The sequence below is a fragment of the Frigoriflavimonas asaccharolytica genome (genome assembly GCF_013294015.1).
GTDB lineage: Bacteria > Bacteroidota > Bacteroidia > Flavobacteriales > Weeksellaceae > Frigoriflavimonas > Frigoriflavimonas asaccharolytica.
In genome coordinates this window covers 1-57,525 of sequence record NZ_JABSNO010000023.1, presented here as the reverse complement: position 1 = coordinate 57,525, position 57,525 = coordinate 1, and the positions used below count along the sequence as shown (strand labels likewise).

Here is a 57,525-nt window from a genome sequence, read left to right as displayed (position 1 = left end):
CATAAGGTTACCAAGTGGGGAGCAAAAGCTACCGAAGGTTCCGTTCAACGGGCTTTCATTTCTTGTCTTTCAGACAAAACGAAAGCTTAGTTATTGTACGAAGTAATTATGTCAATTTTGGAAGTTCAACACCCAAAGCATCGGCTTTTTCTCTTATTTCTTTAAATTCTTTTGTAGATAGAGTTTTAATATGCTTTCTTATATGGTAGCACTTTCCATTTGATAGGTCAATTTTCAAATTGGAATCTAGCCAATGGGCGTGAGGGTTTGAAGGAAAGGGATCTGCGTCGTTTTTATGAATAATAAATATCTTGCCATTATTTTTTATTTTAACCTTTGTTTCTAATTCTTCAATTTCTTCAGGAATTATAAAATTAAAAGTAACTTCATTTCTTATTTGATTAAAATCGTAGTTTTCAACTACTGAATCAATTTCTTCTTCAGAGATAAAATTATCATAAAACTCCAGTGATAATCTCGATTCAAATTTATCTAAGAACGATGCCATAAGAACAGTTATTAGATCAGATTCTTGAATATTAAGGTTTGGATATTTATTCCTAACACTTATGTTTTTAAAAATAATATAATCCATAAATTCTTCAAAGTCCATTTTATTTTTTTTCATCGTTCTGTGGGATTATTGCGTACAACTTATTAATATACTCAGTTTTTCTTATCGAAACTGAGCAAAAATAGCATTATTCTGTTGTATATAATCAACGTATTGTTGAGGTTTATTTTAGTGAAGAAGATCGTTTGATATTCTATAATTCTGCCATTAGTCTTTAAGGAAATATACATCAACAAAGCGAAACTTTGCAGCCCGACTTAAGTGAAGCTCTTTTTTCTTTCGAAGAAAAAAAGCGGGAACGGAAGGCGGAAAAGCTGCCCCAAAAATAAAAAGTTAGCTTTCGACGAAGTCAATTTGCTGCCCAGATTGCTTCTCTCCATAGCTATCGGGATCGCAACGACAGCGTGAAAGCAATGACAGTGCAGAGGATTGCTTCCCCCGATAACTATCCGGATCGCAATGACAAGACGTATTGATTCTGTCATTTTGTCACTATTCAAACGTTGGTACAAAATTGGAGATTGGGGAAGCAACAAACAATAATATTAAACCTAAAAAATAAATAAAATGAGTAAAATAATTGGAATAGATCTAGGGACTACCAATTCTTGCGTTGCCGTAATGGAAGGTAAAGATGCAGTAGTAATCCCAAACAGTGAAGGTAAAAGAACAACACCATCCATCGTAGCATTTACGGAAGATGGCGAAAGAAAAGTGGGGGATCCTGCAAAAAGACAAGCGGTTACGAACCCTACAAAAACGGTATATTCTATCAAAAGATTTATCGGTACTTCTTTTAAAGATGATGCTTCTGAAATAAGCAGAGTTGCCTACAAAGTAGTGAAAGGTGCAAACGATACCGTGAAAGTGAAAATAGACGATAGAGAATATACGCCACAAGAAATCTCTGCTATGATTCTTCAAAAAATGAAGAAAACAGCTGAAGATTATTTGGGTACAGAAGTAACGAGAGCAGTAATTACAGTTCCAGCTTACTTTAACGATAGCCAAAGACAAGCTACCAAAGAAGCAGGAGAAATTGCTGGTTTGAAAGTAGAAAGAATCATCAATGAGCCTACTGCAGCAGCACTAGCTTATGGAATGGATAAATCTCATAAAGACCAAAAAATTGCTGTTTATGATCTTGGTGGTGGTACTTTTGATGTATCTATCTTAGATTTGGGTGATGGCGTTTTTGAAGTACTTTCTACCAACGGAGATACGCATCTTGGTGGTGACGATTTTGATGATGTAATTATCAACTGGATGGCAGACGAATTTAAATCTGACGAAGGTGTAGATTTAAAAGGTGACCCAATCGCGCTACAAAGATTGAAAGAAGCAGCAGAAAAAGCAAAAATTGAATTGTCTTCTGCGCCACAAACAGAAATCAACTTGCCATACATCACGGCAACTGCATCTGGACCAAAACACATGGTGAAAACATTGACGAAAGCTAAATTTGAGCAATTGGCTTCTGATTTGGTTAGACGTTCTATGGAGCCTTGTAAAAAAGCATTATCTGATGCTGGTTTGAGCATCTCTGATATTGATGAGGTGATTTTAGTAGGTGGTTCTACAAGAATTCCAGTAATACAAGAAGAAGTTGAAAAATTCTTTGGCAAAAAACCATCAAAAGGAGTAAATCCGGATGAGGTTGTAGCTTTAGGAGCAGCAATACAAGGTGGAGTTTTGACAGGAGACGTTACAGACGTACTTTTATTAGACGTAACGCCACTTTCTTTGGGTATTGAAACAATGGGTTCTGTGTTCACAAAATTAATTGATGCCAACACAACCATCCCAACAAAAAAATCTGAAACTTTCTCTACAGCAAGCGACAATCAGCCTGCAGTAAGCATTAGAGTAGGACAAGGTGAAAGACCAATGTTTAATGATAACAAAGAAATCGGGAAATTTGACCTTTCTGATATTCCACCAGCACCAAGAGGAACACCACAAATTGAGGTAACTTTTGATATTGATGCAAACGGAATCATGAATGTTTCTGCAAAAGATAAAGGAACAGGAAAAGAGCAGTCTATTAAAATTCAAGCAAGTTCTGGACTTTCTGAGGAAGAAATAGAAAGAATGAAGCGTGAAGCTGAAGAAAATTCTGTATCTGATAACAAGAGAAAAGAAGAAGTAGAAGTATTGAACAAAGCTGACGGTTTGCTTTTCCAAACGGAAAAACAATTGAAAGAATTTGGAGACAAACTATCTGCAGACAAAAAAGCAGCAGTAGAAAGCGCACATGCAGAATTGAAAACTGCTTTTGAAGCTGGCGAAGTAGAATCTATCAAAACTAAAACTGAAGCTTTAGACGCAGCATGGATGGCAGCAACCGAAGAAATGTATGCTCAAGCAGGAGCTGCAGAACAAGGTGGTGCACAACAAGAATCTGCAAATGCAGGTGGCGAAGATGTGCAGGATGCAGATTTCGAAGAAGTCAAATAATTAGCAATTATCATCGATTAATATCGATTGAAATAAATTAGTAAATCGCTGTAAACTCAATGTTTACGGCGATTTTTTTGTTTTTAACTTTTTTTGATAATAGTTGATTTTAATCGTTTTTTAATGTATTTTTGTATCTCACTTGTACCGAGCGATATTTAAATAGTATGTGCGCCTTATGCGCCGTAATTTAATTTTGAACTCGTAAAAAGAGAGAATGTGCAAGATGTAATTACAGTATGGGATTTAGTAAATTAAAAATACCGAGGGTTTGTGAGTATTGTTCAAAACCATTTGAAGCAAAGACAGTTATGACCCGTTTTTGTTCTATTTCCTGCAACAATAAAGCAGCAAAAGAAAATAAAACAATCGAAAAAGAAAGGGTTGAAAAATTAACACTTTTGAAAAATTATGCAATTAAAATCGCAGAAGTTCAATCTCGGGAATTTATTTCAGTGTCTGAGGCAACTGTTATGTTTGGGATATCTAAAGATACAGTGCACAGATATATAAAAAGAGGAATTATAACTGGAGTTAATCTGGGTTCAAGATTGACTCGAGTAAAGCGATCTGATTTAGAAGATTTATTTTCATCTGTAGAAATTCCAGATGAATCTAAAGTTGAACAAAACAAACCTACTTTTGAGATAGGTACTTGCTACACGATTTCAGAAATCGGCGAAAAATTTCATGCAGATCTATCAACAGTTAATAGAATTATTAAAAGAAATAAAATACCAACAAAAAAGGTTGGAAGTTTCGTGTATGTTCCTAAAGATTTAATTGATAAAATTTTTGAAGGAAAATGAAAGAATTATTAAAAACAAAAGTTACCGTAAGATTGCGAAAATCCGAATACCGAAAAGAATGGTTTATTTATTTGGAAAGTTATCCAGTGATGATTCCTGGTAAAGCTAAAGTTCAAAGAATTCGAGAATATTTGAACCGAAGCGTTACAACTGTAGATTTTGATAAGAGAAGACCTGCAAGAACAACGGAAAATTCTGTTTCATTTAAACCTAAAAGAGATGATAACGGAATTATAGTCTGCAAAAGTGAAAACGATCGCGAAACTATGTTTTATGCAGATTCTTTGCGAAAATTGAGACAGAATGAATATGATAATATTGAGCTTTATAGTGAACTCGACAAAATTCAATTAGAACAGAAAGAGAAATCTCAAGAAAATTTTGTAAGGTATTTTGAAGAGCTTATTAGCAAACGACATAAAAATAACTCTGAATCTATAAAGGTCAATTGGTACCGTTCTATAGAATTTTTAAAAGATTTCGCTGGTGAAACGATTATGTTCTCGCAGATAGACACAAAATTCTGCGAAAATTTTAAATCCTATTTGTTGACTGCGAAAAGCGGAAGTAATAAGACAGAGATTATTTCTCAAAATACGGCTTCAACTTATTTTTCTGTTTTCAAAGCTGCATTAAAGCAAGCATTTATTGATGATTATTTTACAACTGATATTTCTGCAAAAATAAAAGCAATTCCGCACGAAGAATCGAGACGAGAATATTTAACACTTGAAGAACTCAATATTTTGGTAGAAACTCCGTGTGAACTTGATGTTCTAAAACGTGCAGCACTTTTTTCTGCTTTAACAGGTTTGCGCCATTCTGATATTCAAAAATTAAAGTGGAAAGAAATTAATGTAGAAAATGATCAAGCACGAATAAATTTCACTCAAAAAAAGACCAAAGGAGTAGAGTATATGCCAATGTCTAAACAAGCATTACAACTTTGTGGCGACGAAGGTTTGCCAAATGATTTGGTTTTTAAAGATTTGACAAATCCCGCTTGGATATCTCGTCCACTTAAAAAATGGATAGAAAGTGCAGGAATTACCAAGAAAATTACCTTCCATAATTTTAGACACACGTTTGCAACTTTGCAACTTTCTAGTGGAACAGATATTTATACGGTCAGCAAAATGTTAGGTCATACCAACGTGAAAACTACGCAGGTTTATGCGAAAGTAGTGGATGAAAAGAAAAATGTAGCTTCAAAAGCTATTCAATTAAAAAATCTATAAAATGAATTCTAAATATTTTGAACATATCGTTAAATATTTTGCAGTTCTTTTTGCTTGTCTTGCTGTAGGAGCAGTTGTAAGAATTGCTTCTCTAGACAAAGGCGTGGACAGTTACACGGCAAATATTATTTTTTGGTGCGTGAGTATTTTGGGCATCATCTCTTATGCATTGATCGTTTTAATTTTGGATGGAATTATTAAAAATAAAAAAATAATTCCTCTAAAAAATAAAGTAAAAAATTCTGCTGAAGTTTTTAAACCGGTTGAAAATCTTGAGAACATAAAGAAAGAGCAACAAAAAATAATTGACCAAAATGAACAAGACAAAAAAGATATTGCGATTAAATATATCCATAATCATTTTGCATTATATACCTCAGAAGAAGATTTAAAATTGCTTTGTAATTATGTTGTGCTCTATTCGGAGAAAAATAAAGTGGATAATATAAAACCAATTAAAATCGAGAAATTATCCAACCTAGATTTGTATCATTTTGGGTGGAATATTTGGAAACATTTTAATGTGCGAAATCAATTTGAAACTGCTGTGTTTCTAAAAAACATTTTTTCAGAATCTTTGAAAGAAGTAGAACCCGAAAGTATCAAGAGACATTTAAAAGACGATGAAATGAAAGGAATAATTACTATAAAGGAATCTCTATCTGATTAGAAAAAATCACAAAAACGCTGTGTTTTTCAAGTGTTTTCCCCGTGTACAGTACGACACAGGGAAAACACTTTTTTTCTTTGCACCATAACAATTAAAAACAATTAGTATGGAAGCGAATGAAATTTCATTTGAAAATCTGCCAAAAGCAGTCGCACATTTGGTGAGCGAAATAGCCAAAATTAAATTTCTAGTAGAAAGAAAAGAAGCAGTAAAAATCCCTCAAAAAAGAATCCCAATAGACATTGTAGAAGCTTGCAGAATTATCGGAAAAGCAAAACCTACAGTTTATACACTTGTTCGAAAAAGATTGATTCCTTGCTACAAAAATGGGAAGAAACTCTACTTTTTCGAAGATGAATTATTAGACTGGATTTCTCAAGGTAGAAAGAAAACTATGCAGGAAATTGAAGCGGAAGCGAAGTTAGATTTCGGCAAAAACTTTAAGAAGATCGGTGCAAATTTAAATAAAAACTGATGCTGAAAAATAAAGACATGCAAGAAAGAAAATGTTTTTCGCCAAGACCGAGGAAAAAAGTTCTTGTTTCTAATGATTTTAGAGAGATTTTAGTAGCGCAGGAAACTTCTATTATAGAACAACGTGTGCTTTCAATAATACTTTCTTGCATCAAAGAAGAGCAGTCGCTTTTTATATCGGTAAAATCACCATTAAATAAAAATGGACCTATCCAACGTAGTTTTGATGAGTATTTTGCAGCATGGTCAAATCAAGGAACTGTTGATTTTGAGATACCATTTAAAGTTTTGAATCCGAAAAGTAGAATGAAAAATGCGACCATCAAAACATCCGTAATGAATATGACAGATAGTAATTGGCTTCAATTGAAAGACGATTCCATGAATAATTATAAAGCAGCTCCTTTCATTCTAAAACCACAGTGGAATAGAGGTAATTTGTATTTTAAAATGGATAAAACGGTGCTCAAACGTTTGCTAAATATGAGCCATTATTTTCCACTTAAAAAAGATTTGGCCTATCAAGTTTCGTCTTCTAATACTTTGCGATTTTTGATGTGGATTCTGAAGTTTAAAAAATTTGGCGGTTTATCCATGGAATATTCTCAAATTTTAAAACAGTTTTCAATACCAAAAGATAAATATGAAGGACGATCCAGATTTGAAAGAGATTTTTTGCAAAATATAAAAGCAGATCTGGATTCTTTTAATGATTTGAGTTTCAACTACGCCTATTTCGAAGGCAAATACACATTTTCGATTTATTATACCTCAAAATCAACCGGTAAAAATGAAAAATTTCTTTCGCTTAATGATTTGCAGGTAGATCGTTCTATAAAATATTTGAAGAGAAAACGAACTTTAAATGACTTTAATGTCAGGACATTGCAAAAACTCTTTGAAATTAGAGGCTACAAAGAGCTTTCTATCAGATTAAAAAACAAAATTGACCCCAATTTAATCGGTGATCATTACATAAAAGCGGTTTTTAATTTACTCGAAAAACAATCGTGATTTTATCTCCGAAAACCAGAATTTTATTTCCGCTGTCTAGGTTTTTAATTCCGAAAATCTGGGTTTTAACTCTTGATTAAAGCATTTTATTTCCGTGAAATAAGATTTTATCTCCAAATTAATTTGCTAAAATAGTTGAAAAACCTAATATCCATAATACTTTAGAAAGATTTTAAATTTCGCTCTTAATTATACTAATGTTATTAATAAATATAATTTTAATAATAAAAGAAATAGATGTGGATAAATATTTCGAAAATACTGAACTGTAAAACACAGATTTACAGATGTTTTACTTTTTAGAATTTTAAATTATTTAAGGATTTTATTTCCGAAAAGATATTTGCTTTAAAAAGAAAAAAAAACAATCGCATTAGTTGATTTTGTAAAAAAACAGATTGATTTTGAAGCCAGTCTGTTTGTACAGACCTGCGTAAAATAAATATAGGTGAGAATTAATTTAACGGAAGATATGGATACCCATTTCAAATATAAAAGTGAAAAATAGAGTAACAACCTGCGTAAAAAATATGCGGGAATTTGGGTGAGTTCAAGTCAGGATATTTTTCTAACCTGCGTAAATTAGCCACAACTAATCAATTGAATAAAAGAAAAAATTTAGACAGTTACTTAAAGTAGATAAATCTACAAGAAATAATATTTCGTATTTTAAATTCATAAAAAAACAATTAATATTGTAGATTATTATCATTAATCGCTTAATTAACAAGTATTAATCCTAGTTTTAATTGCATTTTTTGTAATTTTGCAAATATTTTTATATTTTTTTGGCAAATATTTCAATTAAATATAGTTTTTATTAATTTAAAACATTCAATATGAATTTAAGATTACTAGTTATTTCGTTATTGCTTATTTCTGGCTTTTATAGTGCGCAAGTTGGTGTAAATACGACAACACCAACTGAAACATTAGACGTAAATGGTTCGTTACGAGTAAGAAATATAAATCAAATAGGACCAAATCAATCAGCAAAAGATTCCATAATGGTTTTTGATGCAGATGGTGTTGTGAAATATGTGAGTGCCAACAAAGTGGTTTCTCAAGCAACTGCAGGTAGCTCAAAAGTGCTCACCAATTCTACTTTAACAGGTAATGGAAGCACAGGAAATGAATTAGGATTGGCGCAACAAGGTGCAACTTCAGGTCAAGTTTTAGCTTGGAATGGAACAACATGGCTTCCCGTAAATGCTGCAGGATTATCTACCACTGTTTCAAATACTTCGACAGCGAATCTATTATCAACAACAGTAAATGGAACAACAGGAACTACTGTAAATATTATTAATAATAATGCACTTAGCATTACTTCTGGTATTTTGAAATCATCTGTGAATGGTGTGGATTCTACTGCCACTCTTCCCGTTTCTGATGGAAGTGACACCAAGGTAGAAGCTGGAACTGGTGCTGTAACCGTAACTGGAACAGGAACAACTGCAAATCCTTACAAAGTAAATAATACTTTTACAGAAGTTGATGGAAGTATTACCAATGAAGTAAACACCGCTTTATCAAGTGCAGTCAACACTCTTTCTATCACAGATTCCAACGGAACTTTAACTGCTCCAATGGTAAATTCTGTTGCAAATGATATTACAGCTGGAAAATTAACAACTACAGTAAATGGTGTAGCTGGAACTGCTATTACGCTTCCCGTTTCTGATGGAAGCGATACTAAAGTTACTGCTGCAGGAATTAACGCAATTTCTGGAAACGGAACAACAGCAACTCCTTATATTATAACAGGAACTGAAGTTGATGGAAGCGTTACCAATGAAGTAAACACCGCTTTATCAAGCGCTGTAAACACACTTTCTATTACAGATTCTAACGGAACTTTAACTGCGCCAATGGTTAATTCTGTTGCAAATGATATTACTGCAGGAAAATTAACAACTACAGTAAATGGTGTAGCTGGAACTCCAATTACTCTTCCTGTTTCTGACGGAAGTGATACCAAAGTAGAAGCTGGAACTGGTGCTGTAACCGTAATTGGAACTGGAACAACTGCAAATCCTTATAAAGTAAATAATACTTTTACAGAAGTTGATGGAAGTATTACCAATGAAGTAAACACCGCTTTATCAAGTGCTGTAAACACGCTTTCTATTACAGATTCTAACGGAACTTTAACTGCTCCAATGGTAAATTCTAATAATTTAACTATTACTTCTGGAGTTTTGAAATCATCTGTGAATGGTGTGGAATCTACGGTTACCCTTCCTGTTTCTGACGGAAGTGACACCAAAGTAACCGCAGCAGGAATAAATTCTATTTCTGGAAACGGAACAACAGCAACTCCTTATATTATTACAGGAACTGAAGTTGATGGAAGTATTACCAATGAATTACAAACTTTATCAATAACAGGTAATACCATTTCATTATCCAATACTGGTGGAAGTGTTACAATTCCTACTGCCACTACTTCGCAAGATGGAATAATAAGTTTTACAGATTGGAATACTTTTAACAATAAAATAGGTGCAGTTACGGCAACAACTCGTGCTGCTGTTACTACTTCTGGTACAACTTCAACTGTGAATAATACAGGAGCCTATTGGAATGCTAATCAATTACAAGGAATAGCAATAAGTAGCACAGCACCCACAAGCAATCAAGTACTTTCATATAATGGTACCAATTGGACACCTACCACACAAGCAGCTACTGTAGCCAGTTTTAGCGGAGGCACAACTGGACTTACACCAGATACAGCCACAACAGGTGCTGTTACTTTGGGGGGTACTCTTGCAATTGCCAATGGTGGAACCGGCATTTCTACTGCGGCTACACCAGGAAGTATTGTTTTTGGAAATACAGCAACTACATTAGGCTATACCGCTGCAGGCACAGCTGGACAGATACTTAAAAGTAACGGTGCAGGTGCTCCTACTTGGGTAAATGCTACTGTACCAATTTCAAGTATAACTCCAGCAATAGCCACAAATACTATCGACAATACCAACTTTGCTCAAACATGGAATTGGAGTACAGCAACCACCCAAAACCCTTTGGCTTTAAGCGGAAATGCACTTACAACAGGAAATTTATTGTCATTATCAGGAACAGGAACTTTAACAAGTGGTTCTTTGATAAATGCTACAGCACAAGTTGTAGCTACAACAACGAAAGGTTTATTAAATATTCAAAATACAGCAGGAGCTAGTACAGGAACAGTAGCTACGATACAAGCCAATAGCACTGCAGGATCTGGCGTAAACGTTTATGCTAATGGGAACGTTGGTGTAAATACTACAACACCAGCTTTTACAGTTGCTACAAATACAACTGCAACTGCTCCAACATTAGGAGTAGATGGTACTACTAATTCTACTAATTATACTTCTACCTACCTTAATTTAGGAAATTCTGGTGCAAGTTTTACTTGGAATCAAAATGCAGGGTCAACTGCTTCAGTTACTTTAACAGCTAATTCTACTCTTATTATTACCAATGCAAAAATGGGAATGTATGGTTTAATTATTGTAAAACAAGATGCTACTGGTAATAGAAAGTTAACGCTTCCTGCTGGCTCAAAAGTAATAAATGGTGGTGCTGGTGTTCTTGAACTGACTGCTGTTGGTAATGCAGCGGATATGCTTTCTTATTTTTATGATGGTGCCAATTATTGGTGGACAGTTGGATACAATTATAACTAAGAAATAATAACATAGTGAGAATTATGAAGGTATTTATTTATACAATCGTCTTAATCTGTAATTTCTTCCAAATAGTAAATGCTCAATCCGAACAAAAAATGTTTTGGGCGTTAAACTCAGACTGCAAGGTATTAACTGTGGATGCTCCCAATGTATTTAGCTTACGAGATTCAAATACTAAATACGGTAAAATACTCGGTGCTGGCACGATCAATCTCAATGGATTTAATTTTGCTTTTGGCTGTGGCAATGCAACAGGGGCTGATTTTTCGGGCGCTATTATTGGAACGGGCTCTATTAATAAAATAGGTACTGGAACACAAACTCTTTCAGGAGACAATACCTATACAGGTAACAGTACAATCAGTGGTGGTACTTTGATCGTAGGAAATGGCGGAACAACCGGAACTTTAGGTTCAGGTACAATAACAAACAACTCCCACATAGTATTTAATAGAAGCGATACCGCACCAATAATCTCACAAACAATACAAGGCATAGGAGATGTTGTACAAAACGGCACCGGAACATTGACATTTTCAGGAGACAATACATACACAGGCAATACTGCAGTAAATGCTGGTAGACTCAATATCACAGGTAGCGTTGACACACCAAATATAACTGTGGAGAGTGGTGCTATTCTTGATTTGTCATTACTTAAGTATTCTTTTGGAGCTACAGGAGTAGTATATAATACAGTCGTAGAGGCAGGTATTACTTATGAAATATCAATTCTTCCTTCACTTCCTTCTATTATCAAACTTCCTAATATTATTAACAATGGAGGAACGGTAATTATGCCTCCAGACATTGAGTATTATATCGTTGGTGGGGGCGGTCCTGGTTATTCTGTAAGTTATGGTGGTGGTGGTGGTGGTGGCCAAGTGTTGCAAAACACAATCGCACTCCCATTGCTAAAAGTAGATAGGACCCTAATCGTTGGTGCAAGAGGAACAACGAAAAATCAAAATGGATTTAAAAGTCAGCTATTCAGTCTTATAGCTACGCCAGGATTTGCTAATTCACAAGCTGGTAATTCATCATATGCTCGAGGAGGTCGTGCAAATGGAGTTGCAGGTGTTGTTCTCGAACAAAGAGGTGCGAATGGTATTGCTCCTGCTGATGCAAGTATAAAAACTGCACTTGCGGGGTATTTTGGTATTGCAGAAACTTCTGTTCTTTTGGGTGCCGGTGGTGGTGGCGGATCCTTCTTTAGCGGTAAACGAGCAGGTGGTGTATATGGTGGAGGTACTGGTGGTAAGAACGGTGCAAGTACAAGTGCTGTACTAAACACTGGTGCTGGTGGTGGTGGTGGCGGAGGTACTGCTACTGCAGGAGGTTTCGGCGGAAGTGGTTTGATCGTAATCAAAAAAATTAAATATTAATAGGTCCATAACAGAAGGATTTGATTGATTTGAGTTTCAACTATGCTTATAGAGAAGGCAAATACACATTTTCGATTTATTATACCTCAAAATCAACCGGTAAAAATGAAAAATTTCTTTCGCTTAATGATTTGCAGGTAGATCGTTCTATAAAATATTTGAAGAGAAAACGAACTTTAAATGACTTTAATGTCAGGACATTGCAAAAACTCTTTGAAATTAAGGGTTACAAAGAACTTTCTATCAGATTAAAAAACAAAATTCACCCCACTTTAAGCGGTGATCATTACATAAAAGCGGTTTTTAATTTACTCGAAAAACAATCGTGATTTTATTTCCGAAAACCAGAATTTTATTTCCGCTGTCCAGGTTTTTAATTCCGAAAATCTGGGTTTTAACTCTTGATTAAAGCATTTTATTTCCGTGAAATAAGATTTTATCTCCAAATTAATTTGCTAAAATAGTTGAAAAACCTAATATCCATAATACTTTAGGAAGATTTTAAATTTCGCTCTTAATTATACTAATGTTATTAATAAATATAATTTTAATAATAAAAGAAATAGATGTGGATAAATATTTCGAAAATACTGAACTGTAAAGCGCAGATTTACAGATGTTTTACTTTTTAGAATTTTAAATTATTTTAGGATTTTATTTCCGAAAAGATATTTGCTTTAAAAAGAAAAAAAAACAATCGCATTAGTTGATTTTGAAGGCAAAAAGATAATTCAGACCTGCGTAAAATAAATATAGGTGTGAATGGATAAACGAACGATATTTACCCATTTCAAATACAAAAGTGAAAAATAGAGTAACAACCTGCGTAAAAAAGATGCAGGAATTTGGGTGAATTTAAGTCAGGATATTTTTCTAACCTGCGTAAAAAAGATGCAGGAATCTTCGCACAATTAGTACAGGATATTTTTCTAACATGGGTAAAATAATTGCAGGATATAATTCCAACCTGCGTAAAATAACATAAGGTAAACTTTCGCACCTGAGTAAAATAGACCCATCATTTTGCCTGAACCTGCGTAAAATGAATACAGCACCTGCATAAATTAGCTACAGGTAATCAATCTACATGCGTAAAATAAACCCACCTTCAATTCTTTCTTTTTTAAAAGAAAATGCATCAATTACTACTTGAATACCAATGCTTTACACTGAGTCAGTTCAACTTTTTCAGAGGTCTGAAAAAATAGCGAATAGATTTAGCAAGATGTGTCTTTGTACCCACAAACTTTTGTAAGTTTTGGTTACGAAGACGATCTTGCCTTTTCTGCGAAAAGGGGAAAAAACTTCGGAACTCGTTTTTTTTTAATTTTATAAATGATATTGCAGAGTTCTATAAAAGAAGGGATGTAGAAAAAAAATAAAATGAATGTTAATATTTAAACACTTTATAATTGAAGATTTATAAACCAGTTTTAGATTTATTAGCAGTTAAAATTTCAGTAATCGTATTCAATTTTTTTATTAGTATAATGTTCCCACACAAAATAAATTCTAAGACAAATAAAATCAGTTACTTAAAGCAATGTTTTGTAAAAAAAACTAGAAAAAAAAAGGCTTATTAACTCGTTTTACGGTTTCCCGTAAGGCTGTTATAGATAGAATAATTAATTTTGAAGTGGAGATAAATAACGTAATACAGAAAGTGTTTTATAAAATTAATGTGAAATGGCAAGAAGTTGTAAAAAATGCAATCTTCTCTTTTTTCTACATTGTACAAATTTGTACAATATTCGATGAACTATTTTACCTAATTTTAAGATTTTTTATATGTGTTTATAGTATAGTATACTTTTTATTGATAAACAAAAAGTAAATAGTTATTTATACATTAATCAAAAAAAGTAGCTAGTAACATTTTTATAAAATAGATGAAAAGAATATCATTAATTGCTAATTCTAGTATACAGTATCATAAATTTGATGCTGAAATCGATTTGGATTTTGGAAAAAATAACAAAGTTTACTATCATGAACCCTATGATTCCAATAGTTACAACTTTATTCTTGATCCTTTAGTTAAATTTAGCAAAGATGGACAGGAGTCTTTTTATAGAGTCCAAGAATTAGTTGATAAAGAAATTATTGTTAATGGAAAAATCAAGGACGAGACTGATATTTCTCAACTATCTTCATATGGTCAAAATTTCGAGGAAAATAATCTTAAAAAAGTGCTTAAAAATTTTCAAAAAAAGTGGATTCCTCTTCCATTTTTTAAAGAAAATTCAATCAATAAAGATTTGCTTTATCCAACTGATTGGGTTCGGCTATTTTTTGAATGTGATGAAAATTTTAAGAATGTTAAAATTGTTTTAGCTATAGATACTTCTTTAGCAAAAAATGAAAGTGACAAGACAAGCCCATCTCTTAATTTAAATCCGGAAGAAAATATTTACAAAATTCAAACAGATGAGTTAAATTTAAGCGTATTTTTATTTAAAAGAGATTCTTCTGTGTCATGGATAGAAAAATATCTTGCAGACATTTATTATGGTAAAAATGACGAATTACGATATGAAAAACCAGTAAAGCAATATGCCGGAGGTTATATTATGTTGATGAAATGGCTCTCTAGTCTTGTAGATATGCCAGAATTGCAAATTTTCACAAATAATGTAAGGAAAAAACCAGTTGATCTTGTGATCGATATAGGTAATTCAGCTACTTGTGCGCTTCTTTTCGAAAGTAAGGACGATAGTTCTTTTGAATTCAAGAATGTGAAGAAGCTTTTGATACAAGATTACACTAATCCGCATAATGAATATTCAAAGCCCTTTCCGATGAATTTGATTTTCTCTGAATCTAAATTTGGGGATCTGAATAACGAAATGTATCATAATAATAAATTCACAGTGCCAAGTTTAGTACGAATTGGTTTTGAAGCAGAAAGTTTGATAAATAAATCTATAACAGACCTAAGTTTAGGCTATGAATTAAAGACGTATAACTCAAGTCCGAAAAGATACTTATGGGATAATTCTCCATCAGAAAGAGAATGGGAATTTAATCCAAAAGATATTAAAAGTATAAAAAAAGTCTATCTAAACGGTATTTCGGAACAGATAAAAGCAAATGGGGAATTAATTACTGGAAATGAACTTTTTGGATCAAAGCCTCTTTTTTCGCGAAGTTCTTTAATGAAATTCGTATTTTTAGAATTAATTATTCACGCCTATGTCCAGATAAATTCTTACTCATTTCGAAAGGAACATGGTGATATGACTATACCAAGAACTTTGAAAAGAATTACAATTTCTTGTCCGACTGGGATGATTCAGCATGAGCAAATTGCTTTAAGAAAGGCAGCGGAAGATGCGTGTAAATTACTTAATAATTATGTTAATTTTTATTTTGACAATGATTATAATAATCTATGGTTTGAACTTCCTGAAATTATTCCTTCAATTAAAGATATTTCAAAAAATCTAAGTCAACTCGAAGAGAAAAAAGACTGGATTTACGACGAAGCTACCAGTAGTCAGTTGGTATTTATTTACAGTTTGTTTGCGAAAAAACTAAAAGGTAATAATTATGTAATTGACCATTATCTCTTTAAAAATAAAGATTCTATAACAGTAGGATCTATTGATATAGGTGCTGGTACAACTGATATAATGATAAATAAATACACTTTAAAAGCAAACCACGGTGAAGATGTACTTAAACCATTTCCGCTTTTCTGGGATACTTTTAAAAATGCAGGTGATGATATCCTGAGAGAGATTATTCAAAAAAATATAATTGAAGGAATTTATAATCATAACCAGGAAGTGCAGTGTGAAGGGGGAATTGGCGCTTATGCTAGAAGTATCAATATTCCTGATGTTTCTGCAAAACTCAACGGATTTTTTGGAGAAGACAGTAATAAAATAGGATTCAAAGCGAAAGTAGTAAGAAAGGCTTTTATTCATCAGGTTGCGGTACCAATTGCATTAGAATTTTTAAATAATGCGAATAATGAAGAGAGTTACATAAAAACTTTCGAAGAGATTATTGATCAAGAGTTCAAAAATACAGATATTTTAAATTATTTCGAGCGTCATTTTGGATTTAATTTTACTGAAATCAAATGGAAAATTTCACCGGAGAAAGTTAACAATATTGTAAATGCAGTATTTGATAGTTTAATAAGGCAAATTTGTGTGGTGATGAATCAATACCAATGTGATTATGTTGTACTATCAGGAAAGCCTGCTTCATTAAATAGTTTCGAAAATTTGTTCAAAAAATATCTTTCTACATCACCTAATAATTTAGTAAACTTAAATAATTACTGGATCGGAAGATGGTATCCCTTTGCAGATAATAACGGTTATATTGAAGATCCTAAAACTGTTGTTTGTGTAGGAGCAACTATTGCAGTTATGGCAGGGAAATTAATGAGAATCAACGATTTAAAAATTGACACAACATATTTAGCGCAAAATTTAGTTTCTACCGCTGATTATATTGTAGATAATCAAGCAAATGTGAAAAAGGAAATATTAACTCCAAGAAAGAATGAAGATACAATTACGGTGAATAAACTTCCCTTTCAGTTTGGTTATTCAAAATATCTAACCACTAATTATCCGTTTTCGGATTTATATAGTATCGGAGTGAATGATAAAGAAATTGAAATAATTGTGCGTATGAAATATCCAGGTAGAGAGGAACGATACTATGAAAATCAGATTAATGTAGAGAGAAATAGCATTTTCACCAATCTTCCGCTTAAGGTGACACTTAGCCGAGAATTTGATGAAAGCAAAGAAAAAATAAATATTGTAAATGTGGAAGATTCAGATGGTAACGATAAATATATAAAATATTTTTCATTAAATTATCAAACACTTCATGAAGAAGCTGGCTTTTGGCTAGATACCTGTGAATTTACATTAAATGTCAAAAACTAATAAATATGCGACATTATTCAACTGAGGATTTACTCCAGATTAAAAATTATATAGCAGACAAAAAAAATCTCATTAATCATTCTGTTTCATGGGTGAACGATAACTTAAAATATGAAGATAAAAATGATGTGCTGTTACAATTAAAAAGCGCAGTTAACACCTTAAATAAAATCTCATCAAATATTGATAGCAAACCAGTAATAGCAGTATTTGGTGCAAGTCAGGTTGGTAAATCATATTTGATTAAAAGTTTACTAAGTTCCTCTGGTCATCCTTTTGTAATTAAAAATCAAGACAGAGAATATGATTTTTTGAAAGATATAAATCCGCCGGGAACTGGTGCTGAAAGTACTGGAGTTGTAACTCGTTTTACGATTGATAATGCTGTGAAGTTTCAGGATTTCCCTATCAAAATAAAAATTTTAAGTCCGAAAGATATTCTAATTATTATCCTAGATTCTTTCTTTTTAGATTTGAAGAAAATATCAACATTCGTAAATCGGAATGAACTTGAAATTCATCTAAAAAGATTTGAAATTACCAAAACAGAGATAAAACAAAAATTCCTTAATGAATATGATATCCTTGAAATAAAAGAATATTTCGAAAATCATCTATCAAAGCATACCATTCTTTTCGAAGGTATTAAAGAAACGAGATTTTTTGAAAGGATTAGTAGAATAGTAGAATATTTCGATTTTACAGTGTGGAGCGATATTTTTAGTGTTCTATGGAATCGGAATGAAGATTTATCAGCTCTGTTTAATAATCTTATTCGAAATCTTGATACACTAGGATATGACTCCGTTGGCTATTTACAATTTGAAAATGTACTACGAACTGGAGGTGCAATTTTAGATGTTGAGAATTTAAAGGTTTTAAATCAAAGTTCAGTTGAAACAGTTTTCAAAAAGGAAAATGGGGATGAAGTAAAGATTAATACGGCTTATTTATCTTCATTAATTTCAGAACTTATCTTTTCTATTCCTGACGATTTAGTAAACTGTAAAGAATTTTTAAAGAATTCGGATTTATTAGATTTTCCAGGTGCTCGTACACGACTTGGAATTGAAGCCGATGGAATTCAAAGAAATATTCCTCAAATGTTACTTCGTGGAAAAGTATCATATTTATTTAATAAATATACAGATGACTATAGTATAAATAATTTGTTATTCTGTACCAACGATGCACAACTTAATATTAATGAATTATCTTATTTATTATTTAACTGGATTTCTAAAAATATTGGAGAGAATGCAGATGAAAGAACAAAATCGTTAGGTTCTTTAACAGTTCCACCGCTATTTGTTATTTTTACTTTTATCAATAATCAATTGCGATTTGATACTACTAATGATGAGGGGTTTTTGGGTAGTCCAGAGAAATTGCAAAATAAATGGGAGAATCGATTTGTAAGATTTTTTGAAAACGAGATCGTTACAAAATCTCGTGATTGGCATGTAAACTGGAGTCATGTATCACCAAAATTTAAGAATTTTTATCTTCTTCGAGATTTCAAATACTCCACAGATACTTATGATGGTTTTGAAACTACTGGAAAGGAAACAAATCTACGAGAGGAGCGATCAGATTTCATAATGTCCATGAAACATTCTTTTACCAATTATGATTTTGTGAAAAATCATTTCGATAATCCTTCTGATTCATGGGAAAATTCTACTGGTCTCAATAAAGATGGAAGTGAAATGATTATTCAAAATCTAATTCCCGTTTCAAATAATATCGCAAAAATTAATCATTATCTGAATTTGCTTAACTCAATTATTATTGATCTCAAAATAGAGTTGGTTAAATTTATTCATTCTGATGACGTAAGTGCATTAAGAATAAAGAACATGAGAACGGTAACAGACTTCCAATTTCAATTCAATACTGCTTTGTCCCGAAATTTCAATTTATTCAATGAGTTTATCGAAATTCTATCTATTCAGCCCGTTGATATTTTCAATCTTTTAAATGAAAAAATTGTGATGGATACAGCTACGGAGGAAAATTATGAAGTCAATTCTGCATCAATTTTATTGACAAGTTATCCAGAACTTAAAACTTCAACTTCATATCAATCCTCCTTAGAAATTCTTAAAGATAGATTTGCTTTACCAACCATAGAATTGGTAGAAGAATTTCTTAGTTCGCATGGTGTTAAAAAAGAAGATTTATTTAAACTTCCCAAAAATACGAACACCAAGTCGCAAGCTTATACAGAATTGGTTATAAATAATTGGCTAGAAAAAATAGAAAATCAGGGTAATTTTCAACATTTTTCGGAGAAGGGTATTACTAAAAATAATATTGAATTCATTACCGATCACTTCAAAACGATTTTAAATAAAAGAGATATTAGAAATAAACTGGTCATGATATTAAATGACGTAGTTTCTGAAATCGATATTAACCATGGAAATGAGGCTTTTCTTGCTGAGACATTTTCTCTGATTATTAATGATATTGTTTACAACCTTGACATCAATTATATCTCTGAGGAGGAGAAAATGGAAATTAGAACTATAAATGCAAATAATAGTAATTCTTATTTTGAAAGAAAACCAATGACAGATCCGGCGACAATATCGCAACTATTCGACAACAGTAACCTTGATGTTCAAAGTATTGCTCTTCAAAAATATATACGATGGATAGAGTTTTTAAAAACCTCACTCTTGATTAACAGTGGTTTTGTCACTTATGATGAAACTGCAAATGAGAATCTTAAAAAGTTGAGTTCGCAATATTGTGAATTTCAGTTAAATTAATCTATCAATGAATTTATTTTACCAAATATCAACAGATCAATATGTTCCGTTATCACATGATAACAGTTACTTGTTTGCACACTATGATCGGGTTCATAATTTTATAAAATCGAGATTAGGCGGAAATTTTAAAAATATTTTGGCCAAGCCTATAAAGAGAAATTACGATGTAGAGTGGTTTTCAATTTTCGATAATTTACAGCTAGAAAATGCTGCAAGTCGCCAATTTGCTTTACAAGAATATTGGTCGTTCAGAGCACTTCTTGATAAAGAATTGGAAGCTCTTTCAGGTAATCCGGATTCTGATGCGAAGAATTGGATTGAACTTCTGCGCAAAGTTTTTAATCAAGAAGATAATTTGATATTTACTAACGGTAAGGATATCTGTATCATATGGGGGTGGAAATTTGAAAATAATGATAATCATAGACCTGTTTTAAGGGAATCTATTAAACCTATTGAACCAACAAGTGAAGGAATTTTTAATGAGCCTCAAGATATTGCCATTGAAACGGAAGATACTGCAATCGATAAAGAGGTTAATTTACCGATAGAACCACTGGAAGAAGAAGCAGAAGAAGAATTAGTAGAAGAAGAAAATGTAGTTATTCAAGAAGAAGATAACGACCTATTTGACGTAGAAAAAGAAAAACTTGGTTTTTTAGAATTTTTAAAAGAGTTTGCTGCTAAATATTGGTGGTTATTGGTAATAATACTTGCAATAATCGCTCTGATTTATCTAATTAAAACATTTTAATTACAATAGGAAATTACCCATAATATTTTATGATGAAAGAAAATTTTTTTTACCGAAATTGGTGGCTGTTTTACCTCGTGTTTTTTATCCTTTTGGGGTGGCTAATTTATGCATTGCAATGGCAACCAGATAACTGTGTTAGAGAAGTTAATGACTTGAAAAGTAAAAATAATGCTTTAGTCTCCGAGATTAATGATCTTCGGAATAAAAATAAGTCATTAATTTCAGATTTACAGGAATGTCAAAATGATTCAATTGTTGCTGAACTACCACCTGAGCAAATTATTGAATGTAATGCCACCGTAAATTCGGGCGGACAAGGTACAACCACAACAAATCACAGTCTTGGTAAACAGGCGGGAAATATTCTTGTGGAGTTTGATGCTAATAATATTCCTGACGAATTCAAAGTATATTATGATGGGCAACTAGTTGCTTCATCTGATGGCTTAGTTTCCCATGGAGGGGAAATGAATTGGCAATACAATGCAGAGCAGGGTAAACCAGAGTTCTGCACTGTAGAGGTTTCTGCTCCTACAGCCAAAACTTCTTGGGAGTACAGAGTAAATTGTCCCCAATAAATTTAAAATGAATAGATATCCTACTTACTATTTCGTCATCTTGTTCCTTGCTTTTTTATTAAGCACTATTTTTTGGTGGCTTTTATTAAGAGATTTTAATTCAAGTTTAATTCAAGTAAATACTGCTGGGAATTATAACGAATCAATTTATGAATTTCGGCCGATTGATCCTGATAAAATAATAGTTGACAAGGAAAATAATAGAAAAGTTATTTCCAATATTGTGAATATCGCAGTAAAAGATACGCTTTCAAAGACGAAAGATTTTATTTCAGAATTTCATAAAAGCTATAAACAATCTGATTATCAGATTATCTATGCTGATAGTACCTTAAACTTTATACAAATTGAAGTTCCTGATGATCAAAGAATCGCTTTTAAAAATGAAATAAAGGAAAAGATGAGTCCTTTTGAACTTTTAGTTTGGGATGAGAGTCTTTTTTCAAGCAATGAAACAAATTCGAAACCTGATTTTGAGTGGTTTTTAAGAGAGACTAACTTAAGTGGATCAGTAGCAAATATAGATGCTTCTGATATTACTATCGCCATAATTGATAATGGATTTGATATTTATCATCCGGCTTTAATCGGTAGAACATATTTGCCATACAACGTTATAGATAAAAGTGAAAACGTTCAACCAAGACCTGAAAATCATGGCACTCATGTCGCTTCAATTGCCGCAGGAAATCAGGTATCGGAAGCTAATTTCCATGGGATTTGTCAAACAGCCAAAATAATGCCGATAAAAATTGAAGATGATAATGGATATATGACAACTACTTATATCATCAAAGGAATTCTATATGCGATAAAAAATAAAGCAGATGTCATCAACCTTTCTTTGGGACTTCAAAGTTTAAATAAAATTTCGGTTGAAGAACAGCAAAATTATATGGAATTTGGTGCTAAAGACGAAGAGTCTTTTTGGAATGAAGTTTTTACCTACGCTGAAAAAAACAATACAATTTGCGTTCTTGCTGCTGGAAATAGTGCAATGTTAACAGGGGTGGATCCTTTTCAACGGTCACCCAAAACGATAAAAGTCGGAGCTATAGACCAGAATTTGCAGAGAACCAGTTTTTCAAATTATGGTTCCTATACTACAATATTTGCACCTGGAAAAGATATTTTGGGAGCAAAGCCAGGTAATAAGTTTGAAATGTTAGAGGGTACAAGTATGGCTGCGCCGATAATAACAGGTTTTGTTGCGCTCTTAAAATCACAAAATAAAAAAAGAAGCAATGCAGAAATTTTTGCATTACTTCACAAAAACACTGAATTAGTTAATAATTTACCAATATTAAAATATAAAACTTTAAACTAATATGAAACAAGACAACTTTTTATTCGTGGATTTAGTATCCTCCATTTTCCTCCTCGTTTTGATGTTGGGAAACATGATGGGACTTTTATACATTACAGGGGGAAATTTTCCCGTCAGTTTATTGATTAGCCTTTTTATTGTTATTTGCTACTATTTCATCGTACAAATGCTGAAAAAAAATAAAGAATACATGGCGAATAATTCTTACTTAGTTCCTTCATCTCTTTTCTTTTTTGTATTTCTTTTATTTGGATTTGTGAGCTTTATATTAATGTCTCATTTTTTAAATATTGAAATGAATGCGAAAGCACAAATACAGCAGGAAGCAGAACAAAAGATTGAAAAAGTTTCTATGTTAGGTGAAATTTATAGCAAAAGATCTGACGAAGATATATTGAATTATGAGGGCGAACTTGTAGGTAAATTAAAATCTTATAAAGCAAGCAAAAGTAATCAATTAAGAAATGAACTTAGTTTAGAGCCTTATAAAATTGATGCGCAAGTTTTGGCAGCACCACAATTTATAGATGTGTCTTCTCTTGTAGACTCTAAACTACAGCCGTATCGTCTGAAAATAGAAGCTAGTAATAAATATATTGCTGAGATAATAAAAGGCAGTGTAAAGTACAAATCTACATTTGAAAATTGGGATAGGATGTCACTAAGTAGCTCTTATAAAAACTTAAACAAATATGTAGAAGATAGTTATGAGAAGGTAAATGAAAAAATTAAAATGTTGCCGCTAAATAATAATCCGATTTTATTATCTGTGGATAATCATCAATTACCACTGAATAATCCTTTAGAGCTCAACAAAATTTACAGCCCAAATTATCTAATACCTGCTCTTTTAGTATTGATAACGCATTTATTTATATTGATACCGTTTTTCACACACAAAATTCGGGTTTATGTTAAACCAAAATCGGGGAGTAATGATGGCGATGGAAAAAAAAATGGCGAGTTGAAAACAAATGGAACAATAGAAATATAAATTAAAGATATTATGGAAAGACATCAGAAGCAGCATATATTAAATGAATGCCACAGTAATACAATAGAAATAGATGATTTAGATGGAATGGTAATTAAAAATTACATAACCATTGAAGAATTTCAACAGTATAATTTAGAAATTTCTAAAGTAAATGAACTAAAAAAACGAAAAGCGAGTAGGGAAAATGTTCATGAGGAACCAAATCCGGATCTTATTCCGGATATCATAGTATTTGACCCAGATAAACCAGTCATTTTTGGTGGACCAAAGAGTCAAGACATACCTAATCCTACTAATAATCCAAATGTTCGCATTTCTATTGAAAAACCACTGTCATTAAAGGAGTCAGCGCTGAAAGACATTGTTTCAGGTCAAATTACCATGCAAAGGATTTCATCATCGCTTAATCAAAATGTTTTCACTTTCGATGACCTTATAAATCTAGAAATTAGCAAGAAAGTTCTAAATTCCATTAGATATTATACAAGTGAACATAGAGTTACTTTAATAAAAAATATTGAGGATCTGCCACCGATGCAGGAAGGTAGAACTGATTTATATTTTGTAGGTGTACCAAAAGCAGGAAAGTCAACAATGTTAGGGGGTATGCTTAACAAGATGCATCGCGACGGATTTTTGATGCCAGATACGTATAATAGTGCAGGAACAAAATATCAAAATGATTTAATTTCCGATATAGACCGAGGCGTATTGCCGACAAGAACTGCACTTGGTTCTTATAATTATTTAGCAGTTTCATTAAAAGACAAAGAGGGTTATAATCATCCCTTCAATCTAGTAGAAGTCCCAGGTGAAAATTACCAACGAATAAGCGATGACGGTTTTGGAAATGAAAATAAAAATAATACGACTGGAACTGAAAAGAGAGATTTTATTAGACCTTTCATTAATTATATAAAAAATAAAAATAAGAAAATCCTGATTTTCGTAATTGATGTTCATGCGCATGAAAATCGACATGAAGCAGACATGCATGATGCTTTAAATCAAAGTCTTGCTTATACTAATATTCTGAACATGTTTAAAGATAATGGAATATTAGAAAATACGGACGCTATATATTTAGCACTAAATAAATTTGATATAATCCGAGAAACTCACAAAGTAGGAACTGAAAGCGATGTTGAAACCGCACAAAAATATTTAGAAGATGAATTTAAATCATTAATTAACAATTGTAAAGAAGCGAGGGACCGAACAAAAAATAAAATTAAAATAAAAATTTTACCTTACTCGATTGGTGATGTTATTTACTCAGAAATTTTAGAGAGATTTGAACCCTCTTATTCGGAAATTTTAGCAGATAATTTGATGGCAGACAGCTTTGTAGTAAAAGGTGGTAAATTTTGGAAAAAATTATTTTAAATAAAAAAAATGAAAATAAATATAATAATACAGCGTACTTTCAATGGTTTAAAAACGGAATTTAAATCAGCTGATCTTAATCTGAATAGTAATGATATAGAAAACATGTTTAGTGATGAACAAAATGCTGCACAGTTAGCTAATTCTTCTATAATCTATACTGTGGAAAATCAAAATAAATACAGGATTTATTCCTATATAAACAGCAATATAGTAGATAATGCTGGAAGAGCGGGATATTATGCGATTAGAATATTAATTTCAACTGAAAAGATCTTAGTAAATTTAGATGAGGTTTTTACAAGTATAAAAGAACGATATGAGCATTATGTAAGTCAAAAAAATCTTGTAAATTTAGATTATTCTCAGATATTGGCTGGGATTATAAGTGCTAATTATCTTCTAGACAAATCAGTTTTAATCGGCAGCAAAAAAAACGATTCATATTATTTAAAATATAATATGTCGGAGAATGTAGATGATATTATGAATGAAGATTCCGCATACCTCATCAAAAAACTATACTTGTTTGCAAAAGATCAATCAAAGAGTGATGAAATTATTCAGCAATCGGGTTTTAAATCTTTTGAAATTATTTCTTCTCATTTCAAAAAGGTTAGTGTGAGTAATCCTGATCGTTATTTAAGCGAACTTAAAATTAATGATGAAAATCTTCGATTTCCTAGTAGTCCAAATTTTAGTTTTTTTGCTTTAAAATCTGATAAGATCACATACAAAGATTATGAAAGTAAAAAAGAAAAACCATTTGATGGAACTACATTAAATATTTCTAAACCCATCCCAAAACCAAAACCAGTTGTTATTAGAGAGACAGAAAACAGTCATAAAAAAAATTCTGATTTTTCTTTGAAAGAATTACTAATAAGTGGAGCTGTTGCTTTGGCTTTTGGAAGCGCCGTTAGTTGGGCTCTTACCAATTATTTTATGTCTAATGATATTGAGAAATTAATAAGTGAAAAAACCACATTAGAACACAAAGAACCTTTATATTTCACAATTGAAGGACAACTGGGTGATTTAGTATTTAGCGGTGAAAAAATTGAAAATTTTGGAAGAACTAAATTTAAATTTGATTCTAAAACTCAAAATTGGCAGTTGGATGATGGTTCTGGTAAATTTGAAAATTTTGATGAAAATAAATTGGGAGAAATTGCGAAAGCGAAAGGTTTAGATATTTCGAAAATTAAAAATGCACTAGAAAAAATTTCAGGTAAAACTATTTCATATAATAATTTAACAGAAACAAGTGACAATTTAAATAATGGGAATGTAGAAAGTGGACCATCAGTAGAGCAAAATAATGCTTCAAATAATACCAAATCACCTGAACCAACAAAAGTAGGAAAGAACTCGACGAAAAATTCACCAAAACCTGTTACAGCTGAAAAGCCGAACCCTACACCAAAATCCGCGGCAAAGTCTAGCATTAAAACTGCGAATGAAAAAAATGGTAGTAAAAGTAAAACCGATGAACCAAAGATTAATGTTGACAGTAAACCAAATAAATAATGAACGATAAAAATAGAATATTTTATTTCATGGGCGGTACAATCGCAGTAGGAATAGTGGTAGCAATTGTTGTCTTTTTGTCCGGCGGTGGCGCAAAAAGCAGCGGTTCACAAACTGGCACAGAAAAATCAGTTTCTAATAACAAAGATCTTCAGGCAAAAGTAGATGCTTTAAATATTGGTAATGTTTCACCTGCAATATATAATAGTTTGAGAACAGAAATAAACAGTTCCCTCGAGCAAAAAACAATAACACAGGTTTGGAAAACGAATCTAGAAAATGAGTTAGAACAAAAATATACAAATCTTACTCTGCAAAAAATTAATAAGTATTTCGCAGCAGATCCTATAAATGAAAATGCGATGCAACCACTAATACAACATTTAAAGATTTTGGGTAAAGGGCAAAACGAATTAAAAGGGATACAAGCAAAAATTAACGAGATCAATTATTATACTAAAATTCTACCAGTTGAAGTACATAAATTTACATCTCGTTCCTTTGATTATTTTAATAAAGGAAAATATACTGCTTTAAGTTCTGAACTTAATGATTTACCAGCAAGAAATCCGAGTTTAAAAAAACGAAAATCTGTGCAGAATGTAAGATCTTCCTCTTTAGCAGAAATTAAAAAATATTATCAAGAGTATGTTGATTATCAAATGGCGATAGACAGTTTGTAAATTACTAAATACAAAAAACTATGAACAAATATTATTTTATTACTTTTTTAGTTTGCGCAAATTCAATTTTCGCTCAAAGCAAAGAAGAATTAAAAAAAGAGAATGATAAGTTAAAAAGTGAAATAGTATCTAAAGATGATAAATTGAAAATTTTAACTAAAGAGATATCTATACTCCAAGACAAAAATAAAGAACCCAATACAAAAAACACAACGGATAAAAAAACTCAAAAAATAATTGCAGACAATAATAGAGTTTTTTTTAACGAGATTTTTGAAAGTAAATATAAGAATAATGCAAAATATTTTTCTATCACAGGCTTAGAAAAATTTGCTGATGTATATAAATTTGAGAATTACAATGTGGTTTTGGCTAATATTATTTATGATGAAACCAAGACAAAAGATGAACATGAATTAGCGAAATTAGCATTCGATTTTAATGAAAAATACATTGTGTTTTCAAATCTACATGAACTAAATAAAGATTTTATCTCTGAAAAATATGTTGATGAAGATGCAAAAAAATACAAAGAAAGTTTGAATTTATTAAAGGTCAACGGATTTGATGCATTAGCTTTGGATAGGGACAATTTAGTAAATAAAATTGATGAATATAAAAGAAAGAGCTGTGAATTAAAACTAAAACTTGATAGGTTAAAAGCAATAGATATAGTTGATAATGCTGCAATCGCATCAAAATATGCAGCTATGAAAAAAGAGTATCCATTTCCTTACCTCCAAAAAGTAATAACAGAAATGAGTAGTAATACTAAAAATTACACTGATGATAAACTTCCGGAATGTAAAAAAGATGCTGAAAAAGTTCCAACAGATATCGAAACAAAAATTACAAAAGAAGCAACATAATAGTTGTTTGAGAGAAAATAATATCCATAATTCACACAAATTTCTAATGAGAAAATTTTTACAAGTTTCTATATTCATTATTTCCATTACATCCTTTTCACAAACCTTAACAGACAAAATTGTGCAAAGTGCGGCAAATAATATTAAATCTGAAGATTATCAGACTGCACTTACTATTTTGAGCGAAGCAGATCAAAATGATTATAGAGTTTCCTACATGCAGATCATTTCCAGATTTTCTCTCTTGAAAAATCTGCAAGATAAAACCAATGCAGAAGCTTCAAAATATATCAGCAAATTCGGAAATAAAAATTCGAATTATACTAAATCTGTTTCACAAATACTATCGAACATAAACAACACTACAACTAAAATTCCCACAGTGGATGAAGTAAATGCAGAACCCTTGTCAGTTTCGCCATTTGTTCCTATTAAATATGGAAGTGACGTTGCTGATTTTATATGGTTGGGTAAGAAATCAAAAAAGTTATTCATTTCACCAAATTATGCTATTATAAAAAATCCTAAATCTATTTCTGAGTTTTTAGGTTCATATGAAAATAATAATGGAATGAGTTTTTTTAAAGGAAAAATTAATTTCTGCCATTTTTATGAAATTAATTCAGAAAATATTGATGGAACAGGGCAAAGAAAAATGCTTGATCTGCGAAATGGTCAAATATATGATGTTCCAGCCAAAATTTTAAAATGCGCAAATAATGAAGACCAAGAATTTGAAAATAATAGTAATGTTTATATAATTAAGAAATGTGAAGACGGAAAAAACGGTGAATATGTATATGAATGGGACGAATATTTTAAATATTTTAATCTGGTTAAATCAAAAACAAATTAGCAGATGTTCAATTTAATTACCTAAATCTGCAAATTCCTCTCGCAAATTGCCAAGCAATTATTAATGCAAATCAACCACCTAAATTTTGGTTTAAAGCTCAAAACTTCTTTTTCTTTTCAAAATGAATTTTCCTTACTGTAAATTGATTCTACAACTTTTGAATAGATATTTTTAGATTGGAAGTTTTGATTTATTAGAATATAAATTCTATAAACTTTCTATTGAAGTTTTGTAAAATTAGAATTAATGGCGATTTGTAAAATCTTTAAGATTCCATCTAGCAAAACTTTGTTTTTGCGTTTTCGCACTCAGAGTGATGCATTTATTTATCTAAATCCTCAGAATTACTTGGGAATTTATTAATGCTATCTATGTTGTTTGAAGAAAGCCCTAAATTCTTCAACGTCAATGTAATATTCCCCTACTTACCGAATCAAAAATTCGGAGCTTTAGTTTTAAATTTCGGCTTTTATCAGCAAATAATTTTTCCACCCAAAATAATCTTCACTTGTTCCTCAATAGTAAAAAATAATTAAAACAAATTTCAAAACGACTCATTTTGACGTTAGCGCCATTTATCTTTACCCAGAATTAACGTTTAATATTAAAATTTAAAATGATGGAAAATCAAAAAGAAACAAGATTGCGCTTTTTAGAACATGCGGGTACAGTAGAAATTTGTAGCATTTGGAAAGGTCCAAATTTAGGTTATGATTACTTTTTAGAAATCAAGGATATAGAACTTGATAAAGAAGACAATTTCCAAAAAACGCCAATTATGCATGAGGCATTTTATGATGCTTTTGATGAACTACATGCCAAATATCCTTGGCATTATTTTCAACTGGATTTGCTAGATGAAGATTTTAGCGAATATGTCGCAGAAAAATTATTAGAAAAACTCAATGATCCAGAAGAAGAGTGGCAAGACTATCAACTAGAAAGTTTTGAAAAAATATTGGGCTTGAAACTTGTGCAATCTGAATTTGCTACCAAAACAGGTTTTTCAGAAATCACCGTGAAAACTTTAGCCAAAGACACCGAATATTTCTACCAAGAATTTGTAGAAAGTTATGCCAAAGAAATCGGGCAAAAATTCAAATTAGAAAGTACCGTAGAAACCTGGTCTACCTTTCGTGGCGAGTCTTTCACCTTCACGGGAACGCTAGAAATTTCTAGTAACGCAATTATTTTGAAAAATGAAGACGCAGAAATCTGCCACGTTTTACCCGTAGATAAATTTCAAATTGCCGCAAAACCAGCAACTGCGCTTATCGAAAAATGGCATTTTAGCATCCCGAAAAATAAATAATTAAGAGCTTGTTTAAATTTTTTATAAAAATAATTTTAACCACAAAAGGAACAAAAAAATGAGCTTAAATAATTCTTTTTAAAGTGAAAATAAGGCACAATACACTTATTTATACTTTAAAAAGTGTTTAATTTTCTGAAACTTTTGTTCCTTTTGTGGTTTTAATATAATTTTAAACAGGCTCTAAAAGTATTTTCATTTTATTTCCCCATTTTACGGATTCCCATAATGCTACACTTTCAAAATTTCGTACTTTGTGCTGTTCAAAAAATTTAGCTTTAATATCATTTTTTTTTCATTTATATGGCCATCAAAAAAACAGAACTCTACCGCTCACTTTGGGCGAGTTGCGACGAATTACGCGGCGGAATGGACGCCTCTCAATACAAAGATTATGTACTCACGATGTTATTCGTGAAGTATATTTCAGATAAAGCACAATCTGATCAAGATTTTGCCATCGAAATTCCAGATGGTGCTTCCTTTCAAGATATGGTGAATTTGATTGGGAATACCGAAATTGGAGATAAAATCAATAAACAAATTTTAAATCCTATAAAAGAAGCGAATGGTCTGAATGATTTTCCCGATTTTAACGATGAATCTAAATTAGGCAAAGGAAAAGATCTGGTGGAAACTGTTTCCAATTTGGTTAGAATTTTTAATGATAATTCTTTAGATTTTTCTAAAAATTCTGCGGAAGGCGATGATATTTTGGGCGATGCTTATGAATATTTGATGCGTCATTTTGCTACAGAATCTGGGAAATCCAAAGGTCAGTTTTATACACCAGCAGAAGTTTCTCGGATTTTAGCAAAAGTGATTGGTATAACACCAAGGAATTCTTCCCGTCAAACCACTGCATACGATCCTACTTGCGGATCAGGTTCACTATTGCTGAAAGTTATGAATGAGGCTGGAAAAGAGATAGATTTGTATGGTCAGGAAAAGGAAACTACCACCTCCAATTTAGCCAACATGAACATGATTTTGCATGGTGCTGAAACAAGAACGATTGTTGCCGATAATACCTTGACAAGACCAGCCTACAAAGAAGCAGATGGCAGTTTGAAACGTTTTGATTATGTGATTGCCAATCCACCTTTTTCTTTGAAGAGTTGGAGCAATGGCGTGAATATAGAAAGTGACGAATTTGAACGCTTTACTTTGGGTGTTCCGCCCGAAAAAAATGGAGATTATGCTTTTCTACTGCATATTTTGCAATCCATGAAAGCCAAAGGAAAAGCCGCGGTAGTTTTGCCACACGGTGTTTTGTTTCGTGGAAATGCAGAAGGCGAGATCCGAAAAAATATTTTGAAGAAAGGTTATATTAAAGGAATTATCGGTTTGCCAGCAAATTTGTTTTATGGTACGGGAATTCCGGCGTGTATTATTGTTTTAGATAAAGAAAATGCAGAACATCGCAAAGGTATTTTTATGATGGATGCCAGCAAAGGTTTCTTAAAAGATGGCAACAAAAACCGATTGCGAGAGCAAGATTTGCGCAAGATTACCGATGTATTTACCCAAATGCAAGAAGTTCCCAAATACAGCCGAATGGTTTCTATAACTGAAATTGCCGACGAAAAAAACGATTACAATCTCAATATTCCTCGCTATATAGATACGCAGGAAAGCGAAGATATTCAAGATTTATTGGCGCATTTGCAAGGTGGAATTCCGTTGCGAGATTTGGAAGCCATGCAAACCTACTGGAACGCTTACCCAAAACTGAAACATGATTTGTTCTCACCTTTGCGAGAAGGTTACGTGAAACTAAATGCAGCAACTGCCGATATTAAAACCACCATTTTTAATCATCCAGAATTTAAGGCTTTTAATGAAACTTTAAACCAAACTTTTAATGCTTGGTTAGACCAGCAATTTGAAATTTGGGACACTTTGGAAGAGCATTGCAACGGCAAAGATTTAATAGCCCAAATGAGTGAAAGTCTGCTGAAAGCCTTTGAAAATAATACTTTGGTAGAAGGCTATGATTTGTACCAACACGCCATGTCTTATTGGCAAGAAACCATGCAAGACGATGTCTATTCTATTTCTTTGGATGGTTGGAAAGCCGGAAACGAATGGGAACGAAGCATCATTAAAGGAAAAAAAGGCAAGGATGGCAAACCTGGAAAAGATAAAGAAGTGGCAGGTCTTGCTGGAGTAGAAGGCAGGATGATTTCGCCAGAATTATTGAGCCAAGTTTATTTTGCAGCTTTTTTAGAGAAAATAGAAACGGCACAACAAAGCGTAGAAAATTCCCAAGCCACGATGGCAGAAATAGAAGAAGAGCATACTTCGACAGGCTCAGCACAAGGTGAAGAAGGTTTGTTTGCAGATTTGGAAAAAGTGAATGCAAGCGAGGTTTCTAAATTATTAAAAATAAAACAGAAAGAAGAATTGAGAATGGTGGCAGAACCTTCTATTTCTTACGGAAACAATACACCCAAAACTGAAGTTGAAATTTTAGAAACGTATTTGGCAGAAGCAGAAAGCATAAAAAAAGCCAATGCTAAAATTAAAATTTTGCAAACCGATCTGGAAAAAGAAGTAATTGCAAAATATGCAAAACTAACCGAAGCCGAATTAAAAGATTTGGTTCTCAACCATAAGTGGAAAGCGCATTTAATAAGCACTTTGCACCAAGAGCAAGATGAAATTTCCCAGGGTTTAACCCAAAGAATAAATGCTTTGGCAGAACGATATGCCACTACTTTGGCAAATTCTCAAACGGAATTGGCAAGTGCCGAAACCAAAGTGACGGCACATTTAGAAAAAATGGGATTGGTATGGTAACGGAAACGAAGATGAATAGGAGCGAAGCGGAAAGCCATTCCACCAAAGGAAATAATATAGAAAAAGGAATGAAACAGACGGAGATTGGTTTGATTCCGGAGGATTGGGAAGTGGAAAATCTGGGAAAATTATTGATTGAAAATCCTAATTATGGTATTAATGCCGCCGCAGTAGAATACAAACTTGGTTTACCAACTTACTTGCGGATAACTGATATTGACGAGGATGGAAAATTTATTAAAAAGAATTTGTCATCTGTAAACGATATAAACTCTAAAAATTATTATTTAGAAAAAGGTGATATAGTTTTTGCAAGAACGGGCGCAAGTGTTGGTAAAACATATTTACATATTGTTGCAAATGGAGATTTAGTATTTGCAGGATTTTTAATTAGAATAAAGCCAAATATTGAAATCTGTAAGGCAGAATATTTATTTTATAACACTCAAACAAAAGTTTACAAAGATTGGATTATTTCTAATTCAATGCGAAGTGGTCAACCCGGAATTAATTCTAATGAAATTAAAACTTTTCAAATTCCACTTCCACCACTCGCGGAGCAAGAAGCCATTGCAATGGCATTAAGTGATTGCGATTCCTGGATTGATAGCATCGAAGAAGTTTTAGCCAAAAAACGCCTCATCAAACAAGGTGCGATGCAGGAATTGTTGACGCCGAAAGAGGATTGGGAAGTTAAGAAGTTGGGGGAAGTTGCAGATATTGTTGGAGGAGGAACCCCAAGTACATTTATTTCAAATTATTGGAATGGTCATATTGAATGGTTCACACCAACAGAAGTTGGATATGATAAATACTTATATTCCAGCAAAAGGAAAATAAGTGATTTAGGATTTAAAAATTCTTCCGCTAATATCTTACCGATAAATACAATTTTACTTACTTCTAGAGCAGGAATTGGAGACTTGGGTATTCTTAAAGTCGAAGCATCTACTAATCAGGGATTTCAATCAATAATTTGCAAAGAAACCGTCAACGTGGAATTTATTTATTATTTGATGTCAACAAAAAAGGAAGAATTATTAAAAAACGCTTCGGGAAGTACATTTTTGGAAATCAGCCCAAACAAAGTCAAAAGTTTAGAACTTTCTATTCCATCACTTTCGGAGCAAACGCGCATCGCCACGATTTTATCTGATATGGATTTAGAAATCGAAGCGCTGGAAGAAAAACTACACAAAGCCCGCCAAATCAAACAAGGCATGATGCAGGAATTGCTTACTGGGAGAGTGAGGTTGGTTTAAGGAATAAAAAAATAGATTATGGAAGAAAAAGAAACATCTACAAAGACAGTTGCAGAATTGAAATGTTATAATTTTTTAATAGAAAAGTACCAACGAGGTTACAGATGGGGAATTCAGGAAGTTGTAGATCTTTTAGAAGATATAAATGAATATACCGACCAAAGAAATTCCAAAGATTTTTTTGCGAATTTTTATTGTCTACAACCATTGGTTGTGAAAACAACAGGCGATCAAAAGGAATTAATAGATGGTCAACAAAGAGCGACAACGCTTTATATTATTTTAAGTGCTTTAGGTTTACGTAATTTCTATACGCTTTCTTATGCAACAAGGGGAAATTGTGATGACGGTAAAAATATTTTTCTGGATGAAATTTCAAATTATAAATATTCTGAAGAAATTCTTATAAATCATAAAGATTATAGTATAACAGATAACGAAATTTTCAATTATTGGAAAAAATTCTGTGAGGAAAATAATGCAATCGAGAATTCAGTAGATAATTTTTATTTTTTTCGTGCTTATCAAATTTGTAAAATTTATTTAAAGAATTTAGACTTGGAATTTATTGAAAACTTCAAGGATACTTTGTTAAATCACACTAGAGTTATCTGGTATGAAAAAGTTTTACAAGAAGAAGACGAAAGTGTTGCTTCTTCATTTCTAAAATTCAATGATGGTAAAATAAGTTTGGAACAAGCAGAACTTATTAAGGCGCTTTTCGTTTTAGATATAAATAATGAGAAAGATATTACGCGCCAAAATTATGAACTTAATACTTTTGCAGAAGAGTGGAATGAAATTGAGCACAATTTGCAAAATGATAGGTTCTGGTATTTTGTTAGTAATAAAAAATACAGTGACGAAGAAGCAAATAGAATTAATCTTTTATTTGAAATAATAAAAGGACGAGGTATAAATGATGATCGACTTCACGCTTACAGACTTTACAATGACGCTTTTAAAAATAGTGACGAAAAACCAAGTTGGAATGAAATCGGTAATTTGTATAGTAGATTGGAAGAATGGTTTCAAAACCGTAGGATTTATCATTTGGTTGGTGCAATTATTAATTTAGATTTAAAAAATATTGAAAATTTAAACGAAGAATTTGAAAAAATCGAAAATAAAGAGAAATTTGAAGAGGAATTAAAAAAGATTCTTTCAACAGAGTTTATAGAGAATGGAAATCATTTAAAGGAAAAATACGACACCAATAAATTAAAATACGGTGATGATAATGTAAATATTACGAGATTACTTATACTTTTTAATATAGCAGTAACCGAGATAAAAGATCCTTATAATCAATTTCCTTTCAACAGATTGAAAAACATTAAAACTTGGACTTTGGAGCATATCCTCGCGCAAAATGTAGAAGATTTTGATGAGATGAAAGATGTGAAAATATTTAGAGACGATTTAAGGGAAATGGTTGCGGAAATAAATAAAGATGAAAGTCAAAAATCTGAAAAAATTAGTGGATATTTTTCAGACTTAAATGAGCAAATCGAAAAAGATAATTTAAAAAGCAGTAATGAATATTTAAAAGCAATTACAAAGGAATTAACTGAAATTTTAAGACTTCACGAAATTGAAAATATTTGTCTTTTAGATAATGTTTCTAACATTAAATTTGGTAAAAAAATATTTAAAAGAAAGAGAAATATTTTGTTAGGGATGGATAAAATTGAATTAGGTGAAGACGCCTACATTCCATTAACAACAAGATTAGTATTTCAAAAAAGTTTTTCGAAATCAGAAAATATTAATCAGATGGTATATTGGAGTGAAAACGACAGAGAAGATTATAGAAATGCTATTTCTGAAAAAATACAAGAATTTTTATTATGAGTTTAGTCAAAGAATTATCATTTTACAATTTAATTGAAAAAAACATTATAGAAATACCTATAATACAAAGAGAATATGCTCAAGGGAGACAAATTCAAAAAATAAAAGATATTCGGCAAGATTTTGTGGAAGACCTTATTTCACATTTAAAAGAAAATAAAAAACTTCATTTAGGTTTTGTTTATGGTAGAACAGATGGAGATAATAAAAAATTGATCCAAAAGAACCGAGAAGTTATCGAAAATATTTTGGGTTCTGTGAAATCTTATGCAAATCAGTTTCAATTTGAACTTAATACATCTTTAAAAAGTCCTGAAAATAATGAAAATAGCGAAAATAAATTTATTCCACTTGACGGACAACAAAGACTTACAACGCTTTACCTTTTATTTTGGCTTATTTATTTAAAAAGTGATTCCGAAGAAAATGCAGATTGGTTAAATAACTTTTTTTATCTCAATAGAAAATCAGCAAAAGATTTTAGTGAGGCAATTTCCAAAGTTGAAAATATAAAAGAAATTAGGAAAAATTTAAATTCAAAAAAAGAAATAAAAGTAAGCACAGTTCTAGAAAATATGAAATTCTTTCTTATTAAATGGAAGAATGATTCGACCGTTCGTGGAATGCTTGTAATGCTTGATGATTTATATGCAAAAATATTAGAATTAAATGTTGATTGTAAAAATGTAGATTTAAAAAAAATACCCATTTTTTTTGATTATTTAGATTTAAATGAATTGGATCAATCTGATGAACTTTATGTTAAAATGAATGCAAGAGGAAAGCAATTAACAGATTTTGAGCATTTTAAAGCATGGTTGCAAGAACAATTAAAAAATAATAATGATAAAGAACAAGATGTAAATAAAAAAGAAAATGATAAAATTTGGCTGGAAAATTTTTGGATAAAAATAGATACAGACTGGCTTAATTATTTTTGGCAAGAATTTGACGATGATTTTTCTCGTTTAGATGATTATTATTATAATTTTATTAAACATTTAGGATTGATTTTTAATTTAGAAAATACAAGTTTATACTCTAAAATACGAAATACTAATCTTGAAAAAATTGAATATATTTCCCTGAAAAATTATCATTTGCCAAATGAGCAACTTTTTTTTAATATTGATTGTTTACGATTTATAGAGAAGGTTTTTACATTTCTTTTAGATAATGAAAAAAAAGAATTATGTGATAGTCTACTTTCAGAAATTTATTGCGCACCTTTTACAAATAAAGGGAATAAGATTACAGATAAATTTCTGAAAAAAGCAGAATCGGTGCCGTCATTGTGGGATGTTATTTATTACAAATCCTTTCTTGATTTTGTTACTGATGGACAAGTATCCGATGAAATTGAATTTAAAAATTGGATGCGACTCACTAGAAATCTTATTTATAATACACAAATTCAAACTCCTAGTGATTTTTATGATGCTTTAAATCAGTTAGATTATTTGAAAATTCAAAGTAGAAGTGATGTTTATCAAAGTATTTTAGATGTAAATTTTGTTCGAAAATTTTGGGATAAAAACCAATTTGATGAAGAGAAGAATAAAATTCCGCTTTTAAAGGAAGTGGAATTTTCTAAAATAATTTTATCATTAGAAAACCATGAATATTTTTATGGACAAATAAACTTTTTATTAGAGTTCAGTAAAGATTCTGAATTTAAATATAATTTAGATAAATTTTCTTTTTATTCAGAACGTGCATCCATCTTATTTTCTGGTACAATTAGAAATTTTAAAAAAAATATACCACAGTTTTTAATCCAAAGAGCCTTACTTACTTTTGGAGATTATTTTCCAGAAAACAAGTCAAATTTTAAACTTTGTCTTAATGATGCCGGAACTTTAAGAACAAGAAATGAAAATTGGCGTTTGCTTTTTGATGATGTAGAGAAAAATAAAAATTTATTAAGTTTATTAAAAGAAATTAAAACTTTAAAAGAATCTGAAATTTTAAAATTTTTAAATGAGAGAATAAAAAAATTTTTAAAAAAAGAAAATTACACAAATTGGAAATATTATTTTGTAAAAAATCCACAAATATTTATCTATTGCAGTGAAGGCGCGATAAGATGGTTTAATCAATATAATATTCGTTTATTAAAAGGAAGTACTATTGTTGGTTATCATAACGAATTGCGAACTTTTTCATTTTATATCGAAAATCGTCCCATTAAATTAGAAGAAATTAAAGAAAATTTATCTACCGAAAAATTTCAACCATTTAAAAATTTAAATTATTTGGATGACAAGAATACTGCAGGTCACCCAGGTTTTCAGTTAAGTACTTTTAAATTTAAAGATGAATTATATAAACTAGAAGTCCGCTTTAAATTGAATGCAAACGACTTGTACGAAATTAAGTTTTTCGAATATTCTGAAATACAGAAAAAACTTTCTACATCTTTACTTGCAGTATTAAATGATTTTAATTTTGAAGAAATGATTCAAGAAGATAAATTATATTTTTGTATTGATGTTTGTTCAAAACAATTGAAACAAACTTTAGAAGAAATTTGTTCAAAATTGAAAGAATTAGAAAATAATTCTATCAATTAATCTCCACCAGTTCATCACCCATAAGCGAATAACGTTATTAAAAAAAGGTGAAAAATTTTGAAATAGAAACTAAAATGACCAACCAACCACAACATAACCCGCTATTTTCCACCATCAAGCAATTGATAGAAGAAAGCAAACAGCAAGTTGCAGTAACTGTAAATGCAACCATGAGCATGTTGTATTGGCAGATTGGTGCGAAAATAAATGAAGAATTAGCAAAATATGAAAGTGCCGAAATCTACGGCAAACAGATTGTCGCTACACTGTGGCGACAATTAGCCACGGAATACGGAACCACATTTTCCGAGAAAAATCTTCGAAGGATGATGCAGTTTGCACAGGTTTTTCCAGATGAAAAGATGGTCGTATCACTGATACGACAATTGAGCTGGTCTCATATAAAAATTTTAATTCCTATTAACGAATCTCTGAAAAGAGAATTTTATATAGAAATGTGCAAGCTTGAAAAGTGGAGTGTTAGAACTTTTCAAGAACGCATCAATTCTATGCTGTATGAAAGAACTGCCATTAGCAAAATGCCCGAAAAAACCATTGAATCTGATTTGAGTTTATTGAAAGATGAAAATCAATTGAGTGCAGATTTGGTTTTTAGAGATCCCTATTTTCTTGATTTTTTAGGTTTACAAGATGTGTATTCAGAAAAAGATTTAGAAACATCTATCATTGTAGAATTACAAAAATTCATCAACGAATTGGGCAGCGATTTTGCTTTTATGGCGCGGCAAAAAAGAATTACGATAGATAACAGAGATTATTATATAGATCTGCTATTTTTTCACCGAAGACTAAAATGTTTAGTGGTGATTGATCTAAAATTAGGCGAATTTGAAGCAGGTTTCAAAGGTCAGATGGAATTGTACTTGCGCTATCTTCAAAAAAACGAACAAATAGAAGGAGAAAATAATCCTATTGGTTTAATTTTATGCAGTGGAAAAAACGAAGAGCATATAGAACTGATGCAGTTAGAACAAGCCAATATAAAAGTAGCAGAATATCTCACCTTGTTGCCATCACCAGAAATATTGAAAGAAAAGTTACACAAAGCAATTGCCATCGCCACTTCTAAAAATAAAGAAAATGATTAACCCAATTGAACGCATCACCCAAAAGCGGATCATCCAATTGTTTACTCTGCAATTGGGCTACATTGATTATGGAAACTGGGAAGATCGCCTAAATAATAGCAATGTAGAAGAATCCTATTTAAGAGATTTTCTGAAAAAGAAAGAATATTCTGATGCTTTGGTGGAAAAAGCAATTGTAGAAGTAACGCAATTAGCCAGTTCTAGCGCAGGAAATTTGTATGACCGGAATCAGAAAATGTACAATCTTTTGCGATACGGTGTAAAGGCAAGACCGGAATTGGGTGAACAGTTTGAAACCATTTTCCCAATCGATTGGAAAAATTGGGAAGAGAATGATTTTGGAATTGCAGAAGAAGTTTCGCTTTATAAGCAAAAACACAACCGCCGTCCAGATATTGTACTTTACATCAACGGAATCGCTTTTGGCGTGTTAGAATTAAAAAGAGGAACGGTAGATATTGCGGAAAGTATTCGTCAAAATATATCTAACCAACAGGAATTGTTTTCGCAGCGATTTTTCACCACGGTTCAATTAATTTTAGCGGGAAACAATACCCAAGGTTTACGCTACGGAACCATAGAAACGCCCGAGAAATATTATCTGTCCTGGAAAGAAGATGAGCAAGATAATGAAGAATACAAACTGGATAAATACCTAAAAAAATTATGTGAGAAATCTCGCGTAATCGATTTGCTCTACAACGGAATTATATTTGACGCGGGTTGGAAGAAATTACCACGGCCGCACCAATATTTTGGTTTAAAAGCAGCACAAGAATTTATAAAACGCAGAGAAGGAGGCATTATTTGGCATACCCAAGGTTCGGGGAAATCCTTGATGATGGTGATGATTGGGAAGTGGATTTTAGAGAATATTCCCAATTCCAGAATTGTAATTCTTACGGATCGCACGGAATTGGATGATCAAATTGAACGGGTTTTTAATGATGTTGGAGAAACAGATATTGCAAAAACTAAATCTGGAAAAGAACTGATGCACTATTTGCAGGCTTCGAAACCGAGATTGATCTGTTCTTTGATTCATAAATTCGGGAACAAAGGAGAAGCAGATTTTGACCTCTTCATCAAAGAGTTAAAAGATAATCCGATCACCACACAAGGCGAAATATTTGTTTTTGTAGATGAATGTCACCGTACACAAAGCGGAAAACTGAATGAAGCCATGAAAGCTATTTTGCATAATGCTGTTTTTATTGGTTTTACGGGAACACCTTTATTGAAAGTAGATAAGAAAACAACGATGGATGTTTTTGGTCGCTATATTCATACTTACAAGTTTAATGAAGCCGTTCAAGATGGTGTCGTAAAAGATTTAATGTATGAGGGAAGACAGATTGAGCAAAAATTAACTTCCCAGCAGAAAGTAGATGAGTGGTTCAACATCAAAACAAAAGGATTGAATGATTTTCAACGAAATGAGTTGAAAAAGAAATGGGGAACCATGCAAAATGTGTTGAGTTCTAAAGGTCGCATGGAGAAGATTGTAGCAGACATTGTGGTAGATTTTAGCACAAAACCTCGTTTAGCCAGTCAAAATGGAAATGCCATTTTGGTTGCAGGAAGCATCTATGAAGCCGCAAAATATTACAGTCTTTTTCTACAAACCGAACTGAAAGGAAAGTGTGCTTTGGTTACATCTTACAATCCAAATGCAAGCGATATTTCTAAGGAAGATACTGGTGCAAAAACGGAAACAGACAAAGAATTTATTTATAAAATTTATACCGAATTACTAGAAAAGGTAAGCGCAAAAGGCAATAAATCTAAAACTGAAACCTATGAATCTGATGTAAAAGAATTATTCCGCAAGCAACCGACGAGAATGAAACTTTTAATTGTAGTTTCTAAACTTTTAACAGGATTTGATGCGCCACCTTGCAGTTATATTTACATCGATAAAAGAATGCAAGATCATACCTTGTTTCAAGCCATTTGTCGTGTAAATCGTTTGGATACAGATGATAAAGATTACGGCTATATTGTAGATTATATGGAGTTGTTTGGAAATGTAACGGATGCAATCGATGTCTATACTTCCGAATTGGATAGCGAAGGTTTCACCAAAGAAGAGGTTTCTATACAATTGAAAGATCGGCTAAAAGTAGCAGCAGACCGATTGGAAGTTGCCTTGGAAACCGTAGAAGCTCTGTGTGAAAATGTTCCATTACCTAAAACGGATCTAGAATTTCAACATTATTTTTGCGGTAACACAGAAATGCCAGAAGATTTGAAATCTCACGAATACAAACGGATGGCTTTGTACAAATCTATTGTAGAATATATTCGCGCTTTTGCCAATATGACTACCGATTTTGAAGTTGCCGGATATAAAGAAAAAGAAATTAAACATTTCAAAGACCGTTTAGATTTTTATTTGAATGTTCGCGAAATAATAAGAATTACAAGCAATGAAACCATAGATTTGAAAGTTTATGAGGCAGATATGCGTTTCCTTTTGGATACTTATATTCGTGCAGAAGAATCTGAAGTAATTTCACCGTTTGAAGATATTTCCTTATTAGATTTGATGGAAACTGATATGGGTAAAGCCATAGATTCTTTGCCAAAATCTGTGAAAGGAAGCAAAGAAGCCGTTGCAGAAGTGATTGAAAATAATGTACGAAGCAAAATTGTAGAAGAACATTTGCTCGATCCCAAATATTTTGATGAAATGTCGGTACTTTTAACGGAATTGATTGAGGCAAGGAAACGGGATTCTATTTTGTATCAAGATTATTTACTGAAAATGGCGGAATTGATTAGAATGGTCAATAAAGGTAAAAAAGACGACGTTCCTGCATCATTAAATACAAGAGGAAAAGTGGCATTGTATCATACTTTAGAAAATGAAGAATTGGCTTTGGTATGCGATAGAGAAATTCAATATGCAAAGCAAGAAGGCTTCCGTGATAATATAATGAAAGAAAGAAAAGTGAAAAACGCCATAAAACGTATTGTGGAAGATGAAACTTTAGCAGAACAGATTTATCAGATAATAGAACAGAATAAAGAAGATTATTAAAATGCGAACTGAGCATTTACAAATTGGAAGCTTAGAGGTTGAGGTAAAATTTAAACCTATTAAAAACTTGCACTTAAGTGTGCATCCACCGAACGGAAAAGTAACGGTTTCTTCGCCAGAATTCTTTGATTTGGAAAAAGTTCGTGTTTATCTAACCACGAAAATTGGCTGGATAAAACGAGAGCAAAAGAAAATTGCCAATCAGGAAAGAGAAGGTGAAAAATTAATGATTACAAGAGAAAGTCATTATTTTCTGGGCAAAAGATATTTGCTAAAAATTACAGAAGCAAAAAGAGCAACAGTCAAAATTCACCATCAAGTGATAGAGCTATTTTCCCCCGAACTTTACACTACAGAACAAAAGCAAAAACAGCTTGACAATTGGTATCGAAAAGAGTTGAATACTGTTTTAGGTAAACTTTTAATGCATCATTTACCCATCATGAATTTAACTATTGATGCTTACAGTGTGCGTAAGATGAAAACCAAATGGGGAAGTTGTAATAACGAAAATAGAACACTCAATTTTAATATTGAACTCATCAAAAAGCCAATCGAATGCATCGAATATATTGTTGTGCATGAATTGGTTCATCTATTAGAAAGAAATCACAACAAGAATTTCATTATTCTAATGGATCGTTACTTACCTTCTTGGCGAACTCAAAAAAAAATACTAAATGATTTGCCCTTGTAATTAAAACGCCACCTTTCGGCGTAGTGGTTTCTCATCTTTGCAGAAATAAATTGCAAAGCATGGAAACAAAAATCACTTTCAACTTGTTAGAATGTATAGAGAACATTCACAAATTTTCTAAAGATTCTCATCTTCGGAAACCCTTTTTTCAATCTATTAAGCAGGATTTGGCGCTGCTCTGTCCCTATTTGCAACTGAGTGAATTAGAAGCAGTACTATTTGCCAACGCTTTTGTGGCTTGGTTTGAGGAGTCTTCCTTTACAAAAATTTTTGAGTATTTCGGTATGACAAGTTTTCAAGTTTTGAAATATCGAGAAGCCATCGAGGTTTTGTATTCTCGAAATCTTTTGATGAACAAAGAAAGCCGCAAAAGACAGATTTCTACCTATGAACTTTCGCAATCCGTAATCAATACGATTTCCAAAAATGAAGCCTTAAAAATTTTTCAGAATAAGAAAATTGCTACCGAGAAAAATTTTGTGGATTTGCTGGAAGAATTCAATGAAATGAGCGACCAAGTGGATGCAAATACCATTCATCAATGTGATTTTGTAGATTATATAAATACACTTTGCGAAGAAAATTTGCATATGCCCATTTTTCGGGAAATCAAAAATTACAAACTAGATTTGTTTGAAACCTACTTTTTTTTAGACGCCATTTGGGACGCAATCAGTTGCGGAGATAATGATTTTAATACCAACGTACAATCTACAATTAATGATTATTTCAAGCAAAAAAGCCAAGCTTTGTACAACATAAAAAAATTGGTAAATAAGGAAACGAAATTACACAAATTGGGATTGATAGAATTGTCTAATCAAAATTTTGCCAATAAACCACACGCAAAACTCACCAAAAAAGTAACCGATTTTCTTCGGGACAATCAAGATTTACTAATTGATGAGGTTTCTGGCGAAAATTCTAAATTAATTTTGGCTAAAAATATAAAGTCAAAGAAACTCTATTTTAATACAGATGAAAATTCCCAATTGGAACAAATTTCTTCAATTCTTAATGAGGATAAATTTTTAGAAATGCAAAAGCGTTTAGCAGAAAAAGCAATGCCAATAGGAATTACCGCAATTTTCCACGGAGTTCCTGGAACTGGGAAAACAGAAAGTGTGTATCAATTGGCAAAAAATTCTGGACGAAATATTTTAAAGTAGATATTTCCGAAACCAAAAGTATGTGGTTTGGAGAAAGTCAGAAATTGGTAAAGAAAATTTTCACGCAATATGAAGACATGAAAAAGACAGAAAAATTGTGTCCTATTTTGCTCTTCAATGAAGCAGACGCCATTATCGGAAAGCGAAAATCCGCAGGAAGCAGCAATACTGCAGATACCGAAAATGCCATTCAAAATATTATTTTAGAAGAGATGGAAAAGTTTGAGGGAATCCTATTTGCCACCACAAATCTTGTCGATAATATGGATGCTGCTTTTGAACGCCGCTTTTTATTTAAAGTAAAATTTGAGCAACCATCCATAGAAAATTCTGCAAAAATTTGGCGAGAGAAACTTCCACAACTTTCCGAAAAAGAAAGCGAAACGCTCGCAAATACTTTTGATTTTTCTGGTGGTGAAATGGAAAATATCGCCCGAAAATGTGCGATGGAAGAAATATTGACTGGTGAAAAACTTCATTTTGATGCGATTAAAAACCTGTGCAAAAGCGAAAAATGGAGTGGGGAAGTGAAAGGGAAAATAGGGTTTTAGAATACAAATATTCAAAATAAAACATGTCACAAATTGTTTACATCGGTATTAAATTAATCAAAATATCGCCCGAAAATCCTTTTCAATTGCTAATTTCTGACAATGCAGGAATTTCTTGGCAGATTACATTTTATGGTTCAGAAGTTTTAGGTGAGTTCTTCGAATTAGGAAAAAGAAATCTCACTGTTTTTGCCAAAACTTCCAAAGGTAGATTCCGTTCCATTTCGGAAGGTCGAGAATGGTCGGAAATAAATTGGTGAAAACATAAAAACATAATTTTTTACTTAATTTCGAATAAAAGTTTAGAGGATTTAAATTACTTCAAAATCAATTTTAACAATGAAAATAGTCTTTATTTCCGATACTCACTTACAACATCGCAAACTTAAAAATCTTCCAAAAGGAGATATAATCATTCATGGTGGAGATGTTTCAAAAATGGGCAGAGAACATGAAATAGAAGATTTTATCCACTGGTTTCTTCGTTTAGACTATGCTCACAAAATTTTTATCTCCGGAAATCATGATTTTTATTTTGAAGATTATTCTATGGATTTTATTCAGAAAAAACTGACTTCCAACTGTCATTATTTGTGTAATAGTGGAGTAGAAATAGAAGGAATTAAAATTTGGGGTTCGCCAATTACACCCACATTTTTTAATTGGGCATTTAATGAAGACCGCGGAAAAGCGATTCAAAAATATTGGAAAAAGATTCCGAAAAACACCGACATTTTGGTAACACATGGTCCGCCTAATGGCATTTTAGATAAAACGACTTCCAACATCAATGCAGGTTGTGAAGATTTACTGAAAACCGTAAATAAATTGAAACCAAAATTTCATTTATTTGGTCATATCCATGAAGCGTATGGAAAAGAAACTCTAAACGAAACTACCTTTATTAATGGTAGTTTGCTGGATATAAATTACAATTTGGTGAATTTGCCGATGGAGTTTGAGTATCCGCTTTAGTTATTTTGCCTTATTTAGGTAAATTTTGTAAATATGTTTTTTTAAACGGACTTTGTTTGACGGTGTTAGGATTTATATTTGTAAAAAATTAAAACTATGGCAAATTTTTATTGTGAATATTGTGGTACAAAAGCAAGCAGCATTGCAACATTAACAACAAGTTCTTGCCAACATCATCCAAATGGTAGCAACAAGGGAAAACACAAACTCTATGAAGGCAGCGAAAAAACAAAATACAGTTGCAAATATTGTGGAACTTCTGCATCCACTATTAAAAATTTAGTTATAAATTCGTGCCATCGTCATCCAAGTGGAAGTAATAAAGGGAAACATGCGGTGGCGTTGTAGAAAAAGTTTTAATTTTTGAATGTTATTAATATGATTTGCATTATATGTTATGACACAAAACATTTTTTTTTAATTTAAATTTAGATATGATAGAAATTAACCGTTTAATCGAAATAAGTAAAATAATTGATAGAGCTGATATTTGCAATGAATTAGAACTATTAAAAATTAAATCTGATGCAGTTGATAAAGAGATTACAATTCCTCTCGTTGGGGAGTTTAGCTCTGGAAAAACTTCAATTATTAATGCCTTAATAGATAATAAAAAGCTCGAAACAGCTTCAAAAGCTACCACCGCAACTATTTTTGAGATTAAATTTGGAAATGATTCTTTTTATGCCGAGAGTGTAGATCAAGAAAATAATATAAAAATAATAGAAGATTTAGAGGACTTAAAAAATGGGGATATAGAAGATTTAAAGCTTGTCCGAGTTTTTGACACTTCTAATAAGGTTCCTAGTAGTACAGTTTTGGTGGATACACCAGGTTTATCATCTAATGATATTCAACATAAGATCTCATTAACGAGTTATTTGCCATATTCAGATGCAATTTTGCTTGTCTTAGATATTAACCAACAAGTTACACGTTCATTACTAGATTTTATTGATAATACAAAGCTTGCTGAAAAGCCATTATACCTAATTATTAATAAGTGCGATACAAAAACTGAACAGGAAATCGAAGAAGTAAAAAAATACTTTATTGACAATATAAATATTAAGGTTAATAACATTGTCTGTATCTCTGCAGCAAGAGAAAATCTAGAGGAGCTTTATCAATTGTTCGATAATATTCAAAAGGAGAAAAACGAAATCGTAAACAAAGCAATTGATGCAAGAATTAAAAATATAGGAATCAATCTCTCCGAATACATTAACGATTTACTGACAAATTTAAACTCTAATTCATCTACAGAAAGTCAGATTGAAGAATTGCAAATTAAACTAAGAATAACAAAAAACAATATAACACGTTGGCTAGATGATTCTTCGTCAAAAATCGAAGAAAAATTAAATAATAATATTTCTCAATTTAGAAAAATAATATCTGAAAGATTAGATAATATTGTGAAAAACAATATCGATTGTGATACTGAAGTCAATGAAACTGTAAATATAGTTGCACTTACGATCTTACAAAATTTTAAAAAAGACATTCAATATGTTTTAACAAATTTAGCACGAGAGAGAAAATCAAAAATTGAAGAAGTACCACTCCAAGTATTAGAATCCATGGATTTGTCTTCTCTTTCGCTTGGTCACTTCTCCCATAACATGAAGTTGTCAGAACTTGGACATAAGCATGATAAAATAATTGGAGGTGCGGTTATTGCGGCGGGAGTGGCAGCAACATTATATTTTACAGGAGGAGGAGCCGTTATTTTAGGTTTTTTAAAGAACACTACTTCCAGTCCTGCGGTTAGAACATTAGTTATGCAAAAAATACTATCAAATACTTACAAGACAGAAGAGCAAATTTCAAAAGATTCAAAAGACAGTGCAGATAGAGCATCAAGATTAGCAGAACTCAATAAGAAACGTTCCTCAAATGATGAAACTGCGAATCCTGATAAGGATGAAACTGTAGCAGAAAAAGAAAGAGAGGAAAAGCAAAATTTAGAAACACTGCAAGAAGCTGAAAAATTAATTGCTCAATTTGAAAGTTTACATGGGGCTGCATCTGATAAAAAAGGAATTATTGAGAAAGTTGTCGGTGGAGCCACTGATTCTTTTTTTGGCAAGCCTCAAAGAAGAAGAAGAATTGATAGTTATGTAGAGGATGACTTACTTCCACAATTCAAAATGGAAATGGAATCTATTCGCAATGATTTACAACGAGCAATTGGGTTATTAGTAAATGAGGAAGCAGAAATTGTAACAAGCAAAATGGAAGACACTATAGTTAAATTAGAGGATGAAAGAAAAGTAGAAACTGAACTCTATGATAAAAAAATCAAAGAATTGAAGGAAGCTATTAGTTATTTAAATAATTAAAAATTAAAAAAATGAATATTTTAACTGTATTAACTGCTATAGCAGAAATAGATCCTATACAAGCTCAACCAGCACCTAGCTCAAATTTTAGCATTGGTAATATTTTAATTGGGGCAGTTATAGGAGCTGCCATAGGTATAATTTTATATAAAAAATTTATCGGTGGAAATTCACAAAATAAAAATATAAATCAACAAATTGAAGATTTACAAAATGAAAACAAACGAATTACTACCAATGCTACAAAACTTGAAATGCAACTAAAGGAAAAAAGTGTTGATTTCAAGCATCAACGCGATGGACTTAGGAATAACGAAGAGAGATATATCGATCTTCAAGAGGAATTTGAAGATTTGAAGAAAAAAGCCTTGAGTATTCAATCAGAAAATGATAATTTAAAATTTGACTTGGTGGGATATAAAAAAAATTATCCAATTCTAGAAAGCACGATCAATGAGTTAAAGGCAGAACTTCAACAATTGAAAAAATAAGATTGATGGAAACAGCAACATGGTTTTTCGTTATAACAACAATAATTGCGGTAATAGGAATTATAGTTATATACCTGCAAAAAAACAAAGAAAAAACTGAACAAAACCAAGATTCAAAGCAGGAAAACAAAAATCAAATAATTCTTCTTAATACGCAAATTCATGAATTAAAGAACCAACTAAATGATAAAGACAACAAATTTGAAAACGTGATTAGTATTCCAATTGAAAAGGAAAAGAATGTCAACCCAGCAAATAATGATTTTTTAACTGAGGAAAGTAAATTACCTGCTACTGACGAGATTTTATCTTTAACTAATCAACTAGCACTTTTAAAGCAAGAGTACGAAGAGTTACAATCAGATTTAGAAAACAGCGAAAATAAAAGCAGTAGAAAGAGAAAAGAATTAAACTCAAAAATTACGGAATTTGAGCAAGAAAAAGATGATTTTGAGACAAAAATCAAAGATTTAAACTCTCAACATGAAGAAACAATTGCAAGTCTTGACGAGAACTCAATTGAACTAAACAAGGCTTTAAACAAAGCTTTAATAAATATTGAAAATGCAAACAGCTTTTTAAACGCTAAAGAGCACGATAATCAACACAAGTTAAAGTTTTACAAATCAGTAGAAAATATCGAAAATTTTGTTGAAAAACAGTTACTTCCTAAACTACAATCCTTTAATGAGTTTGAAGAAGGCGAGCAGAGCAAATACAACGAATTAATTTGGACCTGGGCGAATTTACAGAGAAAATCGTGGTTGCAAAGTAAAAAAGTTATCGCTTTTGTAGGAGAATTTTCCGCAGGCAAAACCTCTATAATCAACAAGATTTTAACTCATGACAATCATGATAGCCTTAACTTACCAGTTAGTTCAAAAGCTACTACAGCCATTCCAACTTATATCTCGTACGATGAGAATCTTTTTTGTCAGTTTACTGATAACAATGGTGTTTTGAAAAACATTAATCAGGAAGTTTTCGAAAATGTGAAAAAAGATTTATTTTCTCAGATAAGTTTGTCATCATTAATTCAATATTTCGTTATTTCTTACAAGAACGAAAATCTAAAAGATATTTCAATACTAGATACTCCTGGTTTCAATTCAACTGATGTGGAAGATACCCAAAGAACTGCTGACGTGATTAGGGAATCTGACGCTTTATTCTGGGTGTTTGATGCGAATTTAGGAGATATAAACGAAACTTCTATTGAGGCAATAAAAAAATATTTAACGGAAATACCTATATATATTATTATCAATAAAGCTGATACAAAATCTTCAGCTGAACTGGCTGATATAGAAAAACAAATACGGCAAACTCTTGAAAAGAATTCTATTGCTATTAAAAACTGTCTTCTGTTTTCTCAGAATGGCACCATAAATGAGCAGAAGGAATACATTAAAAATTTATTTAAAAAAATAGGTGAAATTCCTAATATTTCAAAAATAGATGAATTAGATTTGATATACAGAAAACTAGATGAAGAGATTCTTGAAGCCACTAATCAATCTGTGATAGAAAAGAAAAAAAATAAGCTATTTAAAAACGAACTATCCATTGTAGAAGATCAAATTGATATGTATTTTAAAAGTATTAAGTACAGTAGTGAAAAAATATTAGAAAAAGGTAAGAAAGAAAATAAATGGCTTGGCAAAGATTATTATAAAATGACCGAAGATGAAAGAAATGAGCTTGAAGATGAAATAAAAACCTTAAATGAATCTGGAAAAAAAATAAGTGAATTACATACTGAAATTAAAGATAGAGAACTTATTGAAGAAATTGAACGTTCTGTTTCAAAATTTAATGCAGAGTTAAATCAGAGGAAAGAGTTACGGAAACTAAAGGGAGAACTAAATACATTAGTTGAGGATTGGGACCCAAAATATCATTCAAGATTAAAATAAAATTATGGATCAACACTTACTACAGCAATTGCAGGAGAAACGCGCAAAAATGAAAGAATTTGCAAGTGCTGCATTAAATAAAAATTGGCTGAGCGACAATGACTATAATTCAATAGTTGAAAAAATAGATAATGATATTTTAACAATTGGAGTTATTGGGCAAATGAAATGTGGCAAATCTACATTTCTTAACTCGTTCATATTTGGGAAAGAAATTTTGCCTGCTGCTTCAACGCCCATGACAGCAGCCCTTTCTGTAATTACCTATGGCGAAAAGGAAATGATTGAAGTTGAGTTTTACACTGTTGATGAATGGAAAGAGATACAGTTACAGGCTTCCATAGAACTTGCCGAAGTTATAGGTGATAAATCTTTAGAATCCAAAATAAAGGCAGCCAAAGAGCTGGTTGCTAAATCTCAATCTATAAATTCGCTCATGCCATCTCTTCTTGGTTCTACACCAGAAGATAGTCTTGAAAATTTAAAAGATTACGTTAGTGCAGATGGAAAATTTGTTTCGATAACGAAATCTGTTACAATATACTCGCCTAAGGAATGGTTGAAAAATGTTAAAATTGTAGATACGCCCGGTTTTAATGATCCAGTAGTTTCTCGTGAAGAGAGAACACAGGATTTTTTGAAAAATGCTGATGTTGCCGTATTGCTGTTATACGCCGGAAGAGCTTTTGATGCAACAGATAGGGAAATTATCTTTAAAAGAATAAAGAAAGTTGGGATGGGCAAAATTATAATTGCCATCAATAAATACGACATGAGTTATCAGAATGGTGATACAATTTCTGAAATAATAAATAATGTAAAAGAAGAAATTTCTAAGGCACTAATTGAATCTAATGATACTTCTATGAATGAATTACTAAGTGATATAGAACCCATACCTATGTCTGCAAGCATGGCACTATTATCAAAAGTACCTATGGCTGAAATCCAGAATAATGAACTTCATACATTCAATTGGAAAAGATTTACAGATATATTCGAGATTTCTACACAAGCAGAAATGCTCGAAAAAAGTCTGGTCGCTGATTTAGATAATGCTATAGAATCAGTAATTGAGCATGAAAAAATGAGCATTTTAGTTAAAAAACCAACTTCTACTATTATGCAGCGAGGTGATTCCAAAAAGACAGACATAGAAATAGAACTCAACAAAATTAACGAATTGGTCACAACTTTAGAAAAACCTGACCAAAATATCATTGATAAAGCAAAGCAATTAAAAAAAGCTAATCGCAATATTGAGAGAGAAATTGATAACTTTAATACAGATCTGTTTGATCAAATTGAGGAGAAAATTGTAGCAATAAAAAGGCGAATAGATGATTCTATTGTTGGATCAAAGAAGAAGATTAAAAATAACATCGAAACAGAAAGTGTTTTTCAAAAAAACAAAATTGCTGACGAGACCAATGATTCAATTAAAGAAGCAATCAAGAAAATAGATTATTTTATAGAAGATGGTAAAGAAAATATTTTGAAACTTGTTCGTAAAAAAAGTGAGGAATTATCTAATGAGGTTGTATTCTTATTGAATGAACACGTTGATGACGCAGATGATATTATTAAATCATTTATCTTAACGATTAAAAAAATTCGCATTAATTTTGACTATGAAATGGGAGCATCTCCTATAAGGCAAAATTCGCGAGACTTTTTCGATGGTGGTATATTTTTCCCTTTAAATATTCCAAAGGAAATAATAGATAAGTTTCAATGGAAAATGAATTTAAAAGAAGAGGTCAATATAGCATTTGAATCTATAGAAAATAATTTAATTGAAGTTGAAAGTCAGTTCAATAAATTAAAAGATGAATATTGCAGAAATTTTGATAATAAAGCTTTTAGTCATATTTTATCAAATCTTATTATTGTTTTAGAAGAAGTAAATGAAAACATAGAAACAAAAGCCTCAAAACTAAATGATTCAAAAGAAAAACAAGCGATTATACTTCAACAAGAATCAGAAATAAAATCGCAGATAAAGGATATGAATGAGTTGAAGTTAGAATTGGGTTTGTAACCTTAAATAACTATTTTCAAATTTAAATAAATGATCAACACTCAAAAAGACCCTATTTTTAAAAAATATCCAAATCTAAAATGGCTTCCATGGATTGGAAAAGACTATTTCGAAAATGATGAAAAACTTTTAATCATCGCAGAATCCCAATATGCACAAGGCGAAACAAAAGAGCAATACGAGAACGATTTGGCTTTGGTGAATAATCCAAATTTTACCAGAAATGCGGTACAACAAACTCAAATAGAAAATCATTACAAACATTTGGCTTTAGACAATTTTTTGAAAGCGGTGTTTGGGAATTCTACCATTAATAAAGAAAAATTATGGCAAGAAATTGCTTTCTACAACTTTGTACAACGCACCATGGATTATAGCAGTTTCGATGGAAATAAATATGAGCAACCTACAATTGCAGATTTTGATGAAGGTTGGAAAGTTTTTGCAGATGTAATCAAAATTCTAAAACCTACAGATTGCATTTTCATCGGCGTGACTGCCGCCACAAGTTTTGAAAGAATGATGGATGCGCTTAACATCCAAAGAACAGAAAGGATCTACCAAGACAAAATAAATTCTGCAAAACCTGCTACAACTTCCGTAATAATCGATGGTTTGAAAACGAATATTTCTTTCATCAAACATTCTTCTGCATATTTTTCGCCAGAAAGTTGGCGTCCATTTTTAATGGAAAATCATTCGGAAATAATTACTGATTTACCTTCTGAAATTTTCTAAAAAATCTTTAACAAACTTTTTTTTTTGACTGCGGCCTATTTTGGCGTAGTTGTGAATTATATTTGCTTATAATTACTCCAGTGGGATATTTTAAAGAAAATAATTAAAGTGTGATTGCATTCACATTATTGTTTAAAATAAAATGGATGTCCTATCTAAAATGAAATTATAATCAGCAAAATATATCTAAATTAAACAGAAAACTGAACTAAATTATCAACATGGAAACCATTGATTTAATAGCTCAACTAAAACAAAATATACTTAAAATTCAACATACGGATTCATTAGATGATACGAAAGAACTTGAATTTTATGATTCTCAAATCATTAACATCATTTTTCATTTCGGTTTGAAAAATAAATATTCAACAGAAGGATTTCCAGAAAAATATAATAAACTCATTAAAAATGAAGATGAAGATTTCCAGGATTTTTTAAGTTTTGATGTTAAATCGTATTACGTTTATAAAATCGCTTTGCAACACGATGATATTTTCCAAATGGTAAAAATCCATTTTAATGATCCCGATATTGATTATAAGGATGAAAATTGCAAGGACGATATTTTAATGAGTATTAAAATTCTGGAAAGTGAAGGTGTTAATTTAATTTTTGATCCAGAAAGTTTTGGAACTATTCCACTGTTTAGACCGAAACTTCCTCGTTAAACAATCTAAAATCTCTCTTATTTAAACGCCGTATATTGTCGTTTATGTTTATTATCTTTACCTGATAAAATAATCCAAATGGCAAAAAAAGAACAAATGCTTCGCTTGAAATTTATAGAAGAATTTTTGAGAAGAAGAAAAGATAAAGGTGCTTCTTATGAAGAAATCAATGATTATCTCGAACGGAAATACGAGGAAAAAAGTATAAAGCCAGACGATTTAAAATTTACCAAACGCACTTTTCTTCGAGATAAAGAAGCCATAAAAATGGTTTTTGGGATAGATATTATTTACCGTCGTTCCAGCAATACTTATGCGATTGAATATGATGAAATCGATGAATACCACGAAGATGTTTTTGATAATTTGCTTTTGGTAGAAGCATACAGAGAAGTGAAAGGTAAGAAAAATGTGATGTTTTTTGAACAAAGAAAATCTCGTGGTTTACATTGGTTAAACGGTTTGGTTCACGCGATTACCCATCAAAAAATCATTAGTTTAAATTATACCAAATTTTGGGAAGGCGTTTCTCACAAAAAAACCATGGAACCTTATGCGTTGAAAGAATTTAGAAATCGTTGGTATTTGTTGGCAAATGAAAAAGATGGCAAAGATTTTTTCCTCAAGACTTTTGGTTTGGATCGAATTTCAGATTTAGAAATTTCTAATTCTACTTTTACACCTGAAAAAATTGATATTGAAAACTATTTCAAACACTCTTTTGGGATTATTTATGGTGATAATGAACAAATAGAAGAAATCGTTTTGTCTTTTGATGCAGAACAAGGGCAATACATAAAAACCCTTCCTATGCATCATTCTCAAATAATTTTGATAGATAATGAGCAAGAATTTCGCATCCAGTTGACCATTTTTCCAACCTATGATTTTGAACGGGAGCTGCTTTCGCACGGAGAAAGAGTGAAGGTCATTTCGCCAAAAAGTTTGAGAGAGCATTTGAACAATGAAGTGAAAAATATGCTAAAAAATTATAAAAATTAAATTAATGAAAAGTATTTCTAAATCTCGTTTTGTTTCAGGAGTTCAGTGTTCCAAGAAAATCTATTTTGAATATTTTAGAAAAGATTTGAAACTTCCTGTAAGTGCTTCAACGCAACAAATTTTTGATTTAGGACATACGATTGGATCTTTAGCACAAAATTGTTTCCCGAATGGAGAAGATGCAACACCAACAGATTTTTCAGATTTTTCAACTTCAATTGAGCAAACGAAAAAATGGATTGCAGAAAAAAAGAAAACAATTTACGAAGCAACTTTTGCCACAGAAAATACTTTGGTAATGCTCGATATTTTGCACCGAAAAGATGATGAAATTTGGGCGATTGAAGTGAAAAGCAGTACGTCCGTGAAAGATTATCATTATACAGATGCGGCTTTTCAATATTATGTGATGTCCAAAGTTGGATGTGTTCCAGATCAATTTTTTTTGATGCATATCAACAATCAATATGTAAAAAAAGGCGAAATTTCTTCAGAATTTTTCCACCTTGCAAACATTACAGAACAGGTAATTGAAATGCAAAATTGGGTTGAATTAAATTTTGAAAATTTGCTGCAAGTCCTTAATTCAAAACAAGAACCTGTGGTAGAAATTGGTGCGCATTGCAGCAATCCTTTTGTGTGCGAATTTGCCCACCATTGTTGGAAACACGTTCCTGAAAATTCTGTTTTTGGTTTGACGAGAGCCGGAAATAAATCTTGGCAATTGTATGATGATGGAATTTTGAAATTGGCAGATATTCCCGTAGATTTTCCGCTAACAGTTGCACAGCAATTGCAGGTAAATGGAATTAAAAATAATGAATTCTACAAGGATTTTCCAGCAATTCGAGAGTTCTTAAATACTTGGGAAGAACCGCTACATTTTTTCGATTTTGAAACTATTTTTTCTGCAATTCCAGTTTTAGATGGAACCAGACCGTATCAACAAGTGCCTTTTCAATATTCTCTGCATATTTTAGAGGGTGAAAAAGCGATTTCTCACAAAGAATTTCTTGCAGATCCGAAAGATTTTCAAAATTCAACAATAGATCCGAGAAAGAAAATGATTGATCAAATGAAGTTGGATTTTTTGGATGAGGGAAGTATCGTAACCTACAATCAAAGTTTTGAAGTGGGGAGATTGAAAGAATTGGCAAAAGATTTCCCCGAAGATGCTGCTTTTCTTTTTGGTTTAATAGATAGAATTGTAGATTTATTGGTTGTTTTTAATAAAAGATGGTATTATTTGCCTGCGATGGGAAATTCGGCTTCCATAAAATCTGTACTTCCTGCAATTGCCCCAGAATTTTCTTATGATGATTTAGAAATTAGCGATGGTGGAAGTGCAAGTACATTATTTTATGAAAGTATTTTAAACGATTACCAAAATACGCCAGAATTAAGAGAGAATCTTTTAAAATATTGCGAGAGAGATACGTATGGAATGGTGGTGATTTATGAGGCATTAAAAAAGGAAATGCGGGAATTTTTTATTTAAAACCAGTACTTTACGTAGATTTAGATCCCAATAAACCATCCTCGATTTAGTCCCTAATTTTTGAAACAAGAACTAAATTTATTTAGATAGCTTATCCAATTTTCAGCTTTTTATAACGCTATAATTTTCTTTTGTCCAATGGCATTCTAAAAATAGTTTCACCTATATCCCAAATTGCGCAAATCACGACATTATTTAAAGTATTGATAAATAATTACTTATGTAAATTTTATTTATATTGTAAAACTTTTTTGCTTAAATTATTCGAAAATTCTCAATTTTTGTAGTAGAACTACTACAAAGAATTTCAAAAAGAGGTTTTATCTTTGAAGTATAATAATTTAAATAAATAATTAATTTAAAACTTAGAAATTATGGCAGCTAACAATTCAAGAGGTGTTTTGAAATTCAATGGAGGATCAGAACAAAAAGTATTAAAATTAAACTACAGCGTTTCTAGAAGTACAGACGTTTCAGGGCGTGTAGCTTCAGA

General features: G+C 31.6%; 41 protein-coding genes and 2 pseudogenes. 42 read left to right on the top strand and 1 reads right to left on the bottom strand.

Annotated elements, in window-relative coordinates:
• Positions 1 to 106: 106 nt before the first annotated feature.
• Complete coding sequence (locus HNQ03_RS13105; RefSeq protein WP_173780143.1) at positions 107 to 613, bottom strand: hypothetical protein; 507 nt, start codon at positions 611 to 613, stop codon at positions 107 to 109.
• 528 nt (positions 614 to 1,141) lie between these two features.
• Here HNQ03_RS13105 and dnaK point away from each other — a divergent pair.
• The 42 genes and pseudogenes from dnaK to HNQ03_RS16290 all read left to right on the top strand — a co-directional run.
• Entirely contained in the window at positions 1,142 to 3,031 is a 1,890-nt protein-coding gene (dnaK, locus tag HNQ03_RS13100; RefSeq protein WP_173780142.1) for a molecular chaperone DnaK, read from the top strand.
• Between the two features lie 239 nt (positions 3,032 to 3,270).
• Entirely contained in the window at positions 3,271 to 3,840 is a 570-nt protein-coding gene (locus HNQ03_RS13095; RefSeq protein WP_173780141.1) for a helix-turn-helix domain-containing protein, read from the top strand.
• A complete protein-coding gene (locus HNQ03_RS13090; RefSeq protein WP_173780140.1) occupies positions 3,837 to 5,078 on the top strand; it encodes a site-specific integrase in 1,242 nt (413 codons plus the stop codon). Before HNQ03_RS13095 ends, HNQ03_RS13090 begins: the two co-directional genes overlap by 4 nt.
• A gap of 1 nt (position 5,079) precedes the next feature.
• A complete protein-coding gene (locus HNQ03_RS13085; protein ID WP_173780139.1) occupies positions 5,080 to 5,748 on the top strand; it encodes a mobilization protein in 669 nt (222 codons plus the stop codon).
• Positions 5,749 to 5,854: 106 nt separating this feature from the next.
• Positions 5,855 to 6,223, top strand: a complete 369-nt coding sequence (locus HNQ03_RS13080; protein ID WP_173780138.1) for a helix-turn-helix domain-containing protein — start codon at positions 5,855 to 5,857, stop codon at positions 6,221 to 6,223.
• A complete protein-coding gene (locus tag HNQ03_RS13075; protein ID WP_173780137.1) occupies positions 6,223 to 7,236 on the top strand; it encodes a replication initiation protein in 1,014 nt (337 codons plus the stop codon). Before HNQ03_RS13080 ends, HNQ03_RS13075 begins: the two co-directional genes overlap by 1 nt.
• Positions 7,237 to 8,075: 839 nt before the next feature.
• Positions 8,076 to 10,919 (top strand): beta strand repeat-containing protein, encoded by a 2,844-nt coding sequence (locus HNQ03_RS13070; protein WP_173780136.1) that lies wholly within the window; start codon positions 8,076 to 8,078, stop codon positions 10,917 to 10,919.
• A 23-nt stretch (positions 10,920 to 10,942) separates the two neighbouring features.
• Positions 10,943 to 11,296 (top strand): annotated as a pseudogene (locus HNQ03_RS16265) (autotransporter-associated beta strand repeat-containing protein); the annotation flags it as partial.
• On the top strand, positions 11,297 to 12,307 hold the full coding sequence (locus HNQ03_RS13065; RefSeq protein ID WP_262888570.1) for an autotransporter-associated beta strand repeat-containing protein: 1,011 nt from the start codon (positions 11,297 to 11,299) through the stop codon (positions 12,305 to 12,307).
• A 1,889-nt stretch (positions 12,308 to 14,196) separates the two neighbouring features.
• Complete coding sequence (locus HNQ03_RS13060) at positions 14,197 to 17,220, top strand: virulence factor SrfB (protein WP_173780134.1); 3,024 nt, start codon at positions 14,197 to 14,199, stop codon at positions 17,218 to 17,220.
• A 5-nt stretch (positions 17,221 to 17,225) separates the two neighbouring features.
• Complete coding sequence (locus HNQ03_RS13055; RefSeq protein ID WP_173780133.1) at positions 17,226 to 19,997, top strand: virulence factor SrfC family protein; 2,772 nt, start codon at positions 17,226 to 17,228, stop codon at positions 19,995 to 19,997.
• Positions 19,998 to 20,004: 7 nt separating this feature from the next.
• Positions 20,005 to 20,754, top strand: coding sequence for a hypothetical protein (locus HNQ03_RS13050; protein WP_173780132.1), 750 nt, complete (start codon positions 20,005 to 20,007; stop codon positions 20,752 to 20,754).
• 29 nt (positions 20,755 to 20,783) lie between these two features.
• Positions 20,784 to 21,335, top strand: a complete 552-nt coding sequence (locus tag HNQ03_RS13045) for an FtsB family cell division protein (protein ID WP_173780131.1) — start codon at positions 20,784 to 20,786, stop codon at positions 21,333 to 21,335.
• Positions 21,336 to 21,342: 7 nt separating this feature from the next.
• Complete coding sequence (locus tag HNQ03_RS13040; RefSeq protein ID WP_173780130.1) at positions 21,343 to 22,662, top strand: S8 family peptidase; 1,320 nt, start codon at positions 21,343 to 21,345, stop codon at positions 22,660 to 22,662.
• Position 22,663: 1 nt separating this feature from the next.
• Complete coding sequence (locus tag HNQ03_RS13035; protein ID WP_173780129.1) at positions 22,664 to 23,656, top strand: hypothetical protein; 993 nt, start codon at positions 22,664 to 22,666, stop codon at positions 23,654 to 23,656.
• 12 nt (positions 23,657 to 23,668) lie between these two features.
• On the top strand, positions 23,669 to 25,045 hold the full coding sequence (locus HNQ03_RS13030) for a hypothetical protein (RefSeq protein WP_173780128.1): 1,377 nt from the start codon (positions 23,669 to 23,671) through the stop codon (positions 25,043 to 25,045).
• A 9-nt stretch (positions 25,046 to 25,054) separates the two neighbouring features.
• The gene (locus HNQ03_RS13025) at positions 25,055 to 26,575 is read left to right on the top strand and encodes a hypothetical protein (RefSeq protein WP_173780127.1); all 1,521 of its coding nucleotides are present in this window, start codon (positions 25,055 to 25,057) and stop codon (positions 26,573 to 26,575) included.
• Positions 26,575 to 27,258, top strand: a complete 684-nt coding sequence (locus tag HNQ03_RS13020; RefSeq protein WP_173780126.1) for a hypothetical protein — start codon at positions 26,575 to 26,577, stop codon at positions 27,256 to 27,258. The genes HNQ03_RS13025 and HNQ03_RS13020 overlap by 1 nt, the downstream gene beginning before the upstream one ends.
• A 20-nt stretch (positions 27,259 to 27,278) precedes the next feature.
• Positions 27,279 to 28,127, top strand: coding sequence for a hypothetical protein (locus tag HNQ03_RS13015; protein WP_173780125.1), 849 nt, complete (start codon positions 27,279 to 27,281; stop codon positions 28,125 to 28,127).
• A 46-nt stretch (positions 28,128 to 28,173) separates the two neighbouring features.
• On the top strand, positions 28,174 to 28,983 hold the full coding sequence (locus HNQ03_RS13010) for a hypothetical protein (RefSeq protein WP_173780124.1): 810 nt from the start codon (positions 28,174 to 28,176) through the stop codon (positions 28,981 to 28,983).
• 616 nt (positions 28,984 to 29,599) lie between these two features.
• Complete coding sequence (locus tag HNQ03_RS13005; RefSeq protein ID WP_173780123.1) at positions 29,600 to 30,295, top strand: hypothetical protein; 696 nt, start codon at positions 29,600 to 29,602, stop codon at positions 30,293 to 30,295.
• A gap of 303 nt (positions 30,296 to 30,598) precedes the next feature.
• Entirely contained in the window at positions 30,599 to 33,097 is a 2,499-nt protein-coding gene (locus tag HNQ03_RS13000) for a type I restriction-modification system subunit M (protein ID WP_173780122.1), read from the top strand.
• Positions 33,091 to 34,359, top strand: coding sequence for a restriction endonuclease subunit S (locus tag HNQ03_RS12995; protein ID WP_173780121.1), 1,269 nt, complete (start codon positions 33,091 to 33,093; stop codon positions 34,357 to 34,359). The genes HNQ03_RS13000 and HNQ03_RS12995 overlap by 7 nt, the downstream gene beginning before the upstream one ends.
• Positions 34,360 to 34,377: 18 nt before the next feature.
• Positions 34,378 to 36,213 (top strand): DUF262 domain-containing protein, encoded by a 1,836-nt coding sequence (locus tag HNQ03_RS12990; RefSeq protein ID WP_173780120.1) that lies wholly within the window; start codon positions 34,378 to 34,380, stop codon positions 36,211 to 36,213.
• Positions 36,210 to 38,786 (top strand): DUF262 domain-containing protein, encoded by a 2,577-nt coding sequence (locus HNQ03_RS12985; protein ID WP_173780119.1) that lies wholly within the window; start codon positions 36,210 to 36,212, stop codon positions 38,784 to 38,786. The genes HNQ03_RS12990 and HNQ03_RS12985 overlap by 4 nt, the downstream gene beginning before the upstream one ends.
• Before the next feature lie 47 nt (positions 38,787 to 38,833).
• Positions 38,834 to 39,895: a PDDEXK nuclease domain-containing protein gene (locus HNQ03_RS12980; RefSeq protein ID WP_317170378.1), complete on the top strand. Its 1,062-nt coding sequence runs from the start codon at positions 38,834 to 38,836 to the stop codon at positions 39,893 to 39,895.
• Positions 39,888 to 42,938 (top strand): type I restriction endonuclease subunit R, encoded by a 3,051-nt coding sequence (locus HNQ03_RS12975; RefSeq protein WP_173780118.1) that lies wholly within the window; start codon positions 39,888 to 39,890, stop codon positions 42,936 to 42,938. The genes HNQ03_RS12980 and HNQ03_RS12975 overlap by 8 nt, the downstream gene beginning before the upstream one ends.
• Position 42,939: 1 nt before the next feature.
• Entirely contained in the window at positions 42,940 to 43,635 is a 696-nt protein-coding gene (locus HNQ03_RS12970; RefSeq protein WP_173780117.1) for a M48 family metallopeptidase, read from the top strand.
• Between the two features lie 59 nt (positions 43,636 to 43,694).
• Entirely contained in the window at positions 43,695 to 44,804 is a 1,110-nt protein-coding gene (locus HNQ03_RS16060; protein WP_194305192.1) for a hypothetical protein, read from the top strand.
• Between the two features lie 20 nt (positions 44,805 to 44,824).
• Entirely contained in the window at positions 44,825 to 45,355 is a 531-nt protein-coding gene (locus HNQ03_RS12965) for an AAA family ATPase (protein ID WP_226927515.1), read from the top strand.
• Positions 45,356 to 45,378: 23 nt separating this feature from the next.
• Positions 45,379 to 45,615: a hypothetical protein gene (locus HNQ03_RS12960; RefSeq protein WP_173780116.1), complete on the top strand. Its 237-nt coding sequence runs from the start codon at positions 45,379 to 45,381 to the stop codon at positions 45,613 to 45,615.
• A 79-nt stretch (positions 45,616 to 45,694) separates the two neighbouring features.
• Positions 45,695 to 46,330 (top strand): metallophosphoesterase family protein, encoded by a 636-nt coding sequence (locus HNQ03_RS12955; RefSeq protein ID WP_173780115.1) that lies wholly within the window; start codon positions 45,695 to 45,697, stop codon positions 46,328 to 46,330.
• A gap of 96 nt (positions 46,331 to 46,426) precedes the next feature.
• The gene (locus tag HNQ03_RS12950; protein WP_173780114.1) at positions 46,427 to 46,678 is read left to right on the top strand and encodes a hypothetical protein; all 252 of its coding nucleotides are present in this window, start codon (positions 46,427 to 46,429) and stop codon (positions 46,676 to 46,678) included.
• 86 nt (positions 46,679 to 46,764) lie between these two features.
• Positions 46,765 to 48,675 carry a dynamin family protein gene (locus HNQ03_RS12945; protein WP_173780113.1) on the top strand — a complete coding sequence of 637 codons (1,911 nt, stop codon included), beginning with the start codon at positions 46,765 to 46,767 and terminating at the stop codon, positions 48,673 to 48,675.
• 11 nt (positions 48,676 to 48,686) lie between these two features.
• The gene (locus HNQ03_RS12940) at positions 48,687 to 49,166 is read left to right on the top strand and encodes a hypothetical protein (protein ID WP_173780112.1); all 480 of its coding nucleotides are present in this window, start codon (positions 48,687 to 48,689) and stop codon (positions 49,164 to 49,166) included.
• A 5-nt stretch (positions 49,167 to 49,171) separates the two neighbouring features.
• Positions 49,172 to 51,082 (top strand): dynamin family protein, encoded by a 1,911-nt coding sequence (locus HNQ03_RS12935; protein WP_173780111.1) that lies wholly within the window; start codon positions 49,172 to 49,174, stop codon positions 51,080 to 51,082.
• 4 nt (positions 51,083 to 51,086) lie between these two features.
• On the top strand, positions 51,087 to 53,123 hold the full coding sequence (locus HNQ03_RS12930; protein WP_173780110.1) for a dynamin family protein: 2,037 nt from the start codon (positions 51,087 to 51,089) through the stop codon (positions 53,121 to 53,123).
• Between the two features lie 30 nt (positions 53,124 to 53,153).
• A complete protein-coding gene (locus HNQ03_RS12925; protein WP_173780109.1) occupies positions 53,154 to 53,861 on the top strand; it encodes a hypothetical protein in 708 nt (235 codons plus the stop codon).
• A 221-nt stretch (positions 53,862 to 54,082) separates the two neighbouring features.
• Positions 54,083 to 54,532, top strand: coding sequence for a hypothetical protein (locus HNQ03_RS12920; RefSeq protein ID WP_173780108.1), 450 nt, complete (start codon positions 54,083 to 54,085; stop codon positions 54,530 to 54,532).
• Positions 54,533 to 54,610: 78 nt separating this feature from the next.
• Complete coding sequence (locus tag HNQ03_RS12915; RefSeq protein ID WP_173780107.1) at positions 54,611 to 55,534, top strand: helix-turn-helix transcriptional regulator; 924 nt, start codon at positions 54,611 to 54,613, stop codon at positions 55,532 to 55,534.
• A gap of 4 nt (positions 55,535 to 55,538) precedes the next feature.
• On the top strand, positions 55,539 to 57,032 hold the full coding sequence (locus HNQ03_RS12910; RefSeq protein WP_173780106.1) for a DUF2779 domain-containing protein: 1,494 nt from the start codon (positions 55,539 to 55,541) through the stop codon (positions 57,030 to 57,032).
• A 374-nt stretch (positions 57,033 to 57,406) separates the two neighbouring features.
• A pseudogene (locus HNQ03_RS16290) lies at positions 57,407 to 57,525 on the top strand (type VI secretion system tube protein TssD); the annotation flags it as partial.

Bases quoted from the DNA above. Each gene is read 5' to 3' on its own strand.
- HNQ03_RS13015 (WP_173780125.1), top strand. From the start codon at position 27,279: ATGAACAAATATTATTTTATTACTTTTTTAGTTTGCGCAAATTCAATT.
- HNQ03_RS13070 (WP_173780136.1), top strand. From the start codon at position 8,076: ATGAATTTAAGATTACTAGTTATTTCGTTATTGCTTATTTCTGGCTTT.
- HNQ03_RS13060 (WP_173780134.1), top strand. From the start codon at position 14,197: ATGAAAAGAATATCATTAATTGCTAATTCTAGTATACAGTATCATAAA.
- HNQ03_RS13085 (WP_173780139.1), top strand. From the start codon at position 5,080: ATGAATTCTAAATATTTTGAACATATCGTTAAATATTTTGCAGTTCTT.
- HNQ03_RS13020 (WP_173780126.1), top strand. From the start codon at position 26,575: ATGAACGATAAAAATAGAATATTTTATTTCATGGGCGGTACAATCGCA.
- HNQ03_RS13105 (WP_173780143.1), bottom strand. From the start codon at position 613: ATGGACTTTGAAGAATTTATGGATTATATTATTTTTAAAAACATAAGT.
- HNQ03_RS12955 (WP_173780115.1), top strand. From the start codon at position 45,695: ATGAAAATAGTCTTTATTTCCGATACTCACTTACAACATCGCAAACTT.
- HNQ03_RS13080 (WP_173780138.1), top strand. From the start codon at position 5,855: ATGGAAGCGAATGAAATTTCATTTGAAAATCTGCCAAAAGCAGTCGCA.
- HNQ03_RS12920 (WP_173780108.1), top strand. From the start codon at position 54,083: ATGGAAACCATTGATTTAATAGCTCAACTAAAACAAAATATACTTAAA.
- HNQ03_RS12945 (WP_173780113.1), top strand. From the start codon at position 46,765: ATGATAGAAATTAACCGTTTAATCGAAATAAGTAAAATAATTGATAGA.
- HNQ03_RS13025 (WP_173780127.1), top strand. From the start codon at position 25,055: ATGAAAATAAATATAATAATACAGCGTACTTTCAATGGTTTAAAAACG.
- HNQ03_RS12965 (WP_226927515.1), top strand. From the start codon at position 44,825: ATGTGGTTTGGAGAAAGTCAGAAATTGGTAAAGAAAATTTTCACGCAA.
- HNQ03_RS13045 (WP_173780131.1), top strand. From the start codon at position 20,784: ATGATGAAAGAAAATTTTTTTTACCGAAATTGGTGGCTGTTTTACCTC.
- HNQ03_RS12925 (WP_173780109.1), top strand. From the start codon at position 53,154: ATGATCAACACTCAAAAAGACCCTATTTTTAAAAAATATCCAAATCTA.
- HNQ03_RS13035 (WP_173780129.1), top strand. From the start codon at position 22,664: ATGAAACAAGACAACTTTTTATTCGTGGATTTAGTATCCTCCATTTTC.
- HNQ03_RS12985 (WP_173780119.1), top strand. From the start codon at position 36,210: ATGAGTTTAGTCAAAGAATTATCATTTTACAATTTAATTGAAAAAAAC.
- HNQ03_RS12915 (WP_173780107.1), top strand. From the start codon at position 54,611: ATGGCAAAAAAAGAACAAATGCTTCGCTTGAAATTTATAGAAGAATTT.
- HNQ03_RS13030 (WP_173780128.1), top strand. From the start codon at position 23,669: ATGGAAAGACATCAGAAGCAGCATATATTAAATGAATGCCACAGTAAT.
- HNQ03_RS13090 (WP_173780140.1), top strand. From the start codon at position 3,837: ATGAAAGAATTATTAAAAACAAAAGTTACCGTAAGATTGCGAAAATCC.
- HNQ03_RS12970 (WP_173780117.1), top strand. From the start codon at position 42,940: ATGCGAACTGAGCATTTACAAATTGGAAGCTTAGAGGTTGAGGTAAAA.
- HNQ03_RS13010 (WP_173780124.1), top strand. From the start codon at position 28,174: ATGAGAAAATTTTTACAAGTTTCTATATTCATTATTTCCATTACATCC.
- HNQ03_RS16060 (WP_194305192.1), top strand. From the start codon at position 43,695: ATGGAAACAAAAATCACTTTCAACTTGTTAGAATGTATAGAGAACATT.
- HNQ03_RS12950 (WP_173780114.1), top strand. From the start codon at position 46,427: ATGGCAAATTTTTATTGTGAATATTGTGGTACAAAAGCAAGCAGCATT.
- HNQ03_RS12940 (WP_173780112.1), top strand. From the start codon at position 48,687: ATGAATATTTTAACTGTATTAACTGCTATAGCAGAAATAGATCCTATA.
- HNQ03_RS12960 (WP_173780116.1), top strand. From the start codon at position 45,379: ATGTCACAAATTGTTTACATCGGTATTAAATTAATCAAAATATCGCCC.
- HNQ03_RS13095 (WP_173780141.1), top strand. From the start codon at position 3,271: ATGGGATTTAGTAAATTAAAAATACCGAGGGTTTGTGAGTATTGTTCA.
- HNQ03_RS13005 (WP_173780123.1), top strand. From the start codon at position 29,600: ATGATGGAAAATCAAAAAGAAACAAGATTGCGCTTTTTAGAACATGCG.
- HNQ03_RS13040 (WP_173780130.1), top strand. From the start codon at position 21,343: ATGAATAGATATCCTACTTACTATTTCGTCATCTTGTTCCTTGCTTTT.
- HNQ03_RS12935 (WP_173780111.1), top strand. From the start codon at position 49,172: ATGGAAACAGCAACATGGTTTTTCGTTATAACAACAATAATTGCGGTA.
- dnaK (WP_173780142.1), top strand. From the start codon at position 1,142: ATGAGTAAAATAATTGGAATAGATCTAGGGACTACCAATTCTTGCGTT.
- HNQ03_RS13055 (WP_173780133.1), top strand. From the start codon at position 17,226: ATGCGACATTATTCAACTGAGGATTTACTCCAGATTAAAAATTATATA.
- HNQ03_RS12930 (WP_173780110.1), top strand. From the start codon at position 51,087: ATGGATCAACACTTACTACAGCAATTGCAGGAGAAACGCGCAAAAATG.
- HNQ03_RS12975 (WP_173780118.1), top strand. From the start codon at position 39,888: ATGATTAACCCAATTGAACGCATCACCCAAAAGCGGATCATCCAATTG.
- HNQ03_RS12910 (WP_173780106.1), top strand. From the start codon at position 55,539: ATGAAAAGTATTTCTAAATCTCGTTTTGTTTCAGGAGTTCAGTGTTCC.
- HNQ03_RS12990 (WP_173780120.1), top strand. From the start codon at position 34,378: ATGGAAGAAAAAGAAACATCTACAAAGACAGTTGCAGAATTGAAATGT.
- HNQ03_RS13050 (WP_173780132.1), top strand. From the start codon at position 20,005: ATGAATTTATTTTACCAAATATCAACAGATCAATATGTTCCGTTATCA.
- HNQ03_RS13000 (WP_173780122.1), top strand. From the start codon at position 30,599: ATGGCCATCAAAAAAACAGAACTCTACCGCTCACTTTGGGCGAGTTGC.
- HNQ03_RS13075 (WP_173780137.1), top strand. From the start codon at position 6,223: ATGCTGAAAAATAAAGACATGCAAGAAAGAAAATGTTTTTCGCCAAGA.
- HNQ03_RS12995 (WP_173780121.1), top strand. From the start codon at position 33,091: ATGGTAACGGAAACGAAGATGAATAGGAGCGAAGCGGAAAGCCATTCC.